Consider the following 40,467-nt stretch of genomic DNA (forward strand, 5'->3'; position numbering starts at 1 on the left):
AGACGCAGTGGTTGAGTGGGCTCTACTACGCTGATTTCATCAGCTTTTACAGCCCTACTCAACTGTGCGGAGGTGGGACGACGAAATCGAATTCTAACGAATGACCGATTTCTGTCTCACTCTCTTTTCTTCTATACTTCTAAACTTGCTTGTTGAGCATTTAATTGGTAGATAGTCCCTTCAACTCCAAAATATTCCTTAGCCAAATCTTTCAATTCCTGCATGGCAGTTTGAGCTCGTTTAGCTTGCTCATCATTGATGGCTTCAATAACTAAAATAGCATCCTTGGTATCTTCTGTTAGCATGGTTCTTTGGGCTTCTCGCCAATTCAAACAACGACAAACGGCTCCTTCTTGGTCATAATAAATGATTTCCCCTTCCAAAGCTGGAGCATCTTCTTCAGCGCCCAGTGGAAAGAAAGGTTCACCACCTTTTGCTTGTCCCAGAGAAAGGCCTCCTACTAATTTACTCATATCTTCTCCCCCACAAGGTAAGGCATAAGACATAGACACACTATTGTATAAATCAACCAAAGGATTAATAGGATAAAATTCACGCCCTTGGAACACACGTTTTAGGAGTGCCTCGATCGAAGATCTGGCTCCTTTTTTTGTTTTAAATTTAGTAAAGGCCTGACGCCATTCTTGGACGAATTCACTCTGAGTATAGTTTTCTTCATCGATAAATTCCCAAGCCCGCTTAGCTCCCTTGTCTAACAACTCTTTAAAATAAGGATCCTTGGCTTCATCTACTGTATTATCAATGCCATATAAAGACATGACCGTAATAGTTGCTGTTGGAAATAAATCCCAAAATGCTTGATCGACTGTAACTTTCATTGGCTTACCTCACCATAATTTCTTTTTTGACCTTTTTTAACCAGTTCCCAATCCAAGGTAATATTCTCACGCACTCGGACTAGATACTCCTCTAACTGAGCAACTTCTTTTTTTGAAAACCCCTTCAAGGCGGTTTTTTCGGAGTAAAGATGCTCCCCTAAAATGAAGGGGTATAGCTGTTGACCTTTCTCAGTTAAAGCCCATTCCTTTGTTTTGAGGTTTTCCCCCATGGGGCGTTGCTGAATCAAGCCTCTTTCTTCTAATTTTTTTACGGACCTAGCGACAGTAGATCGGTCTACCTTTAAGAGTTCTGAAAGTTCTTCCTGAATAATTCCAGGTTGTTCCGCTATTCGCACCAGATAAAGATATTGACCACGCGCCAAATTCAAATCACGAAACTCGATATTTGCAATAGAATCCAGCGCACGTGCAATGATCCCAATCTCACGTAAAATATTCATCCACTCCTCCTTTCCTATTAGCAATACTTTAACACATTTTTGTTGCAAATACAACAAAAATCAAACAAAAAAAGAAACCAGACTCTAATCTGATTTCCTTTATTCATCTTTGCTTCTTCTTTTAAAGCGTAACCGTCCTTTGAGTTTCTTGCTTATTTTCTGGTGTTGGAAGCCTACTTCTTCTGATTGCAACTTAGAAACAATCCTACCATTGCGTGTTTCAAATTTGGATTCTCTTGCGAACTGAATACTGGCATTTAAAATACAGCCAATAATCATAATTTTTGCTACCAAGATAAACCAGAACATAATAATGGCAAGAACGACCGAACCGAAGAATCGCGCATCTAAGAAATGGCTCACATAGTGGTCGACATATTTCCAGAAGATATTCAGAATTGCATACAGGACAACCACTACAAAGCTAGCTCCCGGTAGAACATATCTAAATCTAGGAATTTTAACATTTGGAAGGGTGTAGTAAAGCAAAACCAAGCTCAAAAAGAGCAAAAGGTAAATCATCGGCTCTGTTAAATTCAAGAGGCGGACATAAATAGTCCGGTCAAAGGAAAACGTATGATAGAGATAGCGGACAATCATTTTTCCAAACATGGAAAGGATCAAGGAAAGACCAAATAACCCCTGTAAAGCAAAGCTAATCAGAAAGCTAAAGATACGTCCCCAGATGATCCCACGCTCTTTTTCAACCCCATAACTCTTGTTGTAGGCCCTTTGAAGGTAAGCAATACTCTGAGAAAAGATCCACAAAGCCGAAATAATGGAGAAACTCAATAAACCAGTCGAGGGCTTTGTTAAAATATTGGAAATCATCTGAGCCACGGTCCGATACAGAGTTTCTGGAAGCACTTGTTCTAAGCTCAAAAGAATCTGAGTTGGCCGGATTCTAAAATAGGGTAGAATATTCGCTGCAATCAGCATTAAAGGGAAAATGGAGATCAGCAAATAATAGGCCACAGCGATACTGGTAATATCAGATTCTGCACTCTGATAAAATCGCACAAAGCCTTTGATGAACGGCTGATCAAACACTTTTTGTAGGACCTTTTTCATCCTTCACCTCCCTATTTACCAAAAAAGAGCAAAGAGCGAAACCAAACGATTGTCTTCAGCTCCATTCTTTCCCCTCTATCTTCTAGTATGTCCCTTCTTCACCTTGACTGGTCAAGATCACCGGACCATCTTTTGTAATGACAAACTGGTGCTCGTATTGGCAAGAAAGCCCTCCATCGAGGGTCTTGTGTGCCCAGCCAGTTTCCATATCTGTATCAATCTCCCAAGTACCGGTGTTAATCATTGGTTCAATGGTCAAGACCATGCCTTCACGCAAACGAAGGCCACGCCCTGCATGTCCATAATGCGGTACCATCGGTTCTTCGTGCATGGTTGGACCGACACCGTGTCCAACCAAATCACGCACAACTCCGTAACCTTTGCTTTCTGCATATTCTTGAATCGCAGCACCAATATCTCCCAACCGATTGCCAACAACGGCTTTCTCAATACCTCGATACAGACATTCTTTGGTCACATCCATCAAGTCTTTAACCTCTTGAGAAACATTGCCGACAGCATAAGCCCAACAAGAATCTGCTAATCCGCCAGTGTAAGACTCTGTATATTTCTTGACTTGGGCTACATTATCGAAATCCAATTTTGAAACATCTAAAACAGATTTATCTAGCGGTTCAGACAAGACCATATCCACCTTGAGGAGATCGCCATCTTTTAGGATGACATGACGCGGAAAAGCGTGAGCCACCTCATCATTTAGTCCACAACAAGTCGCATAGGGGTAATCCATCAAACTGCCTTCTACACCGATCTGAAGCGGCAAGACATTGGCTTCTTTACAGCGACGACGAACATATTCTTCTACTTCCCACAAGTCAAGGCCTGGCTTGATCAAATCCCGCAATCCAATATGGATGCTAGCAAGAAAATCTCCTGCCCGATCCATGGCTTCAATTTCACGTTGTGATTTTAATGTAATCATTGCTTTCTCATTTCTTTTACTTAATTAATCTTAATGGTAATGGTTGCTTTGGCTATCAGTTGGAGATCCAAATAGAGGCTGAAATCTACTAAGGCCGAACGTCTGGTTCGCCGAACAAGCTGTGGTTCAATGCGGATCACATCATCCACCTGCACAGCCTGTAAAAAATTGATGATCAACTGTTCGACGATCAGGCTACGCCCACTATGTTGCATGATCTTGCGAACAATCTTCATCAAGACTTCAATCATGACCCCATTGGCTAAAACTCCGCTTTTTTCCAGCATACTCGGTTCTACCGTGATTTGGTAATGATCATTATCTGCTTGAATCTTCTGGCCAATCTGCTCACTAAAGGTTGGTAGGCTCGAAAATTGAACCTTACTAATTCGATCCATGACATCCCGTCGCGTGATGACACCAAGTAAGGTCTGGTTGGTGCGAATCACAGGAATCATCTCATAATCTTCAGCAATCATGCGCTGGCTAATCGTCGCAATACTGGTAGAAAGATTGGTAGTAAAGATGGTTCGCGACATTACCTTGTCAAGAGTGGTCTGAGGAGCCTTATCACCCGCATCTCGCATGGTTACAACTCCTACTACCATCTGGTGTTGATTGACAACCGGAAAGCGACTAAAGCGATTTTTTCGGACCAAATCCAGATAGTCCCGGACCGTATCTGTCTCAGAGAGATAACCATACTCATGCATCGGACGATAAACCTGCTCGACCGTCAAGATATCCGTCTTGATCTGCATATTGGACAAGGCTTTGTTGATCATGGTAGCGACAGTATAGGTATCGTGGCTTGTCCGAATGACAGGGATCTGAACTTGATTCGCTAAGCGAATCACATCTTCATCAACCTCAAAGCCACCCGTCACCAAAACAGCATTATCATGTTTTAAGGCAAGACGTTGAATATTGGTACGATCTCCAACAATCAACAGTCCACCTTCAGAGACGTAGTCCAAGACATGTTCTTCCGTCATGGCACCGATGTAAAATTTATTAAATTCCTTTTCAAGTCCTTGATCACCAGCTAAAATCTCAGAGCCTGTGATTTCTTGAATTTCTCGATAGGTCAAATGTTCTAAGACAGCCTTTTGTGATTTGACACGGATGGTCCCACTTCTAGGACGTGTCTCCACAATCCCCTGATTTTCAGCTTCTTTGATGGCCCGATAAGCCGTACCATCACTAACATTCAAAAAATTTGAAATGCTGCGGACACTGACCCGTTTCCCGATCGGCAATTTTTCGAGATAATCTAAAATCTCTTGGTGTTTACTCATAGAAGTCCCCTCTACTTAGGCGGAAATCATAATAATCGCGCATTTTACGCGTATAACGGTCACTTCCTTTAAACTGACGGAAAAGACGAAAACCTGCTTTTAAAGCAACCTTTTGGCTAGCTGTATTTTCGACATGGGTGACAATTTTGATCTCTTTTAGTTGAAATGTTTCAAAAGACACTGCGACCAATTTTTTGACGACCTCGGTCATCAATCCTATTCCCCAGAAATCCTTGCGCAGAAAGTAACCCAACTCAGCTTCACCCTTAATTTCATCCAACTTTTCAAACTTGATGGAACCAATCATTTGCTTGGTTTTCTTATCGCAGATAGCCCAGACCCCTAAAGGATTTTTCATGAAATAATTGGCCAGTACATACTGGGTTTCTGCCAAATCGGCCTGTACAGGAAAGATAAATTCAAGATTTTCCGGATTTGAAGCAATCTGATAAAAATCGCCCGCATCTTCAAAGAGAAAAGGTCGTAAATACAGCCTCTCTGTCTCAATTAGTGAATTGGCAGCTAACTGCGTCCAAATATTCATCGTCTACTCCAATTACTTTTTCACAGCTAAAGTAAGATGCACAAGCAACATCAGTCTTCAACCAACTGAATCTCTGCTCCAAGCTGCGTCAATTTACTTATGATATCTGAATAGCCCCGAAGAATATACTCAACATTGGTAATTTCAGTTCTACCAGAGGCCATAAGCCCAGCAATCACCAAGGCAGCCCCTGCACGAAGATCTGTTGCTTTTACACTTGATCCTGTTAGTTGATTCGGACCCTCATAGATAATATGGTTGTTCAATGTCGAAATTGTAGCCCCCATCTTGGCTAATTCCGGAACATGATTTACCCGTTTTTCATAAATCGTATCCACAATTCGCCCACGACCTCTCGCTGTCAAGAGCAAGGGAGTAATGGGTTGTTGCAAATCCGTCGCAAAACCAGGATAAGGGGAAGTCTTGATCTGGATCGCCTTCAAGCCTGTTTGCTTTTCTACAAAGATGCTATCTTCAGAAATGGTCATGCGCACACCCATTTCCTCTAACTTGGCAATATAGCTCTCTAAATGCTCATACAAGACATTATTGATCTGGATACCTTCCCCAATAGCAGCTGCAAGCGCAATATAGGTCCCAGCTTCGATGCGATCCGGAATCACCTGATGTCTGGTTCCGTGCAATTGTGGAACACCATCAATAATAATGATATCCGTTCCTGCTCCCCGAATGTGGGCTCCCATATTGTTCAGTAAGGTCACCACATCGATAATCTCAGGTTCCCGAGCAGCATTTTCGATCACCGTCCGCCCTTCAGCCTTGACCGCTGCCAAAATCGTATTGATCGTTGCACCAACGCTTACGGTATCCATAAAGATATTGGCACCCTTTAGTGGCTTACCATCTGTTGCGAGCCTCATACTTGAGCCATCCTGCGTCATGGCAGCCCCCATGGCTTCAAAAGCTTTCAAATGCAAGTCAATCGGACGAGGCCCAAGATCACATCCTCCAGGCAATCCAACAGTCGCTTGGCCATAACGTCCTAATAAACTACCATAGAAATAATAGGATGCTCGCAGACTATTGATCTTTCCAAAAGGCATCGGCATATCTTTGACACCACGCGGATCAATGATCAAGCTGTCTTCCTTACGATCGATCTTAGCCCCCATAATGTTCATGATGTCAATTAAACTCTCAACATCTGAAATATCTGGCACCCCATCAAGGGTCACGATATCGTCTGCCAGAATGGTCGCCGGAATCAAGGCTACTACGCTGTTTTTTGCACCACTAATGGTCACCTCTCCTTTTAGAGGGTGACCACCATTTATTACAATTTTTTTCATTTTAATAATATATTAGCTCTTTCAAGTCTTTTTCCTTTTACTATCGTTTTTTCAACGGAAATAAAAGGGACAACGTATTCAAAATACTGCATCTATTATACCACAGATCGCCCTATTTTTCCATCTGTAGGAATTTTCAATACGAAAAAAAGCTAGGATTCTTGTCGAGCCTAACTTTCTGTTCAAAATCGATTATTTCACTGCTTCTTTCAAGGCTTCAACCTTGTCTAAATGTTCCCATGGAAGGTCGATATCTGTCCGTCCCATGTGTCCATAAGCCGCTGTTTGACGGTAAATCGGACGTTTGAGGTCCAGCATTTGGATGATTCCTGCAGGACGAAGGTCAAAAATTTGACGCGCCGCTGCTTCTAATTTGCTCTCAGCGACTGTTCCAGTACCGAAGGTATCGATACGAACAGATACAGGTTGTGCAACACCGATCGCATAAGCCAATTGCACTTCTGCCTTCTTAGCAAGACCTGCCGCCACGATGTTTTTAGCAATGTAACGAGCTGCATAAGAAGCTGAACGGTCCACCTTAGTCGCATCTTTACCAGAGAAGGCGCCTCCACCGTGACGTGAGTAACCACCATAGGTATCCACGATGATCTTACGACCTGTCAAACCTGAGTCCCCTTGAGGCCCACCGATAACGAAGCGACCTGTTGGATTGATAAAGAATTTTGTCTCATCATCTAGGTATGAAGCCGGAATCACTTCTTTAATGACCTTGTTAATCACATCCTCATGGATTTGTTCATTGCTGACTTCTGGATCATGTTGGGTTGAAATAACAACTGTATCCACGCGCACTGGCTGGTCATTTTCATCATATTCAACAGTAACTTGCGATTTGGCATCTGGACGAAGGTAGCTAATTTCACCAGACTTACGAAGCTCTGCCAAACGACGAACCAACTTATGGCTGAGTGATATTGGCAATGGCATGAGTTCTTCTGTCTCATCCACCGCAAAACCAAACATGAGACCCTGGTCACCAGCACCAATCAAGTCAAGTGGATCTTGGTCTGCATTTCCACGCACTTCCAAGGATTCATTAACCCCTTGAGCAATATCAGGAGATTGTTCCACCAAAGATGGGTGTACTCCTACAGTCTCCGCAGAAAAACCATACTCTGTATTGGTATAACCGATTTCTGCAATGGTGTTACGAACCACACGGTTAATATCGACATAAGCATTTGTTGAAATTTCACCAAAAACATGGACTGAACCTGTATAAACAGCTGTTTCGGCCGCAACGTGTGCTTCTGGATCTTGCTCTAAAATAGCATCCAAGATAGCATCTGAAATTTGGTCTGCAATCTTATCTGGATGCCCCTCAGATACAGATTCAGACGTGAATAATTTACGTTCTGACATAAAAATGTCCCCCCTTAAAAATATTTGTTATAGAGTTACAAAGCACTGGTAGAAGATTTCTACCACCTTATCGGGACCATATAACACTTCATTATAACACATTACCAATAATATGGAAAATCATTTTCAAAAAAGCCCATTAAATCAGCTTTTTCGGGCTATCCACTATTCAATTATACCTACTTAAATTGTTCTCAAAGTTCCTAAAAAGTTCTTAAAAAAGTTCACAAAAAAAAATTGACCCTAAAAGGATCAATCATTTACGAGTTCAGCAGGCAAGATCTAGCACCCTCACACGGTACTTTTTTATCTTCAAAAATGGTAGGTGTCCGCGTACCAATGGGTACTCGAAAACCTACCACCTACCTAAATGATAATATATCTTTAAAAATTTTCAACCCTATCTACTTTGATCAGTCTCCATTTTTAAATAATATAGTTCCAATAAATACTAAAACTCCCAGAATAAAGGATAAACTATTTGGAACTATCCAATAAGTATCTGGCGTACCTATAATGGAAATAACAAATAAGATAGCTGCCGCATTTAGGAGTCCTTTACTTCCTTTTCTCATACCTATGAAAAGTAATATAGTCGCAATCATAAAACAAATATAATGGATGGCACCAATATATAAGATCAATAGATACATGGGGTTTCCTAAAAATAAAGGAAAAATTATAATACCAAGGTGACAGACTGCTATTATAAGGGCGCTCCATAACCAAGACGACTGAAGAATAATTCTTTTTGGCGAATTTTCTTTATCATTGTTTGATCGTATCTCAGCATTCAACTGATCGTTTACATCTATCTCTCCTTCTACTTGAGGGTATTCCATCTCTGGTTTAGTTTCAAAAGATGATAGATCTTGTACTTTCACCTTGGACTCCCAGCTATCTGCAACTTTCTCAAACAAACCAAAAACACGACAAACAATATAAATCGATAAGAGAAGATAAAAGAGACCGTAAAAGCTTATACGAGAGATGAAAGAGTATACTACACCTATCTCAACAAGAGAAGATAAAACTATCAAAAGAGAAAATACTTTCTGAAGTTTATCACTTGTACTTGTGATCATAACATTAATCAGAAGTAGAAACATTAACTCCATTACAGTGTATTGCAGTGTAGAAGCGTAAATGTCACTACTCGTTCTATCCATACCAATCAATATAAATAGTGGAGAAAATAGTAGAGAAATATTTGTAGAGGCAACAAATAGTGCTAAATAAGCTATCGATGATTTCCAACCATCTTTACTTTTCCAATTGTTTAAAAGCTCCCGCATTTCTATATTCTTTATAAGCATACAAATCCATATTAAACAAATGATATTTAGCATAAAGGAAATGTCCATCAGATTTTTTGGGGAAAAAGGTGGTAAAAAAAACATAAGTAGTTGAGTAATTGAGAGGAGAAGAACAGCTATCAATCCTTCAACATTTAAACGTTGCTTCATGATTCTCCAAATTACCCAGCAAATAATCATTCCATTCCAAATAGAAAAAATACTAGAGACAGTGAACAGTGATGTGTTTTCATTTAAATTTTGGGAACTATAGCTCACTACTAGACTACTACCATAAGAAACAAGATAAAGAATTGCTTCAAGAATTAGCAGTATACAATACCATTTTTTTCTAGACATAGATTATCCTCCACTTTCTAAAAAAGTATTTAACTATTCATTTATTTAAATTATAACATAGTTTGTAATCGTTTTCTCGCTCTCAGGAATTAAAAGATAGGATTTATCACCCTACCTCCTATCATCACTCTTCATTTTTTAACAATATAGTTCCAATCAATACCAGCACTCCTACCACAAACGGTGGAATATGATTAATCACCCAAGAAGGATCACCCGCAGCAATAAATGAAAAAACATAAATAGCTGCTGCTATATAAAGAGTTGCTTTATTGCCGTTCACATTTCCATTCCAAAGCAGGATAGTTGCAATCACAAAGCTAATCATATGGATTCCCAAAAAGTACAAAAAACCACCAACCCATGATCCTAGTGAAAAGAGACCTAATAAAAGCAAAACGATATAAGCAATGGCTAGGACCGAGGCAAAAGCAAGTATTCCAGATTTCCCAATTCTCTTTTCTGAATCAAATTCACCAACAGGTGAACGAACTTCATCTGTAATCCTTTCCTCTTTCTCTTTTTTTACTGCAGAATGTTTTGGTTGATCTGACATTTCATTTCTTCCTAAAGTTCTTAGTTATCCTATCAAATAATAGCACTTTAAAGATAGACAGGAAGAATTGATTTAACTATCGCTTTGATCTATCTGAATACTTTTTATTGAGTAAAGTGGGCCATACCTATCTTTTCATTAATAGCTTTTCTCTTCTTTAACAAGGAGTGTTCCAATTAAATCCAAAATACCTAAACATAAGGGAGCAATTCGAAATATTTCCCAGTCTGGATCAAAAGCTAAGACAATAGACAGCAGATAGAGCCCAATACTCGCATGGAGAAGGCTTTTATTCCCCTTCTTCATCCCGAGTCGAAGTAAAAAGGCTCCAATCGCAAGACTGAATAAGTTTGGACCAAGGAAAATCAAAACGACAAATCCCCAAGCGCTACCCGAAAGTGCAAAGTAAGAGACAAACAATACAAGATAGATAATGGATAAGTAAAAGGCCGCTGAAAGAAGAATGGATGTAAATCCGATTTTTGTTGGATGATTCTGAATAGATGCAGCATTAAAACCATCTTCACCCATCCTACTATGTTCTTTATTTTCTTCAAAATATTTCTCTTGGTCTGGCATAGCTTTCCCTACCTTTCTTTTTTATATTTTCTTTTAACACCATTATACATGATTTCATCTATGCAATGCTATTTCTTAAAAATTGATTTGGACGGATTTCCAATTAGATTTCTGACATGTAATGAAATAGACGGGAAAGCTTCCTTAAATAAAATCTGCCTCTGCAATGGCTCGTTTTACCTCTTCAATCGGTAGATTGACCAGCTCCACTTCTTTTTCACGGTAGAGGTACTCAGCATATTCATCGATGCGGTATTGATGGATGTATACCACCCGCTTGCAACCGACTTGAAGCAATTGCTTAGTACAATTGAGACAAGGAAAATGCGTGACATAAGCTGTGAAACCTTTGGGAATTCCTCTTTCAGCTCCCTGCAATATCGCATTGACTTCTGCATGAATGGTTCGGACACAGTGTCCCTCGACCATCAAACAACCATCCTCTAAGCAATGATCCGTCCCAGAAACAGATCCATTATAACCTGTTGCAATGACCTTGTTATCCTTAACCAGAACAGCCCCTACTTTCGCCCGATTACAGGTTGCCCGATTGGAAATCAGTAAGGCCTGTGCCGCAAAATACTCATCCCATGCTAGTCGATTCTGTGTCACCTTTCGGTCCTCCATCTAATATGAATTCTGCTATCATTGATTTCATTATAGCATGAAATCAGCAAGAAAAAAAGACTGAGAAAATCTTCCCAGTCTTATAAACATTATTTACCAAGTTTTGCTTTCGCTGCATCTGCAAGAGCTGTGAAAGCTGCTGCATCGTTAACAGCCAAGTCAGCAAGCATTTTACGGTTTACTTCGATCTCAGCCAATTTCAAACCATGCATCAATTGTGAGTATGAAAGTCCGTTCAAACGAGCTGCCGCATTGATACGTGTGATCCACAATTTACGGAAGTCACGTTTCTTTTGACGACGGTCACGGTATGCATAGTAGTAAGAGTTCATTACTTGTTCTTTTGCAGTACGGAACAAGATATGTTTAGCTCCATAGTAACCTTTAGCTAATTTAAGAATACGTTTACGACGTTTGCGTGAGACAACGCCACCTTTAACACGTGCCATTTATATTTCCTCCAATATTTCCTAGAATTCTTTACTTACGAATACGCAATTATTTCAAGCGAGTAAGCATTGCTTTGATACGTTTGAAATCTCCTCCATGCACCATAGATGCTTTACGAAGATGACGACGTTGTTTCTTAGTTTTTCCGTGGAAACGGTGAGAAGTGTAAGCACGGAAACGTTTAAGTCCACCAGAACCTGTACGTTTGAAACGTTTAGCTGATGCGCGGTGTGTTTTTTGTTTTGGCATGATATTTTCTCCTTTTTTAACTTTCTGATAGATTATTTCTTATCAGTTGCTGGCGCCAATTGCATGAACATTTGACGTCCATCCATCTTAGCTCGTTGTTCGATGATCGCCACATCTTGTGTCGCTTCAGCGAAGTCGGCTAAAACTTTAGCACCAATCTCTTTGTGGGTAATCATACGACCCTTAAAGCGAATGGATACCTTCACTTTGTTTCCTTTTTCAAGGAACTTGCGAGCATTGCGAAGTTTTGTATCGAAATCTCCCTTGTCAATCACTGGGCTCAAACGAACTTCTTTCACGGTCACAACACTTTGTTTTTTGCGTTGTTCTTTTTGCTTCTTCTGGTACTCAAATTTGAACTTACCGTAGTCCATAATTTTCGCAACAGGAGGCTTAGCTTGAGGTTGAATGAGAACCAAGTCTACATTAGCGTCGTCCGCAAGTGCTTGCGCTTCGCTAAGTGGTTTAATCCCCAATTGCTCACCTTCAAGACCGATTAAGCGAACTTCACGTACACGAATTTCATCATTGATGAATAAGTCTTGTTTTGCTATGGTTTTCACCTCTCTTTTATTATTCGAGAAAAACAAGAACGGACCTGCAAAGCAGGCCCGAACTACATGATGTATTTCATTACTGAAACTTGATCCGTAGGGGCCAGGCAACTTGCGTCACAAGGCGAGAAGTTCTCACTTCTGCTTTTCTCAACTTTTATATGATATCAAGTTTTTTATTCTTTGTCAAGAATTTTTTTCGCTTTTTCTTCGATAAAGGCCACTACATCTGCAATTCCAACACCTGTCGTATCAAAATGGATGGCATCCTCTGCAGGTCTCAATGGTGAAACCACCCGGTGGCTATCTTTGTAATCCCGTTCAGCAATTTCCTTCTTCAACAATTCAAGATCCGCTGTGATGCCCTTCTCAACGTTTTCCTTGAAGCGACGTTCTGCACGTTCTTCTACAGATGCCACTAGGAAAATCTTCAACTCTGCATTTGGCAAGACAACTGTTCCAATATCGCGACCGTCCATGACGATTCCACCCTTCTCTGCAATCTCTTGCTGAAGAGCCACTAACTTTTCACGGATAGGCGCAAGCGCTGCGACCCACGAAACATTATTGGTTACTTGGTTATCACGAATTGGATGGGTAATATCCACATCGGCTACAAAAACAAGCTGCTCTCCTTCTTCCGAACGACCAAAGCTGATCGGATACTGATCCAACAGAGCCAACAAGTCCTCCACTTGCTCCGCAGACAAGTTGTTTTGCAACGCTAAATAGGTCGCTGCTCGATACATAGCTCCCGTATCCAAATAGGTGTAATCCAAGTCCTTGGCAATAATTTTTGCAACCGTAGACTTCCCACTTGAAGCAGGCCCATCAATTGCAATTTGAATTTGTTTCATGAGCTACTCCTACCGAATTTTCACTTCATCACCAGGATTGGCATACCAAGATCCTGTAGACATATGAGAAGGATTGAGCTGTTCTAATTGCGCAATGGAAATACCAGCACGCGCAGCAATGGCTGCTTCACCTTCACCAGCTTGAACCGTAATGGTTCCTTCTGATGATTTTTCATCTTTAGATTTATCGTCTTTAGCTGTTTGAGCAGCAGGCGCAGAGGATTTCTGCTCAACCTTGGTTTCTCCATTGTAGAAACCAGACATTTGTTTGGATTTGTTGCTACCTCCAGTAGATAGGAAAATCAGCAAACAAACCATTGCTACTACTATTACAAAGAAAATAATTGCTAAAATCGTCAATAGACGATCCGCCTTAATCCCATTCAATTTACTCGTTCGTTTCAATGTTTCTTCTCCATCATCATAAATATCTTCTTCCCATGGTTCTTTTGCCATGACTTCCTCCTTGTTTTTTCTCGTAAAAATCATTACAATAGAAATATGAAAGTTACGTTAATTCCAGATCGTTGCATCGCTTGCGGTCTCTGCCAAACCTATTCTGAATTATTCGATTACCATGACAATGGCATCGTTAAATTTGCTACAGAAGATGACCTCCTCGAAAAGGAAGTTCCTATCACAGACGATGTTCTTGAGGCCATCAAAGAATGCCCCACACATGCTCTCTTAAAAGATTAAGAGAGTTTTTTATTTGGTCGCATAATACATCTCGTAATAATCCACATGGATAAAGTTGTCCGTCAAGACGACTTCTCCTTTAAAATAGGGATTTAAAGCAAGTGCATTGATAAAGTATTTTTTAGGCCATTTCCGCATACAGAAAGTCCGACTGCGTGAGCCGTTATTAAAAATCAGCTTGATCGACTTCTTGTTCACTTCGATTTTTTCGATTGACTCAATCTTCACCTTGATCGGTGTAAAAGGATTGGCTGTAATAATCCGCAAAATCCCATCATCATAAATGGTAAAATAACGATGAATCCCGATCGCAAGTAAGGCCATAAACAAAAAGAACGAGAACAAAACTAGCGTCGGCACACTAGAACTCTCATACATCAAGGCCAGTCCAATAAAGACTGGAATCACTGCAATGGACCAGTAAGTCACAAGAACCGATAAGTCCGGCTGCCAATGATAATGGACCCTTCCAAATATCTTAATCATGAGCGTACCCCCATCTAATAGTTTAGCATAAAAAACAAAAAAAGGGGAGCCAGACAGTTAAAAATACAAAGATTTTTAACTGCTCGTGCTCCTTTGAATTGAATTAGTTGGTTGGAACTTTAAAGAAATCTTTTGAGAGGTAGCCTTTGCCACTAATCAAGTCATATTCAACCATTTTTAAATCATCCGCAATTTCCTGAGCTTCTCCTTCTAAAGCTTTTTTATCTACACTTGCCTTCTTCAACACTTCTGTTAAAAGCGCATAGTAAGGAGAGACTTTCGAGTTGGTTTGTTCAAAGACCATAGCAGAAAAATCACTCGAGTTGACCAAAGGATAGTCTAACTTCGGCGCATCAAAATTACTCCAAATGAAGTAATCCGTCTGATACTGACTCTCAGGGTTATTTTTAAAAGCTGACTCAGGATAGAGACCTGGCAAATGATCTCCATAGAAGACTACTGTAATCTTTTTATCCTTTTTAGAAAGACTTTCAAGGAAGGATTGAGTGACGGTGTCGGTCTGAGAAAGCATTCTCACATAAGATGACAAAGATTTGTTTTGACCATCCGAAAACCCTGGATAACTTGCACTCATATCTATAGGATTTTGTTCAGTCCATGGTGTGTGGTTCTGTATTGTAATTACAGAGAAAAATTGACTATTCTTATTAAGATTTTCTTCAATCAAACGATAGGTAGAGTCATCACTATAATTTCCACCGACATTATATCCTTTATTCCCTTTGTTTCCATAATGTATGAATTTATTGAATTTTAAATTTCCATAGATAACATTTCTTGAATAATTACTTGGGCTGGCGATGTGAATAACATCCCGATTTCTAGGATTAAAATAATTACTAATTGAAGGAAAATATTTCATTTTAGGCGCTACTTGGGTATATAGAATGGAAATGCTCGGAGAAAGGTTGTACATTGGTAATCCTGTTAAAGTTTGAAATTCCATATTAGCTGTTCCTCCACCGTATCCATCAGATTTCATCAATCCACTGGTTGTATTTTTCTTTATTTCTTGAATTTTTTTAACTGGATTTGATGAAACTTGAACTTTTTCTATCCTGGATGGATCTGAAAAGCTTTCACTTAATACATAAATTACAGTATGTTCACTGATAAATTGATTTCTAGATTTATTTATGTCGATTGATTTTAGGCGGTATTTTTCTTCAATTTTTTCCATGGAAGATTTACTGTACTTGTCAGGTTTATACATAAGCTCAGATGTTAACTGAGAAAACCAAACATAACTATTTGATTTCATTTGTGCATTAACTGTATTTCCAAACCATGCAATATCATAACGATTATTTAAGGTTGCTAATACAGGAATTTTTTCATCCATTTTACCATCTTGTCTATTTTTAAAAGAATAATAGACACCGATATAGAAAAATAGAATTAAAAAGACTGTCACAAGCCTTGCTAGTTGCGTTTTAAATACTTTTCCGTAAAGAAGAATGCCTCTAAAAAACCAATAAATGAAGGAAAGTAAAGCTAGTAACACTATCACATATAAATATGAACTAGCCCCGACAAAACCCAAAAGAGATCCTGGATTTTTTAACCAACCTAAATCACTTGGCAACAATGGTTCTTGGCGAAACTGATATTTTAAATAACTTGAAATAGAAATTCCAATAATAAGCAATATATTTATAATTGAAGCTAACAGATACTCATTGATAATAGAGTACAACAACAAAAATATAGCAAAGAAAATACTAATTTGAAACAATGTTGCCCCTGGAAAAATGTACTTCTCCATTATGATTAAATCTGCTCGAATACTATATTGAAGAAAATAATTTAATAGTATAGAGAAAACAACACTTGAAAAGATGGCTAAGCCCACTCCCGGTTTATTATTCTCTAACTCACTTATACCTTTTACAATATAACATGAAATAAAGAAAACAAAAATAATCAAAATTAAAATAAGTATATCTAACTCTAGTAAATTAGGAATCGTAAGTTTTAAAATATTATTTTTAAGAAAATGAGTAATGAAATTAGTTTCCATTACAGCATCAAAAAATTTACTATCGGTAAGACAAAAAGCTGTTAAGGAAAATGCGTAAAATATAAATGTATACTTCTCTCTATCATTTGAGATTGGAATTAGATATTTTTCAAACCATGAGAAAAATACGGAAATGAGATAATGATAGACAAAAGCAACTAGAAAAATTAATACAATATAAAATATGAAATCTACTTTTAAAAAAGAGTATTGCAAATATTTAAAAAAAGTAAACTGCTTTTCATTCAACTTTAAACTAACATCAAGTATATATGAGAAGAACAAATACAATCCATAGATTACTCCAAATTTAACAAAAAATTTCTTGTTCCAAATTTTTGATAAAAGCATACCTAAATAGATACAAGTAATTCCGATTAATAACATTGAACTATTAAAATAAGGTACTGATTGGAGACGGTAGTGAGATCTGACTGTAAATTGTATATTAATAACACTTAAAATTAACAACACAAAAGCAAGGGAGAATGAGGTGATTTTTAATATATGGTTTCTTAAATAATTATTATAAAAGCGATATATCCTGTTCAAATCCATTATCCTTTTCTTCCTATTGTTCTTTTAATTTTATTTCGAACTTTTTTTAATAAAGTGTATTTTTCTGTTTGTTCATTTTCAACAGGAAAAAATTCTATTGACGAATAGACACTATTTAAGATATCAATGGGAAATTCTGTAACTTCTCTTATTTTATTTTTTAACTGATCAGCTTGAAGAGGATGCGCCTGAATTGCTTTAACTTTTAAAACTGGAACGCGATGTTCTAATATTTTAAAAGGTTCATAGTAAGAAAAATCAGGATGAATCATCCCTTTAGACTGTTCGTTCAAAGTATTAAAAACAACTTTATAATTGAAGCCTGATTTTTTTAGTTTAGATGTCAATTTGGTTTCATAGTTATCAATTACTTGTCTAACATTTTCAAAATTTTTTATACGCGTCCAAAATTTTTGAAAAACTTTAGATGATACTACCGCTTGAGAATAAGACACAAAGTAACTTTGCACATGTTCTCGAAAATACTTCGTTTTTTTAAAGTTTGTCATTCCCCAAAAATCACAATCGATAGTTGACTCAAATGATCTAAAATAAGGTTCCAATGACCAAAGAGGACCTATACATGTATCATTCATCAATGTCACAGAATCATACTTTTCCAAATGATCAAAACCAACGTATTTCATTCCATCTCGCCAAGCTGCAAAATCAAATCCGATATTTTCTCTTTGAATAATTTCAAATATTCCAATCATTTTCAATTTTTCTATGTGATTCTGATCTAAATGACTGTTGGATATGAAAATTACTCGAGAAAAAAGTGGTCTTATTTGTTCCAATTGGTAAAGAACATGGCCACTTAGTTCGTCTGATTTATTGTAGTGAATATACAAAAGAATTCTATTCATTGACAATAGTCTCCCAATTACCGTTTCTCTGTACTAAACCTGTAGCAGAGTCTTTGGCTGATATATCATTATCTGAAATATCAGTCCGATTGATTAAAATCACGGGGGCATTGTCACCTTTAGCAAATGCCAGCATTGTATTAGTATTATCTCTTACAGAAACCTGTAATTTAACTTTTATATCATTTAGGCAAGACAAACTACATGAGTAACGAAATCTTTTTTTCCCACATCCCTTAGTCATAACATCCAAGGAATTATCATTATAGATCCAAAGGCCTCGATCAATCTCCGTCAGTGAAAATGCAATATAGGTTTGTATGTCTCGATTGACATCATAAGAAATCTCAAACTCTATTGGAGCCTCAGGTTGAGTCATCTTATCTGAAAGTAGTTTTACACTTAAATTGGTGACTGCTTCATGCTCTACTGTTACATCATCATTAGAAACTGTTTGGCTGGCTGCATTATCATAACTATATTGGTTCGCGACTTCATCAGGATCACCAACTACTTTAACAAGACCATTTTCAATTAGTACTGCCTTGTTACAATATTTCTTAACCGCATTCATATCATGAGTGACAAGAATGGTAGTTTTTCCTGACTTTTTACGCTCCATAAAGTAATCGTTACACTTACGCTGGAAGGCTTCGTCTCCTACTGCGAGGACCTCATCCAAAATCAAGATATCACCTTGGGCCTTGATCGCAACCGAAAAAGCGAGACGAACCTGCATGCCTGATGAATAGTTTTTGAGTTTTTGGTTCATGAATTCATGCAACTCAGCAAAGTCTACGATGTCATCGTACATAGCATCAATTTCAGCCGTTGAGAAGCCGAGCATAGCTCCATTCATGTAGACATTTTCACGACCAGTTAATTCAGGATTAAAACCGACACCAAGCTCGATGAATGATACCAACTTCCCATCAATCGTAACGGAACCTTTTTCCGGCACATAGATTTCGGAAATAATTTTTAAGAGAGTCGATTTCCCAGAACCATTTCGACCGACAATACCATAAAAATCTCCTTTTTGGACTTCAAAGGAAATATCACGTAAAACTTCTTGCTTTTTATAACCTTTTATTCCTTTAAAACGGTTTACTAGTGTTGTGCGTAAACTTTGAGTTGACTCTGTTGGTAACTTAAAAAATTTACTTACATGGTCTACCTTAACTGCTACATTACTTGACATTATAAAATCTCCGCAAATCGTTTCGAATTTTTATTGAATACAATTAAACCAATTACAAAAATAAATACAGGAATACAATATGGAATACAAGCTATCATTTTATTCTCAAAGATATCCCAACCACGTGGATTGACTGGATCAATAATAAAATGACGCATATCTTGTAACATTTGAGCTATTGGATTCATCATCAACATTTTGGCAACTGCTAAATGATTTCGTTGCAATAGATAGGTAATCGAATAAATAATAGGACTGGCGTACATACCTGCTTGAAGAACAACTTCCCAGACTGGCCCGATATCACGATATTTAACAAATAAGGCCGATAGAATAAAGGCACACCCCATAGCTAAGATTAACATCTCAATAAATAAAGGAATAATTATTAGAGAATGAATACCAAATGAAACATTATTTATAAGAGCAAACACAAATACTACTAAAAGATTAATAGAAAAATTTATTGCGGCTCCCAAAACTGAGGAAACAACAATTGTTTGCTTGGGGAAATTTAATTTGCGTAGCAAATCTCCTCTTGAAACAATTGATAACATCCCCATATTCGTTGCCTCTGTAAAAAATGTCCAAAAAATCATGGACAAGAGAAGACCAACAGCATAATGTGGGGTTCCATCATCAAACCTCAAAAAACGAACAAATACCACATACATGATACTAAACATCATCAAGGGTTTCAAAATTGACCAGAGGTAGCCAATCGCTGACCCCTGATAGCGTAATTTAAAGTCTGTTTTAATTAACTCTCGTAATAAAATTCGATTTTTCTGACTAAAAACGTCAAACATTATTTTCTACCTCTATATGCAAACTTTGTTAAAATCAAGGTCGTGAACACACACGTGTGAAAAGCCCTATTCTTGCGATAACTATATTTACGAATCCGTGCTAGACGTTGTCTAAATGGCACATTCATGATGGTCACAAAGTTTTCAATAATTTCTTTATTTTGGGGACTGACTGGCAGATCCAATAAATTTTTTGCTTGTTCTTGACTGGACTCGATGAGATTCCAATATTTAGCAAACAAAATATGAGGGCGGACCCAGTTTTTAACCCGTTTTCTTAAGGTTCGAGCTCCAAGAACGTTGCTACTATGTTGCCGGTACAATTCCATTGGCTGATCGATATAGATGAGCTTTCCGAAGGCAGTTGCTAGTATGGCTAAATACCAATCATGCATAAGGAGGGCATGCTTTTCTTGACCTGTCCATAATTCAGCCAGCGCTTGGTTAATCATAGCTACTCCGCCAGTTACCGTATTTTCTGTCAGCTCTTGAACGAGTTCTGTATTGGCATGATCAGACTGGGTGCGAATCATACTTTCATGTTGCACATTCAAGTTTTCATCAACCACTTTTAAATCTGTGTAGACTAGCAAAGGCACTTCCTGAGGATGCTTGGCTGCTTCTGCTACCTGAAGTGCAATCTTTTCAGGAAGCCAGACATCGTCTTGGTCACTGAAGCAATAAAGATCTGCTTTTTCATATTTCAGAAGCGCATGGAAGCTCTTAATGACACCAAGATTTTCGATGGCTCCTTGATTGATAAAGTGGATACGCTCATCCTGAGCTACCAGCTCTTGAATAATCTCTACCGTACCATCTCTTGATCCATCATCCCGGATCAAGAGTTGCCAGTCCTGATAAGTCTGGTCTTGGATGCTTTTGACCTGCTCTTTTAAATACTGTTCACCATTATAGGTGGACAACAAGATATTTACTTTCATGATAAGAATAATTCCTCGTACTCACCTACAATTTTTTCCCATGTAAAGTTTTGCTTCATATTGGCTTTAGCTCGTTGACCCCATTCAGATACATCTTTTAAAGGATCGACCTGGTCGATCAAATGTGCCAAATTCCCAGTTTCTTTTGTCCAATATTGAGCTGTATCCTTTGCGACCGTTTGGTTAAAGGAGACACCCAAAACTAAATTCAGATCCGTCTGGGCGAGAGCCTCTAAGAGACCCGGATTGGTTCCACCTACTTCATGACCATGAATATAGGCAAAGGCTTCTTTACGGATATACTTCAACAGGTCTTGATCGTAGACTGTTCCTACAAACTTGACGCGTGGATCCTGATCAAAGCCCGTTCGTGCTCGAAGATCTGCAAAATAGGGATTGCCTTCATGGTTACAAATGATGACCAAATCCCGCTTGGTGGAAGAGGACATAAATTCCCTAATAGCGGTCTCGTAATTATTTTCTGGGACAAAGCGACCCAAAATCAAGTAATAGTTTTTCTCTTGTGTCTGCCACTTCTGATAGAGTTCTCTAACCTTCCTATCCTGACTGGTCAGGCTAGTCGGAGCTAAGTCGGTTCCATAAGCAATATAGGTCGTCTTAGACCAAGGATAGGCTACCTTGATATAGGACTCTATGCCAGGATTATCAGAAATTACTAAGTCGGCATGACGCGTCATAACCTTTTCAGAATACTTGAGATAGGCTTGGATCGGTTTGGCCCACTTGGCCCGCTTCCACTCCAGTCCATCTGGATTGATATAGAATTGACCACCCATCTTATGGATCTTTCGCGCATACGGTGCTACAAAGGCCCCAATGGTATTGCCCAAAACATAAAAAATCGGCTGTTCAATTCCCTGCTTCTTAATGACCTTCAAGGCATAGTTGATGGCCATCATATCATAGGCGATGACACGCGCAGGCCCAAGCTTGGGTGCTTGAATCGTGAAACAATCGACACCCTTATAGTCAAAATGATGATAGGCTTGATCATTAGAAAGGCAAGCAACATGGTACTGGATATCTGGAGCCACTTGACGCGAAACCAACTGGTCTACAAAAGTTTCAAAACCGCCATATTGAGCCGGAAGCCCACGACTTCCGATAATAAAAACATGTTGCATATGATTCCCTTTCTAACAATTTACAATCTATCCAATTATACCATTTTCTAGGCTTTTTGCCTAATGCAAACAGAAAAGGGAATGGTATGGGAGGAATATTTAAATAAAATTCCTTTCTGTACCACTCCCTTATAGTTTAAAAATTCTAACTAAGTTTTTTCAGTCGTAATAGTTTTTTTAGAGCCGATTGAACACACTTTTTAAAAGCTTTTCTACTATTTAGAAAACTTACATCTGCCGGATTTACTTTTTTATGATTCATTTTGCTGTCCTTAAGCTTCTCAACAATTGTAGAATAAACTCTCTCAAGAGAATATCTTTCTTTCAAACTTGGAACAGCTTGTACTGCTTCAAGTTTCTCTTGATTAAATTGAGCAAGAGTATCTGAAATTGTTCTTGTTAATGCATCCAACTCACCCAAATGATACATATGGCCTTGCTCATTCATATATTCAAAGGCAGACCTGTGTCCCTCATTATCAGATAAAATTGTTGGAATGCCATTTAAAACAGATTCAACATAAACAAGACCAAACGTCTCCATACTAGATGGGAAAACCGCTATATCCTTATCAGTAATCATAGACCAAGGATCATCTACATGTCCTAAAAAGGAAACTGACTTCAGTTGATGTTCTGCGATATAATCATCACAAATTTGTTTATAGTCCTCATCCCAGCCACCTAAAAAAACGAGATCAATATCAGATTTGTCAAGTAAACCAAAAGCTTTTATGAGCTCAAGCTGGTTTTTTCTCTCCGTCAGACGGCCAACAGAAATAATACGATGTTGGTAGCTAGATTCAGTTTTTACACTTTCTACAGATTCAATATGAGTGTATGGTGCAAAAGAATAAATCTTTCTTTTAGGAAAATAATGTTGCAAATTCTCTGTCAGAGCCCCTGTTACAGCAAAAATTTCATCCGAGAAGCTATCTATAAAGTCCAATTTTTCCTTATAATAACCAAATTCCCCCTCAGGAAATTCATGAATCAACCAAAAATGTTTGACATTCTCGTAAGCTGCAGCAAGTGCACCCTGAAAAACATTGACCGTATTACTGATGACAAGGTCTACCTTGTTCTCTACAATAATATTTCGAATATCTTTAATATTCTTATTGTAAGAGTTCACTCGCATAAAATGATTACCTGGTAAGCCACCTGGTGCTTCTTCCCACCACCATTTGACTGCTGAAAGGCCATAAGTTTCAATTCCTGCATTCTGTAATGCTGTTCGATACTCTTCCTGAGAAGCGACTTTATAATCTGGAAAAACATTTAAGACACGACATCCTCTGTCCACTAGAAATTTCATCAAATTGACAATTGAAATTTCAGCACCATTATCCAGAGTCCCCGTCGGAGAAATAAATAGAACTGTTTTACTCATAGTATTCACCTACATCCAATAATAAGGAATGATCAAAAAAATGGAAATTAAATAATTTACTAGTAATGTAGCAGTTGAAATTTTTAAAACTTTATTTTGTGAGATTTCAAAATGACCTAAATTTGCTACTAGAGGTAAAAAGAGTATCAAAAATGGTGTAAAATATCTTCCTTGTGAACCCACTGAAACAGAAGCGCCATGGCCAAGAACAATGGGAGTCCATTGAAGATACATAACTGTTACAGTAGCGATGACTTGAATTGGAAATAACAAGGCTGCAAGAATTGAAAAATCTTTTGAAAAGAAATTTTTTTTATCTGCTAAAAAGATCAAAAACAATACTGCTACATCAACAAAAATCAACCATAGAGGTAACTGCAATGTAAAGTTTCCTAAAAAACCAAAAATTCCTATTGTGAGAATGGAGTTTAAGTCTCCATTTTGCTTTGCATCTACAAGTGTATTTAACAGAACATGAATATAATGAAAGAGACCACCTTCATTTCGCATTAAAAATTGTAAAATGAAACCTATTGTTATAAGTAGTAAAAGATAAAAGACAAACTTATATCTAGAAACTATAAGCTTTAATGACTTAAACGGTCTATTTAAAGTTTTTAATACACCCTTAAATTCAAATGATACAAAAGGTATCAAACCTAATAACAAAATATTATTTGGTTTTGTCGCTAGAAGCAAAATAGCAAGGCCTATTACTTGAACAAAATTACGATTGCTAAATCGTTTCGAATAGGCGAGATTCGTTATAAAACCAATAGCTAGCATCACTTCCAAGTAATTCATCACATCATAAGACAGAGATGATGCTTGTTGGACCATAATAGGTAAAAGTGATATAAACATCACGGCTATCTTTCCATACTTAAAATAGCGTATTAAAAAGTATAGTCCAAGTATGTATGCTAATGCATTAAAGATACGCCCCATATAAATGATCATACCTACTGTGGGACTAAGCCAACTTCCAATCGTCATTCCAATTAATTGAGGTATAAAAGAAATCGTTTTGAGACTAATGCCGAATCTAAATGGCTCATTCTTCATCTCAATTTTACGTGCTAGAAGTTGTTTATATTCCGTTGGTTTAACTTTATCATTGCTTGGGATCTCTTCCATCCACTTAAAGGAATTCTCCGTTGGTCTGTGTAAAGTCTCCCAAGTCATACGCGCATGATTCATTTCATCTGGAACACGATTAATCGGAAACACAAACATAAATGAGAAAATAAAAATCGTTGCTAATATAAAAAATAGATTTTCAACTTTTATCTGTTTAATTTTGTTCAAAATAAGTCACCATTTCATCTTTCTTGCTTAAGGTACAATTCTCAAGGACTGCTCGGTAAGCTGATTCTGCTAATTTTTGCCTTAATTCTAGAGATAAAACCAACGATTCTAGTTTGTCAAGCCACTCATCATCAGTAGCTAACAGCCCTGTTTCACCATCAACAACTTCATCCGAAAAAGCTCCTATCTTGCTTGCTACGGTTGGTACTTTCACCAAAGCAGCTTCAATCCACTTAATCTCAGATTTGGCACGATTAAAGATAGAGTCCACAAGCGGCGCCAAGTTAATGTCAACCTCGCTAATCAAGGCAGGCAGTTTATCCCAGTCCACATAATCGTGAGTGACAATTTGATTTTCAAAGGGCTTCATATCTTTTGGAATATCAAGAATTCCGACAATATGTAATTGAACATTACTATATTTCTTAAGCAGTTGCTTAATAGCTGGTTTAATCAATTCAAAATTCTCATTATGACTAATTGAACCAGAGAAATAACCAATCTTAACAATATCAGATGGTTGAGAATAATCTTTGATATGTTGACTACTAATAGCAATTAAGTCATCAGAAGCCAAGTTACGATTCAGCAAAACCTTACTTTGATACTTCTTCAACTCCTCTTGCAACTGGTTAGTTGAAGTAATGGCACCATCACAGTTCTCTAACATATAACCGTAATTACGAACCCCAGCATCATAATTTCCTTTTTCAACCGGATCAAGACCTTGCGTATAACTTAATTGGTCCGTGTAAACCGTATCAAATACCAAATCATCTATATCAAAGAAAACAGGTTTTTCATAATCCTTAGCCAAATGGCAGAGACGCAGAAGTTCAGGCGAAATTGGAGAACGATAAATAATAATATGACTAGCATTTTGAGCCATCGATAGTTGGAATTCAGATAGGTTAACAACTTTGACTGCAAAGCCATGCTTACGTAATTGTTCTGCCTTATTCAAAACACGGTAACGGGTACATTGCGGAATAATATTTTCAACCCCATCAATCAGTAGAATATATTGATCACGTGGAATATCCTTAAACTTATTCACGATATCTTCAAGAATTGACACTGGGTAATCCGTTTTTTCTGCAACAAACTCTAACAAGTCAGGGACTTCTGACTCACGGTCTAGACCTTGCCACAAGAATTGCTCCTCATCGTAATTTTTCAAAGCTGTGTATTTAACCAAAGGGCTACCTGCTTTAAGCATCCTCAACGGATGAATATACATAGCAGAATCCTCGTATTCTTGCACAACCGCATCATAACGATAACCCAAATCAGCAAAATACTTGGTAAAACGAGTCTCATGTCGACCAATAGCTTTATCACGAGAATCTGTATCAGTCAAATCTGTCCAATAAGAATAAAAGGCATCATCATTTAACATGAGCTTTTCAATAACTAGAAAATACGACTGAAGGTGCTTAGGAATATAGCCATATGGATTCTCTTTAGTAACATCTTCTTGCTCTTCTCCAAATGAAATCCCCCAGAAATCAAGATGCCTATCAGTCATCTCTTTACAAAGCTGAGACAAATCACTCATTGGTCCAATATTGGTATCATTTACCAAAAACAGTTGATCGTAATCTTTAAGCTTATCTTTGCCAAAAGCAAAAATTCCCTCTCTAAAGGCTGCTGTATCATATCCTTTATTGTCACGAGTTAAAACCTGTCCATAAGATTTAAGATTGTTGACATCCTCAACACAAAGAGAACCATTCACAACAACAATGACCTCATCCATTAACGGAGATAAAGCCTGTAAAAAACGTAATTTGTATTCTTGCAACCGATTTTCAGATTCGAAAATGACATAGACTAGCGCTCTTTTACCAGTAAATGACAGAGCAGACCGTTGACTATTTCTAAGACGACGTAACCGACGAACCTTAAGTGGGGTCACATGACGACGTAATCTAACAATTTTCTCCTTTGTAGCATTTAAATAAGACTTGATTTTTCGTGGATTTTTTAATAAAACCTTCGTGATTTTAATAGGTTTAATCAAAGAATTCCCTATACGATACGAAAGAGAACTTCGAATCAGTTGTATTTCTTTACGAGCCTCTTTCAATTCTACTACTTGCGTTTGACTCTTACGATGAAGTTGTTTCTGCTTTCTTTGTAATTCTTTTACATATTCAGAAACATCATTATGGTGACTTACTAAACTTTCTAAACGATCTTCTAAAGTCATGAGATTATCACAAACTGCTTTATAAACCTCATGAGGAAGTTTATCCAAATACTTCTCAAGGATCTCAAGATATATTTCATAATGATATTTGACTGAATTACGTAAAGAAATAGATCCTGTTTCAAACACACGATAGTTAAGCTTAGTATTTGGTTGATATACTGCTTTAGCTCCATTATCAATAATGAGATTCAATAAAAAGTCATAATCTTCAAGTTTTTTACGATTTAGATTTTCATCATATCTAGCATTTCCAATACTATTTCTACGAATCAAAGAACAATTATCAATGAAACTAGCATTTAGAAAAGCAGTTAAGTCGAATTCACGACTTTTAAGATAGAACTCCTCTTTTTCAGGATTAAACAGATCACAATATGCAATATCAGCATTTGTCTCGATCAATTTACTATACAACTGCTCAATATAATCCATATCTAGGTAGTTATCGCTATCTACAAACAGCAAATAGTCTCCATTGATTAGACTAAGACCCATATTCCGATTTTTTACAACACCTACATTTTCATGAGATTCAAAGTTTGTCACGAAAGGTGAATCCTTCAAAACCTCTTGGATAATTTTAGTTGAACCATCCGTCGAACCATCATCCAAAACAATTAACTCGATATTTCGATAAGTTTGATTATAAATACTTCGCAAGCATTGCTCAATATACTTTTCGTGATTATAACAGGTCACAACCACCGATATTAAATTATTCATTGTTCCCATCCATTTTGTTTAACAAAATATCAATTAGTACTTGATAGCTACTAACATTACTAGCTTCAAAGATTACGTTAATAACTAATCTTTGAAGGTGCATACCACCTCAATTATACTATAGTTTAAACAAAAAAGAAAAAGTTATCTTGATATTAAGAAACAAAAAAAGCAGAGCGAATCTGCTTTGTGTTACTATGTTATTCATTTATACAATAGTAATTTTTTGTTTTAGTTCTTATATAGATTACTAAAAATATCAAAGTTGAAAATAGAGAAATAACAAACGAAAGTTTAGCTAACAAAGTGTAAGAATATGTCACTCTTAAAATATGGTTTCCTGGAGGAACTGCTACAGCAGTTGAAGACCATTCATTTAAAGAACTCACTACTTCTCCACCATCCAAATATACTTTTTGACCTTTATAAAAATAAACTGGGAGGTAAGCTATCTCCGATTTGTTATGGCTATTACGAAGCTGGAATGTTGCAACATTAGCTGAATAATTACTTTGTACGCTATTAACTAACTGTTTACCTAAATAGACCTCGTGTTGGACAACTCTCCACCTTGGATCATCAGGAACAATATTTGTCTTAGTTCCTTCACTTATTTCATTTGTATAATCTGGAACAAACACAGAATGTGTTAAATGATAATAATCATTTCTCTTAGATAACTCTCTAAAAGCAACTTTGACCGGTTCTTCAGCAAGAAGCTTAAATGTCTTTATCACACTAATAGTATTCATTGAGATGGCTAGAATAATAAACGAAATATAAATATATTTCCTTAATTTTAAAAGGACAACAGCTAATAAATAAGATAAAAACATTGTTGTAAAGCCATTTAAACGCCATGGAAATTGTATTACTTTAAGCAAAGCTAAAGGAAATTTCTCCCAATTAACTAAACAAGTAGTGGCTAAAAGTAAGCATAAGCTAATTACAAAGAGCATACGCCATATTTTTTCTATATATCGTAATCTGAAGCAGATAACTACTACAGAAATAAAAAGAACAAATCCAACTTGTTTATCAAGTTGATTGACTAAGTTAGCTATAATCAACTGTTTGAAATTAAACAGTTGATTATTTAATGAAAAGGTAACTGGAGAAGACAACTTTGTAAATAGTATTTGTTCAATTAGTGGAACTATTTGAAATAATGACATCAAAGTACAAGATAATATTGCATTAATAAGAGCCATTATACGCTTTTTTCTTTTATCAGCACAAATCAAAAAGATAAAAAAGAAAAATGTAAGTAACAAAGTAGCTATGAAAACAGATAATAAATGAGAGTAGACAAGCAGTGTCATACCAATAGATAACATTGGCCATTTTCTATAATCACCTTTAAAAATCTGGTATGCGCCAGCAAATATCAAGGGTAAAAATGCCATGGCTAAAATTTCACCCGTGGCAAACCTAATTAAAATATTATAACTACGATATGTACTAAATGTATATATAATTGCAAATAAATAACCAACAATTTTTGATTTTGATATACTAGTTGCTGAGTAAAAAGAAATAGATAGTGTTATAAATGTTATGATAAACAGATAAAAATACCAAGCAAACCATATACTATGAACAAAACTAAAAATTATATAAAAAGGGTAATAGATTAAAAATGGGTAAAAGAAATTAATTCCCTGACCACTATTGTAGAATGTCTTAAAATTAATTGGACTATCAAAAATATTTGATAGACCTAACATTCTATCTAAGTGAAAATGTAAGTCATCACCATATAAACTTCCTTTTGAAAACAAAAAAGGAAAAATAAAAATAAGTGAAAATATTATCATGATCAAATAAGGTTTGACTCTGTTAAAGATATTATTTTTCATCTATTTTATTTCTCCTAATTATTCGAATTCTGACTCTTCACATATTGTCTCATTAGCAACTTAGCCATCCATTTGGGCCAGAATAGTTGATACATGTATAAGTCTTCTTTACTACGAGTGTTATCCGCAATGGTTTTTGATGTTTCAGACTCTCCATGAATCCGGTGACACATAAGCTTGTCAGATACATACGCAAAACGACCTTTATACTCGCTGATCTTATACCATGCGTACCAATCCAAACTCACTCTCATTCCCTCATCAAAATAGAAATTCTTCAATTTTTCAAGATTGTAGGTGACAGCTGGACAACAAATTGGATTTCCAAAAGCCATCACACGGTTACGCCAAAAATGACTAGCCGGAAAAAGATTCAAGGTTTTTAACATCAGGGTTTTGATTTTCAGATTCGTATTAGCAGGAATTTTATGGCCGTCTTTTTCTTCAAAATAATCAGAATAGCCAATTAGCACATCAGAATTCTTTCCCATTTTTTTCAATACTTTTTCTGCATATTCTGGCTCATAATAATCATCCTGATGGGCGATGGTAGCATATTTCGTTTCTACGAAAGACATGGCATTGTTCCAGTCCTTGCCAATTCCTCCACCTTGTTTGGTATAAAATGGAATATCATAACGTTGGCAAAGTTCCTTAATCGAATCTAGTGGCGTTGAACTATAGCAGATAATTTGTGATTGGAGAGTTTGATTCTTCAAAGATTGAATACAGGCTTCTAGATAATCACTTTCTCCATAAGCACAAATTACCCAAGTATGATTATCCTTCATTCTTTTCCTCTTTCTCAACAACATGACTCTTTAGAATTGATAATTCTTGCACTAAATACTTGATCTGCTCTTTTTGTTTCGACAAGGTCATGGTTTGTAAAAATGCAATAACCAACAGGAAAAAGATAGTAAGAGACAATAGAAAATTGGATGTCAATTCAAATCCAAGTAGTCTGGCAAAGTAGCCAGGAATCGAATCAAACACTGCGATTACTATCATCACAAAACTGATGATAATCCACATGAAGGCCTGTTCAAATAATATATTATTTTTGTTGATATTGCGAATGACTAAATAAAGGAAAAAAATTGAGGCTAGCAACATTACAATAGATAAAACGGACATCATTCACTCTCCCTCATAAAAGCTGCGATTAGAATCGATGAACACACTTCAAGCATATAACGAATCGATTTGATTGGCGTAATGGACGAAACGCCTCCTGTACGCTCAAACATATTGGCAGGTCGTTCAACTACTCGATACTTACGTCTCAAAATATGAACAATCGTCTCTGGTTCCGGATACTTGATAGGATAGCGCTTAGCGAACTGCTTGATAATAGCTTTGTCAGCCAAACGGTAACCTGATGTTGTGTCCAAGACTCTTTGACCTGTTGTCCATTTTATGAGGTTGGAAATCACACTAATTCCAAACCTTCGCATAAAAGTCGTTTGAAACTCTGACTTAACATCCCCAACAAAACGAGAACCAATAACGAGGTCTGCCTCATTTTTTCGAATTGGATCTAAAAGGTCTGACAAAGATTCAATATCATGCTGACCATCACCGTCAAATTGAACTGCTACATCATAGTCATGCCCTAGTGCATATTTGTAGCCTGTTTGAACCGCACCGCCAATTCCAAGATTCATAACCAGATGAACAGCATTAAAATGGTTTTCTTCTAGAATTTCTTTTGTCTTATCTGTTGATCCATCATTGATCACAACATAGTCCAAATCAAAATCAACTTTCTTGCGGTAATCCAAGATACTTGTTACCGTGTCGAAAATACTTTCCTCCTCATTGTAGGCAGGAATAATCATTAAAACTCTCAACTACTTCTCCTTTCCTTTACAGTATAATTTTGAAAACAGTGAGACAAGTCTCAAGCGCTCGAAGGTTCTAAAAGCCAATACCGAAACAACGGTTTGCATTCGTTCTCCTGTTATCTCCGATGATAATGGAGTTAAACTTGAGTCTATATTTTCTTTAGAAATCCACTGCTTAATCTTTTTATATTGATCCATAAATGATAAGCTAGAGGCTGCTCTTCCAGAAAAAAGTAAGTACCAAATATAATAGCGTTTGATAAAATAACGAATATATTTTGAATCACCAGCAACTTGAAGTAGGTGGCTCAAGAAGTACACAATATCTATATTCGGGTTAAACCCTCTTTGTGATGTATTTGAAATACTTTTCTCGTTGAAAAACCAATTGTAGCCATTATAATCAATTATTTTTATCTTTTCCGTTAAATTGTAAGCTGATAACGTAAAAATAACATCCTCACCAATTGGATAATCAAAAAACTCAATCTCATTATCGATTAAAAATGAAGTTTGATAGATACGTGCCCAAGGTGCAACTATCATATACTTAGACCATTCTGACTGTGTGAGGTCTTGCTTGAAAAGTGTCTTCAAGTCCTGATTAACACGCTTATAGCCACCAAGAACAATATCTAATTGTTCTTGGTGAATGGCATTGTAAAACCGCTCTAAATAATCAGAATCAACAAAGTCATCATTATCAATAAAGACAATATACTCACCCTTAGCCAGGTGTATTCCTTTATTTCTCGTTTTAGCAACTCCCTCGTTTTTTTTATCGATAACTCTAATAAAGTTGTGAGCAGAAGCATAAGTTTGCAAAACCAACAAGGAGTCGTCTGTGGAACCATCATTTAAAAGAATAATTTCAAAATCCCTAAAGGTCTGATTCAAAAGCGAATCTAAGCATTGTTTAAGTCCCTCTTGTGCATTATAAACAGGAATTATGACTGTAATGGCTGGATTATTCATTCTTTCTCTTTCTAACTTATCTTATTTATAAAATCTTAGTAGGTAAGAAAATATTTTTGTTGAAATATTGATTCCAAAAATATTAGTAAAAATACCAGTCAACTTAAAAGCCTTATTCTCAATACGGTTCGAAGCCTTTAACAAGTATTTATATTTTCGTAACAATTCCTTTATCTCTATATTTGAGAGATAGGATTTAGCATAAGGAAAAATTGAAATATAAGAAATTGCAAAATAGGTCGTCAAAGCTTTTTGTTTTGTATCTGGCAACTCAGACACATCAAACAAGCCACGCTCTATTCCTCTCAATGTATCCAACACATTTGCTTCTTTTACTATATTCGTTAAGCTTCCTGCTCTGTTTTGACGGTACATATATTGTGTGCTTGTTAGGACTGAAAAACTCTCCACTAACTTTAGTATGTAGGAACAATATAAACTATCTTCTGATACCAAGTCCTCTGGAAAACACAGACCGTTACTTATCAACTTTTTAGAAATACACTTATTCCAATTTGGACCGTTAAACAAACCAAAATTAGTTGCTGTAAGCAAGTTGTTCTGACTAGAAATAGGAATTTCCTTTATTTCCTTGTCGTAATAATAACTGTAACCGAAGATAATTACATCAACAGCCTTTGCTTTAATTTTGGTAGCAATCGCATCTAAAAACTGCGTATCGCTCCAAAAATCATCGCCATCTAGAAATAAAAGATAGTCACCAGAAGACTTACTAATTCCAGTATTACGCGCCTTTGATGCACCACCATTACTCTGGTGGATTACAGCCACTTGATGATAATTTTTCGAAAGCTCATCTGCGATAATACCTGTATTATCTGTCGAACCATCATCCACAATGATTATTTCGTAATTTTCAAACGTCTGTCTTAGTATACTCTGAACACAGCCCTCCAAATAGCTTGAAACATTGTAAGCAGGGATAATAACAGAAAATTTCATGTCAATTATTTTTTCCTTCTAAAAATTGTGTATGGATTTGTTACAAAATAAATTACTAGAGAAGCAAGTAACCAGGCTACCATTGAACAAAGAAATGATAGGGATGCCCCAAAAATCTCAAATTTAGAAACTAAAGGCTTTGCCGTTAAGAGTGACACAATGTAACCAACGACAAATGAAATCACTAGAAAATGTTGCTTTCTAAATATTGTCAAGATATTATCACATACTGTTGAAAAGGTACTTGCAATCCCCCCTAATAACAAAACTACAAAACTAGTTTGATACTGTTTTAAATGGGTTCCATATACAATATCCAGTGCTGGAATTGCTATAAAAGCACCAATAAGAAAAATGAAGGTACAGGTACCAAGTAAAATCTTGAAGAGATTATTCTTGTAAGTTATAAAATGCGATATTTTCCTTTCCTCCAAAAATACAGCAAGCTGGGTAATCATTGGCCTAAGAAAGACAATCATCAGATTCATAGCAAAAATAGGGGTAAACAAAATACTGAAATCTCTTTGAACACCATTACCAATTAGTCCCTGGTTAAAAATATCATTCAATGCATATTTCGGTTGGTTATATATTGAAACCAGCAAAAAAGCATTAATAAATAAAGGTAAACAATCTTTCAATACACTAATAATATTGCCAAGCTTAACACTGAAAGGGTTCAATCTATGGAAAACCTTTGAATGAGGATAGTCAAATAAAGCAATGAATACGAATGAACTGATTGTTTGTGAGATGACAGACCACAAAAGATATTTAGTAATTACTAAAGTTAGAGCAAAGACAATTGTTGAAAGGGTATTTCTCAGAAAGAGAGACTTCCCGGCAATATCCAAACGTTCCTTCTGCTGAAATAATCCTTGAAAAACATCTGATAAAGCTTCACTAACTCGGAAAAAAGAGACCCAAAATATGATTCCAACATTTGAATGCGTATTCGGATTAAAAATGAGATACATTACTAAAAGAAGAACCATAGCAATGTTTGAAAGTATCCTCGTAACAAAGTAGGTATCAAAAGAATACTTTTCTCTTATATCTGTTGCTTGGAAGTCTCTGACTTGAAAACTAGCGACAATAACAAATAGGTTTGCAATCGCATAGGCAAAACTGTAAACATCCGCCGAAGCACTATTCAAAGTACGTGTAACAATAAAAAGAAGTATAACAGAAACAGCTGCTGAAGACATACTTCCTAAAATATTCCAGAAAAAAACCTTTTGGGGAGTTACATTTTCCAAGTATTACAACTCACTTTCAATCAGTATATTGCTTTTATTATACCATAAACCCAATAAAAAAGAGAGGTGGCACTAATGACCAAATTCCCAAAAGTTAAGTCTGTCTTTTCTAACTTTTGAGGTAAGGTCATAAACACTTTACCCTCTTTTGAAAACATTATTTCACTTCTTGTTTATAGAACTCTTTTAGAGCATCTTGCCATGTTGGGATGAAAAATCCTGTAGCCTTTGCTTTAGCCAAGCTCATTGTAGAATTAAGTGGTCGTTTCGCCTTAGCTGGGAATTGGCTGGAATCCACTGGCTTCACTTCTACATCCGTATCTTTTAGGATTTCAACTGCAAAGTCATACCAAGTTGTATCTTCTTCTGCATCATTAGACAAGTGGTAATAACCATAATCTTTACGATTTTCAGCTAAATAGGTCATAAACTCTGCAAGAGTACGAGTCCAAGTTGGACGACCGTGTTGGTCATTAACGACCGTCAAAGTTTTGTGAGTCTTGGCTAAGTTTTGCATGGTGAAAACAAAGTTCTTACCGTAGTTACCAAATACCCAAGCTGTACGAATGATATAGAAGTTAGAGACATGCTTCTCAACCAGTTCTTCCCCCATGCGTTTGGTACGTCCGTACTCTGTTTGAGGATCTGGTTGATCATCTACTTCCCATTCTTGTCCCACTGGCTTTTTACCATCAAACACGTAGTCTGTTGAAATATAGACCAAAGTTGCACCGTGCTTTTCAGACGCTTTCGCTACATTTTCCGTACCGGTCACGTTGATAGCATAGTCCAGCTCTTTTCCTTCATCTTCAGCAGCATCCACTGCAGTATAGGCAGCACAGTGGTAGACTAAGGTTGGTTTTACTTCTGCAAACACTTCGTCTACCTTCTCAGCATTTGTGATGTCCATCTCTGCTACGTCTACTGCTACATACTCTTCGTTGCGTTCGTCAAGAAGGTGACGAAGTTCAGTTCCGAGTTGGCCATTTGCACCTGTTACTAAAATCATGGTAAAATCTCCTTGAAAATTTATTTTAGCATTTGTTAATATTAAGTATATTTATTATTCATTACCCAACTGAATTCTATTTCATTATAACAAATAATTGATCATCTTTAGATAAAATATCGTATAATTTTGTAGTTTCTAGTTTTCTATAAGTAGAATCTATCTGATTTACATCAAACATTTTAAAATCAACATCTAGTTTCGTTAAGCTATTAAATCGCATTGTCATATCCCAGGAAATATTTGTATTTGGCATAATTAGGCTACGAATCATGGGGTAAACAAGAGCTGAATTTTCGTATATAGGTGAATTTGATATAAACCTATTAATATTAACTACCCTATTTTGCGCTGAAACATACTTATTAAGAGTACTACCTAACATAACACTCTGTGTTTCGAATACTTTATTTTGTTGCTTTAAACTATCAACATAAATAAACGAGAATGACAACGCGTAGTATACACTCAATAATGTTAGGAATTTTTTTGATATTTCAAAGTAATGAACCTTAGTAGAAATCCCTAAAGTTACAATCAAGATGATTGATGAAAAGATTCCCAATCCATATTCATATCTAGGTCTTAAAAGATAGAACTTTTCTAAAAGAATTAGGTAAGAACCATAACTAAAGATACAGCCTAAAAATAACCAGGAAATTACTAAAACTGTTTTTGTCAATTTCTTTTCTTTACTTATCAAATAAACAGATATGATTAAAAAAATAACTAAAACGGCAGCAAGAACTATCCAAATATTCGAACTTTGAAGGTAAATATTTTTTAAATATCCCTTTGCATTATTAAATAACGTAGCTGGAATATCTAACAATCTAGGAATCCTACCTTGATCTGCGAAAATTGGAGGCTTAATTGTAATTTGAATTTTATATAAAATCATACCTAGAATATACGATACAGATGATATAACAATCATTTGTATATTCAATTTATTATCATTTAGAAACTCTAAAAATACTAAGGTTAGGACAATCAAAATATAAATCCCTGAAGATGCTTGATAAGAATTACACATTAGAAAAATACATAATATCGAGCTCAGACTAAACAATTTGTTAGACTTCAAAAAAATGAATGGCAAGACAGACACAAATACACTCAAGGACATGAAAGGATTATCGAATCTAAAACTCAATGGCTCCAAGAACCAAGGATTTAAACCAACAATAGTTGATGATAGTGCAGTGAACCAATCTATCTTCTTATAGGGAAATAAAATAAATAATAATAAAATACTTGTAATACTTAGAACAATAGACGAAATAATATTTGTTGTCAAACCAGGGTCAGTTAAGTGTGGTCCACCCTGAATAAAACGAGATGTTATTTCACTAAAATATCGGGAATAATGTTCAGAAAATCCTGTGTAGCCTTGAAGTTGTCGACCAATATCATCAATATAAGGAAATTCTGCTAAACTAATATTTATATTTACAAGTAAATAGATAACAAAAATGAGGTAACATGCAGCTCTATTTCTTTTTATAAACTCAAAAAGATTCTGAAATATTGATTTACATACCTCAACCATTCTTTATTCCTCCTCTTTCACAACATAAACTGGCCGTTTCTTAGTTTCCATAAAGATCTTACCAACATATTTCCCTAAAATCCCAATGGTTAATAATTGGAAGCCTCCAAGGAAGAGGATCACCGTCATGAGAGACGGCCAACCTGAAGTTGGATCTCCAAACACTAAGGTACGGATCACAATCAGAATCACCATGATAAAGGCCAAGATCCAAGATAACAGTCCACCAATAAAGGCAATGTTTAGTGGGGCATCCGAGAAATTGACAATCCCTTCAATCGAGTATTTAAAGAGGGACCAAAAGTTCCAAGACGTCTCTCCTGCCACGCGCTCAACATTCTTGTATTCTAGGTATTCTGTTTCAAATCCTACCCAGGCAAAAATTCCTTTTGAAAAGCGATTGTATTCTGATAACTCTAAAATCGCATCGACCATGGGACGGCGCATCAAACGGAAATCACGCGCACCATCAACCATTTCTACTTGGCTGATATGATTGATCAATTTATAAAACATCCGTGCAAAGAATGAGCGAATCGGCGGTTCACCATCACGGGTTACCCGCCGTGTTCCGACACAGTCCAATTCCGGGTTTTCATCCAATTTCTGCTTCATTTGAACCAATAACTCTGGAGGATCCTGTAGATCTACATCCATGACAGTGACGAATTCACCACTAACTCGCTCAAGTCCAGCATAGAGTGCGGCTTCTTTCCCAAAATTCCGAGAAAAAGAAAGGTAATGCACATTTGAATCTGTAACATGTAACTTTCGAAGTACAGATAGCGTACTATCGGAAGATCCATCATTTATAAAAATATATTCAAACTTTTCTCCCATCTCCACCCGAACACGTTCCATTTCTCGATAAAATAATGGAATCGATTCTTCTTCGTTAAAACATGGGACTACAACTGATAGGGTCATTGCTTACTCCTTGACTTATTCACTTTCTATTGTAACAAAAAACTCTCATAATCCCTAGCATTTTTCATCCCGCCCTTCCCTCTTTTCATGTTATAATAGGATGAAACATTCGATGGAGGATTGATGATGCTAAGGCTTGGAATTATTGGAACGAGTTGGATTTCACAGGAATTTATTAAGGCAGCGCACTTGACTGGGCGCTATCGCATACAGGCGGTGTATTCAAGGCGTTTAGAAACTGCTCAAGACTTTTGTAAACCTTATGATTCTACTTCTTGCTACACGGACTTGGTGGACTTCTTGAACAGTGATTTAGATGTCGTCTACATTGCGAGTCCTAACGCCCTTCATTTTTCTCAGGCCAAGCTTGCTATTCTAGCAAAGAAGCATGTCATCATTGAAAAACCGGCGGTGACGAGTCCTTCTGAATGGAAGGAACTGGTGAAGCTGGCTAGAGAACACCAGGTCTATCTCTTTGAAGCTGCCAGAAATTACCAAGAAGCAGCTTTTCAAGTCATTAAAGATTTTCTATCCGGTCAAGAAATTTTAGGCGCTAACTTTACCTTTGCAAAATATTCTTCCAAGTTACCTGCCCTTCTTGCTGGTGAGATGCCGAATATTTTCTCAGATATCTATGCAGGTGGTGCCTTGATGGATCTTGGAGTCTACTGCCTCTACCTAGCGATTGGTTTCTTTGGAGGGCCAGTCTCAAGCCACTACACCGCTCAGCAATTACCAAATTCGGTTGATCTCTATGGTCAAGGTGTCCTCATCCATCCAGAGTTTCAGGTTGCCATACAGGCGGGGAAAAACATCACCAGTCATCTACCAGCTGAAATCTACACAAAGACTGGAACCTTGACTCTAAATGCTGTGGCTGCAATTAACCAGGCTCAATTCATCAGCCATTCTGGAGAAATCTTCGACCTCCCTATTGAGCCATGTACTCACGTAATGCAAGAAGAGGCGGAAGCCTTTGCGCTGGCAATTGCTGGCCAAAAAGATAGCGTATATCTCGAATGGTTACAAACTGCGGAACAAGTCCATGAGACCCTCTACCAGATGCGTCAAAGCGCTGGAATTCACTTTAAGGATGAAAAAGAATGAAAGAACATTTCCCAAAAAGCTGGTTAGACCAGCTAGAAACACTAGGTTTTGATACCTTCACTGACATTCAGGAGCAGATCTTTTCTCCCATCTATGAAGGGGAGAATGTTTTAGGGATCAGTCCTACCGGTACTGGTAAGACACTTGCCTACCTCTTTCCAAGCTTGCTCAAACTCAAACCGAAGAAGGCCCAACAACTCTTGATTCTAGCTCCTAATACGGAGTTAGCAGGACAAATTTTTGATGTCACCAAGCAATGGGCAGAGCCTCTTGGTCTCCAGACCCAACTCTTCCTGTCAGGATCCAGTCAAAAACGGCAAATCGAACGCCTCAAAAAAGGACCTGAAATCTTAGTCGGTACTCCTGGTCGGGTCTTTGAACTGATCAAACTGAAAAAAATTAAAATGATGAATGTGGATACCATCATTTTAGATGAATTTGACCAGTTACTGAGTGATTCTCAGTACCATTTTGTTGATAAAATCAGTCACTATGCTCCTCGTGATCATCAATATATCTATATGAGCGCGACAGCTAAGGTCGATCCAGACCAATTAGAAGAAAATACCATCCAATTGACAGTTGATGGAGTTAGCTTAGACAATATTCAGCATTTTTATATGCAAGTGGATCAGCGTGACAAGGTCGAACTCCTCCGCAAACTCGCCCACGTCGAAGACTTTCGTGGCCTTGCCTTCTTCAACAGCCTATCTGATCTAGGAAGTGCAGAAGAAAAGCTGCAATACCGGGGTGTAGAGGCCGTGTCGCTTGCTAGTGATGTCAATGTCAAGTACCGTAAGGTCATCCTGGAACGCTTTAAGGAGCACCAGCTAACCCTTCTACTTGCGACTGATCTGGTAGCTCGTGGAATCGATATTGACCATCTGGAATGTGTGATCAACTACGATCTCCCTCGAGACAAAGAAACCTACACCCACCGAGCTGGTCGTACGGGACGGATGGGCCGTGAGGGCTATGTGATTACCCTAATCACCCACCCCGAAGAACTCAAAACCTTGAAAAAGTATGCTTCTATCCGAGAGATTGTCCTGAAAAATTCCCAACTCTATCTCAATGACTAACAAAGAGGCTAGGACAAAAGTCCTAGCCTCTCAATTATCTTTGGAGTGTCGAGCAAGACGCAGTGGTTGAGTGGGCTCTACTACGCTGATTTCATCAGCTTTTACAGCCCTACTCAACTGTGC

General features: G+C 37.0%; 40 protein-coding genes and 1 other annotated feature. Of the genes, 3 read left to right on the forward strand and 37 right to left on the reverse strand.

The genetic code is table 11. The features are described 5' to 3' along the window. Positions 1-131 precede the first annotated feature (131 nt). From HA044_RS02885 to HA044_RS02965, 17 genes are all read right to left on the reverse strand, one after another. Complete coding sequence (locus tag HA044_RS02885) at positions 132-839, reverse strand: B3/4 domain-containing protein (RefSeq protein ID WP_187539107.1); 708 nt, start codon at positions 837-839, stop codon at positions 132-134. Then, positions 836-1,300 (reverse strand): MarR family winged helix-turn-helix transcriptional regulator, encoded by a 465-nt coding sequence (locus tag HA044_RS02890; protein WP_187539110.1) that lies wholly within the window; start codon positions 1,298-1,300, stop codon positions 836-838. The genes HA044_RS02885 and HA044_RS02890 overlap by 4 nt, the downstream gene beginning before the upstream one ends. A 99-nt stretch (positions 1,301-1,399) precedes the next feature. Continuing rightward, the gene (locus HA044_RS02895) at positions 1,400-2,371 is read right to left on the reverse strand and encodes a YihY/virulence factor BrkB family protein (RefSeq protein WP_187539113.1); all 972 of its coding nucleotides are present in this window, start codon (positions 2,369-2,371) and stop codon (positions 1,400-1,402) included. An 82-nt stretch (positions 2,372-2,453) separates the two neighbouring features. Next, complete coding sequence (locus tag HA044_RS02900; protein WP_187539115.1) at positions 2,454-3,314, reverse strand: methionyl aminopeptidase; 861 nt, start codon at positions 3,312-3,314, stop codon at positions 2,454-2,456. A gap of 20 nt (positions 3,315-3,334) precedes the next feature. Further along, the gene (spxR, locus tag HA044_RS02905; RefSeq protein WP_187539117.1) at positions 3,335-4,612 is read right to left on the reverse strand and encodes a CBS-HotDog domain-containing transcription factor SpxR; all 1,278 of its coding nucleotides are present in this window, start codon (positions 4,610-4,612) and stop codon (positions 3,335-3,337) included. Beyond that, a complete protein-coding gene (locus tag HA044_RS02910) occupies positions 4,605-5,156 on the reverse strand; it encodes a GNAT family N-acetyltransferase (RefSeq protein WP_187539119.1) in 552 nt (183 codons plus the stop codon). The genes spxR and HA044_RS02910 overlap by 8 nt, the downstream gene beginning before the upstream one ends. 50 nt (positions 5,157-5,206) lie before the next feature. Further along, positions 5,207-6,466, reverse strand: a complete 1,260-nt coding sequence (locus HA044_RS02915; protein WP_187539121.1) for a UDP-N-acetylglucosamine 1-carboxyvinyltransferase — start codon at positions 6,464-6,466, stop codon at positions 5,207-5,209. Between the two features lie 192 nt (positions 6,467-6,658). After that, the gene (gene metK, locus HA044_RS02920) at positions 6,659-7,849 is read right to left on the reverse strand and encodes a methionine adenosyltransferase (protein ID WP_187539123.1); all 1,191 of its coding nucleotides are present in this window, start codon (positions 7,847-7,849) and stop codon (positions 6,659-6,661) included. 413 nt (positions 7,850-8,262) lie between these two features. After that, a complete protein-coding gene (locus HA044_RS02925) occupies positions 8,263-9,315 on the reverse strand; it encodes an ABC transporter permease (RefSeq protein WP_262407529.1) in 1,053 nt (350 codons plus the stop codon). A 313-nt stretch (positions 9,316-9,628) separates the two neighbouring features. After that, positions 9,629-10,060 (reverse strand): hypothetical protein, encoded by a 432-nt coding sequence (locus HA044_RS02930; RefSeq protein WP_187539128.1) that lies wholly within the window; start codon positions 10,058-10,060, stop codon positions 9,629-9,631. Between the two features lie 138 nt (positions 10,061-10,198). Further along, on the reverse strand, positions 10,199-10,639 hold the full coding sequence (locus HA044_RS02935) for a hypothetical protein (protein WP_187539130.1): 441 nt from the start codon (positions 10,637-10,639) through the stop codon (positions 10,199-10,201). Positions 10,640-10,783: 144 nt separating this feature from the next. Then, positions 10,784-11,251, reverse strand: a complete 468-nt coding sequence (locus HA044_RS02940; RefSeq protein WP_187539132.1) for a deaminase — start codon at positions 11,249-11,251, stop codon at positions 10,784-10,786. 104 nt (positions 11,252-11,355) lie between these two features. Beyond that, complete coding sequence (gene rplT, locus HA044_RS02945) at positions 11,356-11,715, reverse strand: 50S ribosomal protein L20 (protein WP_000124830.1); 360 nt, start codon at positions 11,713-11,715, stop codon at positions 11,356-11,358. 49 nt (positions 11,716-11,764) lie between these two features. After that, the gene (gene rpmI / locus HA044_RS02950) at positions 11,765-11,965 is read right to left on the reverse strand and encodes a 50S ribosomal protein L35 (RefSeq protein WP_187539134.1); all 201 of its coding nucleotides are present in this window, start codon (positions 11,963-11,965) and stop codon (positions 11,765-11,767) included. 32 nt (positions 11,966-11,997) lie between these two features. Beyond that, positions 11,998-12,528: a translation initiation factor IF-3 gene (gene infC, locus HA044_RS02955; protein ID WP_003003721.1), complete on the reverse strand. Its 531-nt coding sequence runs from the start codon at positions 12,526-12,528 to the stop codon at positions 11,998-12,000. Between the two features lie 15 nt (positions 12,529-12,543). Beyond that, positions 12,544-12,672: a sequence feature (ribosomal protein L20 leader region), on the reverse strand. A 23-nt stretch (positions 12,673-12,695) separates the two neighbouring features. Further along, positions 12,696-13,376: a (d)CMP kinase gene (gene cmk, locus HA044_RS02960; protein ID WP_187539136.1), complete on the reverse strand. Its 681-nt coding sequence runs from the start codon at positions 13,374-13,376 to the stop codon at positions 12,696-12,698. 9 nt (positions 13,377-13,385) lie between these two features. Next, on the reverse strand, positions 13,386-13,832 hold the full coding sequence (locus tag HA044_RS02965; RefSeq protein ID WP_187539138.1) for an SAG1386/EF1546 family surface-associated protein: 447 nt from the start codon (positions 13,830-13,832) through the stop codon (positions 13,386-13,388). Positions 13,833-13,877: 45 nt separating this feature from the next. Here HA044_RS02965 and HA044_RS02970 point away from each other — a divergent pair, with 45 nt between their 5' ends. After that, positions 13,878-14,075 (forward strand): ferredoxin, encoded by a 198-nt coding sequence (locus HA044_RS02970; protein WP_187539140.1) that lies wholly within the window; start codon positions 13,878-13,880, stop codon positions 14,073-14,075. Positions 14,076-14,084: 9 nt separating this feature from the next. Here the strand turns inward: HA044_RS02970 and HA044_RS02975 are convergent, their stop codons facing one another. From HA044_RS02975 to HA044_RS03070, 20 genes are all read right to left on the reverse strand, one after another. Beyond that, positions 14,085-14,561, reverse strand: a complete 477-nt coding sequence (locus HA044_RS02975; RefSeq protein ID WP_187539142.1) for an EbsA family protein — start codon at positions 14,559-14,561, stop codon at positions 14,085-14,087. A gap of 103 nt (positions 14,562-14,664) precedes the next feature. After that, a complete protein-coding gene (locus HA044_RS02980; protein ID WP_187539144.1) occupies positions 14,665-17,160 on the reverse strand; it encodes an LTA synthase family protein in 2,496 nt (831 codons plus the stop codon). Next, positions 17,160-18,029, reverse strand: coding sequence for a rhamnan synthesis F family protein (locus HA044_RS02985; protein WP_187539146.1), 870 nt, complete (start codon positions 18,027-18,029; stop codon positions 17,160-17,162). Before HA044_RS02985 ends, HA044_RS02980 begins: the two co-directional genes overlap by 1 nt. Then, complete coding sequence (locus tag HA044_RS02990) at positions 18,022-19,230, reverse strand: ATP-binding cassette domain-containing protein (RefSeq protein ID WP_187539148.1); 1,209 nt, start codon at positions 19,228-19,230, stop codon at positions 18,022-18,024. Before HA044_RS02990 ends, HA044_RS02985 begins: the two co-directional genes overlap by 8 nt. Beyond that, positions 19,230-20,039, reverse strand: coding sequence for an ABC transporter permease (locus HA044_RS02995; protein ID WP_023917808.1), 810 nt, complete (start codon positions 20,037-20,039; stop codon positions 19,230-19,232). Before HA044_RS02995 ends, HA044_RS02990 begins: the two co-directional genes overlap by 1 nt. After that, positions 20,039-20,980 (reverse strand): glycosyltransferase family 2 protein, encoded by a 942-nt coding sequence (locus tag HA044_RS03000; RefSeq protein ID WP_187539150.1) that lies wholly within the window; start codon positions 20,978-20,980, stop codon positions 20,039-20,041. The genes HA044_RS02995 and HA044_RS03000 overlap by 1 nt, the downstream gene beginning before the upstream one ends. Next, a complete protein-coding gene (gene cps2T, locus HA044_RS03005) occupies positions 20,977-22,125 on the reverse strand; it encodes a beta 1-4 rhamnosyltransferase Cps2T (RefSeq protein WP_187539152.1) in 1,149 nt (382 codons plus the stop codon). Before cps2T ends, HA044_RS03000 begins: the two co-directional genes overlap by 4 nt. Before the next feature lie 145 nt (positions 22,126-22,270). Next, on the reverse strand, positions 22,271-23,518 hold the full coding sequence (locus HA044_RS03010) for a glycosyltransferase family 4 protein (protein WP_187539154.1): 1,248 nt from the start codon (positions 23,516-23,518) through the stop codon (positions 22,271-22,273). A gap of 9 nt (positions 23,519-23,527) precedes the next feature. Then, positions 23,528-24,826 (reverse strand): DUF2142 domain-containing protein, encoded by a 1,299-nt coding sequence (locus HA044_RS03015; protein ID WP_187539156.1) that lies wholly within the window; start codon positions 24,824-24,826, stop codon positions 23,528-23,530. Further along, positions 24,813-27,764 carry a rhamnan synthesis F family protein gene (locus HA044_RS03020; protein ID WP_187539158.1) on the reverse strand — a complete coding sequence of 984 codons (2,952 nt, stop codon included), beginning with the start codon at positions 27,762-27,764 and terminating at the stop codon, positions 24,813-24,815. The genes HA044_RS03015 and HA044_RS03020 overlap by 14 nt, the downstream gene beginning before the upstream one ends. A gap of 200 nt (positions 27,765-27,964) precedes the next feature. Then, positions 27,965-29,623, reverse strand: a complete 1,659-nt coding sequence (locus HA044_RS03025) for a hypothetical protein (RefSeq protein ID WP_187539160.1) — start codon at positions 29,621-29,623, stop codon at positions 27,965-27,967. Between the two features lie 14 nt (positions 29,624-29,637). Next, positions 29,638-30,414: a glycosyltransferase family 2 protein gene (locus tag HA044_RS03030; protein WP_187539162.1), complete on the reverse strand. Its 777-nt coding sequence runs from the start codon at positions 30,412-30,414 to the stop codon at positions 29,638-29,640. After that, on the reverse strand, positions 30,404-30,760 hold the full coding sequence (locus HA044_RS03035) for a DUF2304 domain-containing protein (protein WP_187539414.1): 357 nt from the start codon (positions 30,758-30,760) through the stop codon (positions 30,404-30,406). Before HA044_RS03035 ends, HA044_RS03030 begins: the two co-directional genes overlap by 11 nt. Further along, positions 30,760-31,476 carry a glycosyltransferase family 2 protein gene (locus HA044_RS03040; protein ID WP_187539164.1) on the reverse strand — a complete coding sequence of 239 codons (717 nt, stop codon included), beginning with the start codon at positions 31,474-31,476 and terminating at the stop codon, positions 30,760-30,762. Before HA044_RS03040 ends, HA044_RS03035 begins: the two co-directional genes overlap by 1 nt. Continuing rightward, positions 31,477-32,445 carry a glycosyltransferase gene (locus tag HA044_RS03045; RefSeq protein WP_187539166.1) on the reverse strand — a complete coding sequence of 323 codons (969 nt, stop codon included), beginning with the start codon at positions 32,443-32,445 and terminating at the stop codon, positions 31,477-31,479. It lies immediately after the preceding gene. A gap of 21 nt (positions 32,446-32,466) precedes the next feature. After that, entirely contained in the window at positions 32,467-33,408 is a 942-nt protein-coding gene (locus HA044_RS03050) for a glycosyltransferase family 2 protein (RefSeq protein WP_187539169.1), read from the reverse strand. Positions 33,409-33,413: 5 nt separating this feature from the next. Next, the gene (locus HA044_RS03055; protein WP_262407531.1) at positions 33,414-34,616 is read right to left on the reverse strand and encodes a polysaccharide biosynthesis C-terminal domain-containing protein; all 1,203 of its coding nucleotides are present in this window, start codon (positions 34,614-34,616) and stop codon (positions 33,414-33,416) included. Positions 34,617-34,824: 208 nt separating this feature from the next. After that, positions 34,825-35,676: a dTDP-4-dehydrorhamnose reductase gene (rfbD, locus tag HA044_RS03060; RefSeq protein WP_187539173.1), complete on the reverse strand. Its 852-nt coding sequence runs from the start codon at positions 35,674-35,676 to the stop codon at positions 34,825-34,827. A gap of 76 nt (positions 35,677-35,752) precedes the next feature. Beyond that, entirely contained in the window at positions 35,753-37,228 is a 1,476-nt protein-coding gene (locus HA044_RS03065) for a glucosyltransferase domain-containing protein (RefSeq protein ID WP_187539175.1), read from the reverse strand. A gap of 3 nt (positions 37,229-37,231) precedes the next feature. Beyond that, positions 37,232-38,155, reverse strand: a complete 924-nt coding sequence (locus tag HA044_RS03070; protein ID WP_187539177.1) for a glycosyltransferase family 2 protein — start codon at positions 38,153-38,155, stop codon at positions 37,232-37,234. A gap of 126 nt (positions 38,156-38,281) precedes the next feature. Here HA044_RS03070 and HA044_RS03075 point away from each other — a divergent pair, with 126 nt between their 5' ends. Together HA044_RS03075 and HA044_RS03080 are read left to right on the forward strand one after the other, a co-directional pair. After that, positions 38,282-39,262 carry a Gfo/Idh/MocA family protein gene (locus HA044_RS03075; RefSeq protein WP_187539416.1) on the forward strand — a complete coding sequence of 327 codons (981 nt, stop codon included), beginning with the start codon at positions 38,282-38,284 and terminating at the stop codon, positions 39,260-39,262. Further along, the gene (locus HA044_RS03080; RefSeq protein WP_187539179.1) at positions 39,259-40,344 is read left to right on the forward strand and encodes a DEAD/DEAH box helicase; all 1,086 of its coding nucleotides are present in this window, start codon (positions 39,259-39,261) and stop codon (positions 40,342-40,344) included. Before HA044_RS03075 ends, HA044_RS03080 begins: the two co-directional genes overlap by 4 nt. The last annotated feature ends 123 nt before the right edge of the window (positions 40,345-40,467 follow it).

This window comes from Streptococcus sp. IMAU 99161, from assembly GCF_014435245.1.
Classification (GTDB): Bacteria; Bacillota; Bacilli; order Lactobacillales; family Streptococcaceae; genus Streptococcus; species Streptococcus lactarius.

Excerpts from the sequence above, each read along its gene's own strand:
- HA044_RS02885 (WP_187539107.1), bottom strand. The coding sequence starts at position 839 with ATGAAAGTTACAGTCGATCAAGCATTTTGGGATTTATTTCCAACAGCA.
- HA044_RS02890 (WP_187539110.1), bottom strand. The coding sequence starts at position 1,300 with ATGAATATTTTACGTGAGATTGGGATCATTGCACGTGCGCTGGATTCT.
- HA044_RS02895 (WP_187539113.1), bottom strand. The coding sequence starts at position 2,371 with ATGAAAAAGGTCCTACAAAAAGTGTTTGATCAGCCGTTCATCAAAGGC.
- HA044_RS02900 (WP_187539115.1), bottom strand. The coding sequence starts at position 3,314 with ATGATTACATTAAAATCACAACGTGAAATTGAAGCCATGGATCGGGCA.
- spxR (WP_187539117.1), bottom strand. The coding sequence starts at position 4,612 with ATGAGTAAACACCAAGAGATTTTAGATTATCTCGAAAAATTGCCGATC.
- HA044_RS02910 (WP_187539119.1), bottom strand. The coding sequence starts at position 5,156 with ATGAATATTTGGACGCAGTTAGCTGCCAATTCACTAATTGAGACAGAG.
- HA044_RS02915 (WP_187539121.1), bottom strand. The coding sequence starts at position 6,466 with ATGAAAAAAATTGTAATAAATGGTGGTCACCCTCTAAAAGGAGAGGTG.
- metK (WP_187539123.1), bottom strand. The coding sequence starts at position 7,849 with ATGTCAGAACGTAAATTATTCACGTCTGAATCTGTATCTGAGGGGCAT.
- HA044_RS02925 (WP_262407529.1), bottom strand. The coding sequence starts at position 9,315 with ATGAAGCAACGTTTAAATGTTGAAGGATTGATAGCTGTTCTTCTCCTC.
- HA044_RS02930 (WP_187539128.1), bottom strand. The coding sequence starts at position 10,060 with ATGTCAGATCAACCAAAACATTCTGCAGTAAAAAAAGAGAAAGAGGAA.
- HA044_RS02935 (WP_187539130.1), bottom strand. The coding sequence starts at position 10,639 with ATGCCAGACCAAGAGAAATATTTTGAAGAAAATAAAGAACATAGTAGG.
- rplT (WP_000124830.1), bottom strand. The coding sequence starts at position 11,715 with ATGGCACGTGTTAAAGGTGGCGTTGTCTCACGCAAACGTCGTAAACGT.
- rpmI (WP_187539134.1), bottom strand. The coding sequence starts at position 11,965 with ATGCCAAAACAAAAAACACACCGCGCATCAGCTAAACGTTTCAAACGT.
- cmk (WP_187539136.1), bottom strand. The coding sequence starts at position 13,376 with ATGAAACAAATTCAAATTGCAATTGATGGGCCTGCTTCAAGTGGGAAG.
- HA044_RS02965 (WP_187539138.1), bottom strand. The coding sequence starts at position 13,832 with ATGGCAAAAGAACCATGGGAAGAAGATATTTATGATGATGGAGAAGAA.
- HA044_RS02970 (WP_187539140.1), top strand. The coding sequence starts at position 13,878 with ATGAAAGTTACGTTAATTCCAGATCGTTGCATCGCTTGCGGTCTCTGC.
- HA044_RS02975 (WP_187539142.1), bottom strand. The coding sequence starts at position 14,561 with ATGATTAAGATATTTGGAAGGGTCCATTATCATTGGCAGCCGGACTTA.
- HA044_RS02980 (WP_187539144.1), bottom strand. The coding sequence starts at position 17,160 with ATGGATTTGAACAGGATATATCGCTTTTATAATAATTATTTAAGAAAC.
- HA044_RS02985 (WP_187539146.1), bottom strand. The coding sequence starts at position 18,029 with ATGAATAGAATTCTTTTGTATATTCACTACAATAAATCAGACGAACTA.
- HA044_RS02990 (WP_187539148.1), bottom strand. The coding sequence starts at position 19,230 with ATGTCAAGTAATGTAGCAGTTAAGGTAGACCATGTAAGTAAATTTTTT.
- HA044_RS02995 (WP_023917808.1), bottom strand. The coding sequence starts at position 20,039 with ATGTTTGACGTTTTTAGTCAGAAAAATCGAATTTTATTACGAGAGTTA.
- HA044_RS03000 (WP_187539150.1), bottom strand. The coding sequence starts at position 20,980 with ATGAAAGTAAATATCTTGTTGTCCACCTATAATGGTGAACAGTATTTA.
- cps2T (WP_187539152.1), bottom strand. The coding sequence starts at position 22,125 with ATGCAACATGTTTTTATTATCGGAAGTCGTGGGCTTCCGGCTCAATAT.
- HA044_RS03010 (WP_187539154.1), bottom strand. The coding sequence starts at position 23,518 with ATGAGTAAAACAGTTCTATTTATTTCTCCGACGGGGACTCTGGATAAT.
- HA044_RS03020 (WP_187539158.1), bottom strand. The coding sequence starts at position 27,764 with ATGAATAATTTAATATCGGTGGTTGTGACCTGTTATAATCACGAAAAG.
- HA044_RS03025 (WP_187539160.1), bottom strand. The coding sequence starts at position 29,623 with ATGAAAAATAATATCTTTAACAGAGTCAAACCTTATTTGATCATGATA.
- HA044_RS03030 (WP_187539162.1), bottom strand. The coding sequence starts at position 30,414 with ATGAAGGATAATCATACTTGGGTAATTTGTGCTTATGGAGAAAGTGAT.
- HA044_RS03035 (WP_187539414.1), bottom strand. The coding sequence starts at position 30,760 with ATGTCCGTTTTATCTATTGTAATGTTGCTAGCCTCAATTTTTTTCCTT.
- HA044_RS03045 (WP_187539166.1), bottom strand. The coding sequence starts at position 32,445 with ATGAATAATCCAGCCATTACAGTCATAATTCCTGTTTATAATGCACAA.
- HA044_RS03050 (WP_187539169.1), bottom strand. The coding sequence starts at position 33,408 with ATGAAATTTTCTGTTATTATCCCTGCTTACAATGTTTCAAGCTATTTG.
- HA044_RS03055 (WP_262407531.1), bottom strand. The coding sequence starts at position 34,616 with ATGTCTTCAGCAGCTGTTTCTGTTATACTTCTTTTTATTGTTACACGT.
- rfbD (WP_187539173.1), bottom strand. The coding sequence starts at position 35,676 with ATGATTTTAGTAACAGGTGCAAATGGCCAACTCGGAACTGAACTTCGT.
- HA044_RS03065 (WP_187539175.1), bottom strand. The coding sequence starts at position 37,228 with ATGGTTGAGGTATGTAAATCAATATTTCAGAATCTTTTTGAGTTTATA.
- HA044_RS03070 (WP_187539177.1), bottom strand. The coding sequence starts at position 38,155 with ATGACCCTATCAGTTGTAGTCCCATGTTTTAACGAAGAAGAATCGATT.
- HA044_RS03075 (WP_187539416.1), top strand. The coding sequence starts at position 38,282 with ATGCTAAGGCTTGGAATTATTGGAACGAGTTGGATTTCACAGGAATTT.
- HA044_RS03080 (WP_187539179.1), top strand. The coding sequence starts at position 39,259 with ATGAAAGAACATTTCCCAAAAAGCTGGTTAGACCAGCTAGAAACACTA.